Source organism: Pseudoalteromonas sp. S2755 (assembly GCF_005886535.1).
Classification (GTDB): domain Bacteria; phylum Pseudomonadota; class Gammaproteobacteria; order Enterobacterales; family Alteromonadaceae; genus Pseudoalteromonas.
The window spans coordinates 1-51,009 of the sequence record NZ_PNDS01000050.1; the positions used below are offsets into that span (position 1 = coordinate 1).

The 51,009-nt window shown below is 42.8% G+C and carries 48 protein-coding genes and 2 pseudogenes; 31 read left to right on the top strand and 19 right to left on the bottom strand.

Features of this window, described 5'->3' with window-relative positions:
• Nucleotides 1-75: 75 nt before the first annotated feature.
• Nucleotides 76-3,582: a S8 family serine peptidase gene (locus CWC03_RS09930; RefSeq protein WP_138581787.1), complete on the bottom strand. Its 3,507-nt coding sequence runs from the start codon at nt 3,580-3,582 to the stop codon at nt 76-78.
• Between the two features lie 564 nt (nt 3,583-4,146).
• Between CWC03_RS09930 and CWC03_RS09935 the strand changes: the two genes are divergently transcribed.
• The 13 genes from CWC03_RS09935 to CWC03_RS09995 all read left to right on the top strand — a co-directional run bounded on the left by CWC03_RS09935 (nt 4,147) and on the right by CWC03_RS09995 (nt 16,109).
• Nucleotides 4,147-4,590, top strand: a complete 444-nt coding sequence (locus CWC03_RS09935; protein WP_138581788.1) for a GNAT family N-acetyltransferase — start codon at nt 4,147-4,149, stop codon at nt 4,588-4,590.
• Nucleotides 4,590-5,189: a Crp/Fnr family transcriptional regulator gene (locus CWC03_RS09940; RefSeq protein WP_138581789.1), complete on the top strand. Its 600-nt coding sequence runs from the start codon at nt 4,590-4,592 to the stop codon at nt 5,187-5,189. The genes CWC03_RS09935 and CWC03_RS09940 overlap by 1 nt, the downstream gene beginning before the upstream one ends.
• A gap of 67 nt (nt 5,190-5,256) precedes the next feature.
• Nucleotides 5,257-5,706: a methyltransferase family protein gene (locus CWC03_RS09945; protein WP_249313996.1), complete on the top strand. Its 450-nt coding sequence runs from the start codon at nt 5,257-5,259 to the stop codon at nt 5,704-5,706.
• Between the two features lie 24 nt (nt 5,707-5,730).
• Entirely contained in the window at nt 5,731-5,892 is a 162-nt protein-coding gene (locus CWC03_RS23875; RefSeq protein ID WP_138581790.1) for an I78 family peptidase inhibitor, read from the top strand.
• Nucleotides 5,893-5,962: 70 nt separating this feature from the next.
• Entirely contained in the window at nt 5,963-6,247 is a 285-nt protein-coding gene (locus CWC03_RS09955; protein ID WP_138581791.1) for a hypothetical protein, read from the top strand.
• A 20-nt stretch (nt 6,248-6,267) separates the two neighbouring features.
• On the top strand, nt 6,268-6,471 hold the full coding sequence (locus tag CWC03_RS09960; RefSeq protein ID WP_138581792.1) for a DUF1289 domain-containing protein: 204 nt from the start codon (nt 6,268-6,270) through the stop codon (nt 6,469-6,471).
• Nucleotides 6,472-7,056: a glutathione S-transferase family protein gene (locus CWC03_RS09965; protein ID WP_138581793.1), complete on the top strand. Its 585-nt coding sequence runs from the start codon at nt 6,472-6,474 to the stop codon at nt 7,054-7,056.
• A 326-nt stretch (nt 7,057-7,382) separates the two neighbouring features.
• Complete coding sequence (locus CWC03_RS09970; protein ID WP_138581794.1) at nt 7,383-8,633, top strand: efflux RND transporter periplasmic adaptor subunit; 1,251 nt, start codon at nt 7,383-7,385, stop codon at nt 8,631-8,633.
• 12 nt (nt 8,634-8,645) lie between these two features.
• Nucleotides 8,646-9,362 (top strand): ABC transporter ATP-binding protein, encoded by a 717-nt coding sequence (locus CWC03_RS09975; RefSeq protein WP_039496409.1) that lies wholly within the window; start codon nt 8,646-8,648, stop codon nt 9,360-9,362.
• 1 nt (nt 9,363) lies between these two features.
• Nucleotides 9,364-11,760, top strand: coding sequence for an ABC transporter permease (locus CWC03_RS09980; RefSeq protein WP_138581795.1), 2,397 nt, complete (start codon nt 9,364-9,366; stop codon nt 11,758-11,760).
• 4 nt (nt 11,761-11,764) lie between these two features.
• Entirely contained in the window at nt 11,765-13,147 is a 1,383-nt protein-coding gene (locus CWC03_RS09985; protein WP_138581796.1) for a sigma-54-dependent transcriptional regulator, read from the top strand.
• 13 nt (nt 13,148-13,160) lie between these two features.
• The gene (locus CWC03_RS09990) at nt 13,161-14,417 is read left to right on the top strand and encodes a sensor histidine kinase (protein WP_138581797.1); all 1,257 of its coding nucleotides are present in this window, start codon (nt 13,161-13,163) and stop codon (nt 14,415-14,417) included.
• 177 nt (nt 14,418-14,594) lie between these two features.
• Nucleotides 14,595-16,109, top strand: a complete 1,515-nt coding sequence (locus CWC03_RS09995) for a cell surface receptor IPT/TIG domain-containing protein (protein WP_138581798.1) — start codon at nt 14,595-14,597, stop codon at nt 16,107-16,109.
• 124 nt (nt 16,110-16,233) lie between these two features.
• Here the strand turns inward: CWC03_RS09995 and CWC03_RS10000 are convergent, their stop codons facing one another.
• On the bottom strand, nt 16,234-16,842 hold the full coding sequence (locus tag CWC03_RS10000; protein WP_138581799.1) for a LysE family translocator: 609 nt from the start codon (nt 16,840-16,842) through the stop codon (nt 16,234-16,236).
• Nucleotides 16,843-16,879: 37 nt separating this feature from the next.
• Nucleotides 16,880-17,707 carry an AraC family transcriptional regulator gene (locus CWC03_RS10005; protein ID WP_138581800.1) on the bottom strand — a complete coding sequence of 276 codons (828 nt, stop codon included), beginning with the start codon at nt 17,705-17,707 and terminating at the stop codon, nt 16,880-16,882.
• Between the two features lie 308 nt (nt 17,708-18,015).
• On the opposite strand from CWC03_RS10005, the gene CWC03_RS10010 reads away from it, so the two are divergent.
• Nucleotides 18,016-18,561 (top strand): DUF4410 domain-containing protein, encoded by a 546-nt coding sequence (locus CWC03_RS10010; protein ID WP_138581801.1) that lies wholly within the window; start codon nt 18,016-18,018, stop codon nt 18,559-18,561.
• A 117-nt stretch (nt 18,562-18,678) separates the two neighbouring features.
• Nucleotides 18,679-18,954 carry a hypothetical protein gene (locus CWC03_RS10015; protein ID WP_138581802.1) on the top strand — a complete coding sequence of 92 codons (276 nt, stop codon included), beginning with the start codon at nt 18,679-18,681 and terminating at the stop codon, nt 18,952-18,954.
• A gap of 243 nt (nt 18,955-19,197) precedes the next feature.
• Here CWC03_RS10015 and CWC03_RS10020 read toward each other — a convergent pair whose 3' ends face one another.
• Nucleotides 19,198-21,558: an RICIN domain-containing protein gene (locus CWC03_RS10020; protein ID WP_138581803.1), complete on the bottom strand. Its 2,361-nt coding sequence runs from the start codon at nt 21,556-21,558 to the stop codon at nt 19,198-19,200.
• A 394-nt stretch (nt 21,559-21,952) separates the two neighbouring features.
• Here CWC03_RS10020 and CWC03_RS10025 point away from each other — a divergent pair, with 394 nt between their 5' ends.
• Nucleotides 21,953-22,516 (top strand): DUF6985 domain-containing protein, encoded by a 564-nt coding sequence (locus CWC03_RS10025; RefSeq protein WP_249313997.1) that lies wholly within the window; start codon nt 21,953-21,955, stop codon nt 22,514-22,516.
• Between the two features lie 148 nt (nt 22,517-22,664).
• Here CWC03_RS10025 and CWC03_RS10030 read toward each other — a convergent pair whose 3' ends face one another.
• The 7 genes from CWC03_RS10030 to CWC03_RS10060 form a co-directional block, all read right to left on the bottom strand.
• Nucleotides 22,665-23,396 carry a substrate-binding periplasmic protein gene (locus CWC03_RS10030; RefSeq protein WP_138581804.1) on the bottom strand — a complete coding sequence of 244 codons (732 nt, stop codon included), beginning with the start codon at nt 23,394-23,396 and terminating at the stop codon, nt 22,665-22,667.
• 724 nt (nt 23,397-24,120) lie between these two features.
• A complete protein-coding gene (locus CWC03_RS10035; RefSeq protein WP_138581805.1) occupies nt 24,121-26,154 on the bottom strand; it encodes a S9 family peptidase in 2,034 nt (677 codons plus the stop codon).
• Between the two features lie 171 nt (nt 26,155-26,325).
• Nucleotides 26,326-27,402: a hypothetical protein gene (locus CWC03_RS10040; protein WP_138581806.1), complete on the bottom strand. Its 1,077-nt coding sequence runs from the start codon at nt 27,400-27,402 to the stop codon at nt 26,326-26,328.
• A gap of 48 nt (nt 27,403-27,450) precedes the next feature.
• On the bottom strand, nt 27,451-27,636 hold the full coding sequence (locus CWC03_RS10045; protein WP_138581807.1) for a hypothetical protein: 186 nt from the start codon (nt 27,634-27,636) through the stop codon (nt 27,451-27,453).
• Between the two features lie 47 nt (nt 27,637-27,683).
• Entirely contained in the window at nt 27,684-28,655 is a 972-nt protein-coding gene (locus tag CWC03_RS10050; RefSeq protein WP_138581808.1) for an MvdC/MvdD family ATP grasp protein, read from the bottom strand.
• A gap of 166 nt (nt 28,656-28,821) precedes the next feature.
• Nucleotides 28,822-29,862, bottom strand: coding sequence for a methionine synthase (locus CWC03_RS10055; RefSeq protein ID WP_138581809.1), 1,041 nt, complete (start codon nt 29,860-29,862; stop codon nt 28,822-28,824).
• A 28-nt stretch (nt 29,863-29,890) separates the two neighbouring features.
• Nucleotides 29,891-30,868 (bottom strand): DUF1852 domain-containing protein, encoded by a 978-nt coding sequence (locus CWC03_RS10060; protein ID WP_138581810.1) that lies wholly within the window; start codon nt 30,866-30,868, stop codon nt 29,891-29,893.
• Between the two features lie 465 nt (nt 30,869-31,333).
• Here CWC03_RS10060 and CWC03_RS10065 point away from each other — a divergent pair, with 465 nt between their 5' ends.
• The 3 genes from CWC03_RS10065 to CWC03_RS10075 all read left to right on the top strand — a co-directional run bounded on the left by CWC03_RS10065 (nt 31,334) and on the right by CWC03_RS10075 (nt 33,143).
• The gene (locus tag CWC03_RS10065; protein WP_099029914.1) at nt 31,334-32,143 is read left to right on the top strand and encodes a sulfite exporter TauE/SafE family protein; all 810 of its coding nucleotides are present in this window, start codon (nt 31,334-31,336) and stop codon (nt 32,141-32,143) included.
• 71 nt (nt 32,144-32,214) lie between these two features.
• Nucleotides 32,215-32,580: a DUF7674 family protein gene (locus tag CWC03_RS10070; protein WP_171040229.1), complete on the top strand. Its 366-nt coding sequence runs from the start codon at nt 32,215-32,217 to the stop codon at nt 32,578-32,580.
• Between the two features lie 77 nt (nt 32,581-32,657).
• Nucleotides 32,658-33,143, top strand: coding sequence for a GNAT family N-acetyltransferase (locus CWC03_RS10075; RefSeq protein WP_138581829.1), 486 nt, complete (start codon nt 32,658-32,660; stop codon nt 33,141-33,143).
• Nucleotides 33,144-33,217: 74 nt separating this feature from the next.
• On the opposite strand, the gene CWC03_RS10080 is transcribed toward CWC03_RS10075, so the two are convergent.
• A complete protein-coding gene (locus CWC03_RS10080) occupies nt 33,218-33,421 on the bottom strand; it encodes a hypothetical protein (RefSeq protein ID WP_249313998.1) in 204 nt (67 codons plus the stop codon).
• Between the two features lie 212 nt (nt 33,422-33,633).
• On the opposite strand from CWC03_RS10080, the gene CWC03_RS10085 reads away from it, so the two are divergent.
• On the top strand, nt 33,634-35,127 hold the full coding sequence (locus CWC03_RS10085) for a serine hydrolase (RefSeq protein ID WP_138581811.1): 1,494 nt from the start codon (nt 33,634-33,636) through the stop codon (nt 35,125-35,127).
• Nucleotides 35,128-35,196: 69 nt separating this feature from the next.
• Here the strand turns inward: CWC03_RS10085 and CWC03_RS10090 are convergent, their stop codons facing one another.
• Together CWC03_RS10090 and CWC03_RS10095 are read right to left on the bottom strand one after the other, a co-directional pair.
• On the bottom strand, nt 35,197-36,264 hold the full coding sequence (locus CWC03_RS10090; RefSeq protein ID WP_138581812.1) for an ATP-binding protein: 1,068 nt from the start codon (nt 36,262-36,264) through the stop codon (nt 35,197-35,199).
• Between the two features lie 82 nt (nt 36,265-36,346).
• A complete protein-coding gene (locus tag CWC03_RS10095; protein ID WP_138581813.1) occupies nt 36,347-37,015 on the bottom strand; it encodes a response regulator transcription factor in 669 nt (222 codons plus the stop codon).
• Nucleotides 37,016-37,149: 134 nt separating this feature from the next.
• Here CWC03_RS10095 and CWC03_RS10100 point away from each other — a divergent pair, with 134 nt between their 5' ends.
• Together CWC03_RS10100 and CWC03_RS10105 are read left to right on the top strand one after the other, a co-directional pair.
• Nucleotides 37,150-38,853, top strand: a complete 1,704-nt coding sequence (locus CWC03_RS10100) for an amidohydrolase (RefSeq protein WP_138581814.1) — start codon at nt 37,150-37,152, stop codon at nt 38,851-38,853.
• Nucleotides 38,854-38,980: 127 nt separating this feature from the next.
• Entirely contained in the window at nt 38,981-39,979 is a 999-nt protein-coding gene (locus CWC03_RS10105) for an LLM class flavin-dependent oxidoreductase (protein ID WP_138581815.1), read from the top strand.
• Between the two features lie 109 nt (nt 39,980-40,088).
• On the opposite strand, the gene CWC03_RS10110 is transcribed toward CWC03_RS10105, so the two are convergent.
• Entirely contained in the window at nt 40,089-40,271 is a 183-nt protein-coding gene (locus CWC03_RS10110) for a hypothetical protein (protein ID WP_128727510.1), read from the bottom strand.
• Nucleotides 40,272-40,501: 230 nt separating this feature from the next.
• On the opposite strand from CWC03_RS10110, the gene CWC03_RS10115 reads away from it, so the two are divergent.
• The 3 genes and pseudogenes from CWC03_RS10115 to CWC03_RS10125 all read left to right on the top strand — a co-directional run bounded on the left by CWC03_RS10115 (nt 40,502) and on the right by CWC03_RS10125 (nt 41,785).
• The gene (locus tag CWC03_RS10115) at nt 40,502-40,912 is read left to right on the top strand and encodes a nucleotide triphosphate diphosphatase NUDT15 (RefSeq protein ID WP_138581816.1); all 411 of its coding nucleotides are present in this window, start codon (nt 40,502-40,504) and stop codon (nt 40,910-40,912) included.
• 20 nt (nt 40,913-40,932) lie between these two features.
• Nucleotides 40,933-41,372: pseudogene (locus CWC03_RS10120) on the top strand (DUF2214 family protein).
• Nucleotides 41,369-41,785, top strand: coding sequence for a VOC family protein (locus tag CWC03_RS10125; protein ID WP_138581817.1), 417 nt, complete (start codon nt 41,369-41,371; stop codon nt 41,783-41,785). Before CWC03_RS10120 ends, CWC03_RS10125 begins: the two are co-directional and overlap by 4 nt.
• An 81-nt stretch (nt 41,786-41,866) precedes the next feature.
• On the opposite strand, the gene CWC03_RS10130 is transcribed toward CWC03_RS10125, so the two are convergent.
• From CWC03_RS10130 to CWC03_RS10140, 3 genes are read right to left on the bottom strand one after another with little or no spacing between them, the layout of a single operon-like run.
• Nucleotides 41,867-42,673 (bottom strand): heme ABC transporter ATP-binding protein, encoded by an 807-nt coding sequence (locus tag CWC03_RS10130; RefSeq protein WP_138581818.1) that lies wholly within the window; start codon nt 42,671-42,673, stop codon nt 41,867-41,869.
• A gap of 1 nt (nt 42,674) precedes the next feature.
• Entirely contained in the window at nt 42,675-43,730 is a 1,056-nt protein-coding gene (locus CWC03_RS10135) for a FecCD family ABC transporter permease (RefSeq protein ID WP_138581819.1), read from the bottom strand.
• A complete protein-coding gene (locus tag CWC03_RS10140; RefSeq protein ID WP_138581820.1) occupies nt 43,730-44,647 on the bottom strand; it encodes a heme/hemin ABC transporter substrate-binding protein in 918 nt (305 codons plus the stop codon). Before CWC03_RS10140 ends, CWC03_RS10135 begins: the two co-directional genes overlap by 1 nt.
• A 63-nt stretch (nt 44,648-44,710) precedes the next feature.
• On the opposite strand from CWC03_RS10140, the gene CWC03_RS10145 reads away from it, so the two are divergent.
• The 5 genes from CWC03_RS10145 (at nt 44,711) to CWC03_RS10165 (ending at nt 49,715) form a co-directional block, all read left to right on the top strand.
• Nucleotides 44,711-45,451 carry an energy transducer TonB gene (locus tag CWC03_RS10145; protein WP_138581821.1) on the top strand — a complete coding sequence of 247 codons (741 nt, stop codon included), beginning with the start codon at nt 44,711-44,713 and terminating at the stop codon, nt 45,449-45,451.
• A gap of 14 nt (nt 45,452-45,465) precedes the next feature.
• Entirely contained in the window at nt 45,466-45,969 is a 504-nt protein-coding gene (locus CWC03_RS10150) for a MotA/TolQ/ExbB proton channel family protein (RefSeq protein WP_045963679.1), read from the top strand.
• Complete coding sequence (locus CWC03_RS10155) at nt 45,962-46,369, top strand: biopolymer transporter ExbD (protein ID WP_138581822.1); 408 nt, start codon at nt 45,962-45,964, stop codon at nt 46,367-46,369. The genes CWC03_RS10150 and CWC03_RS10155 overlap by 8 nt, the downstream gene beginning before the upstream one ends.
• A 151-nt stretch (nt 46,370-46,520) precedes the next feature.
• Nucleotides 46,521-48,638: a TonB-dependent receptor domain-containing protein gene (locus CWC03_RS10160; protein WP_138581823.1), complete on the top strand. Its 2,118-nt coding sequence runs from the start codon at nt 46,521-46,523 to the stop codon at nt 48,636-48,638.
• A 9-nt stretch (nt 48,639-48,647) separates the two neighbouring features.
• Nucleotides 48,648-49,715 carry a ChuX/HutX family heme-like substrate-binding protein gene (locus CWC03_RS10165; protein ID WP_138581824.1) on the top strand — a complete coding sequence of 356 codons (1,068 nt, stop codon included), beginning with the start codon at nt 48,648-48,650 and terminating at the stop codon, nt 49,713-49,715.
• A 123-nt stretch (nt 49,716-49,838) separates the two neighbouring features.
• Here CWC03_RS10165 and CWC03_RS10170 read toward each other — a convergent pair whose 3' ends face one another.
• A complete protein-coding gene (locus CWC03_RS10170) occupies nt 49,839-50,720 on the bottom strand; it encodes an NAD-dependent epimerase/dehydratase family protein (protein WP_138581825.1) in 882 nt (293 codons plus the stop codon).
• Between the two features lie 194 nt (nt 50,721-50,914).
• Between CWC03_RS10170 and CWC03_RS10175 the strand changes: the two are divergent.
• A pseudogene (locus CWC03_RS10175) lies at nt 50,915-51,009 on the top strand (Mobile element protein); the annotation flags it as partial.

Consider the following 51,009-nt stretch of genomic DNA (forward strand, 5'->3'; position numbering starts at 1 on the left):
CCAAACCTCAGGTTAAATAAAAATGGCGAGCACAATGCTCGCCATTTCATTACTTAATTACAAAAAAGTAGGGTGTTATTTTCTTCTACGTAGCAGCGCCAGTGGTGCAGCTAGTAGTAACCAAAATAGTGAACCACTTGAAGATTTTGATGGTGTCGGTGTTGGTGTTGGATCTGGAGTCGGCTGTTCTGACTCTTCATCCATTAAGTTTGTTACCTCGACCATAATTTTCGTAGGTTCAGATACATTGCCACCGATATCAGTCGCCACGACTTCAAGCTCAACGCTTTCTAGTCCAGAGTCGAAGTCCAGTTGCTCGCTGTTGGCGACAATGACCTGTCCTGATGAATTAACCGTGATAGCTGAAGAAGTTGAAGCAATAACAATAAACTCAGAAACTGGGTTCGCAAAGTCAGATGCGTATTCAACCTCTAGCTGGCCAATAACGGTATCTACCGCTGTATTTTCCTCGACTGAGAATGACTGATCAGCAGTAATGATTGGCGCTTTCGCAGATTCTTCTGACGGAGAAACAACAACTGGCACCGCCCCGTTACTTGATAGAATCATGAAATCATTGTCGGAGAAAGTTAGGTTTGCTGACTCACCAGGTGCAAGCTCTGTTACTTCATTACCAGCATCATCAACGAGCATAGCTAAACCTTCCGCTTCAGCTGTAGCTACTTCCATTGCTGGTGCTTTTATCATAAAGCTATTCGCGAAAGCTTCATCTAATGAGTTAGAAGGGATAGGCATCCAAGTCTCTTCTTCCGTGCGGAAGCGAATGTTGGCTTCCACTCCAGCTGCGACCTGCTCGGCTGTAAGTCCAAATGCGTCAGCACAACTGGTCATGGTGACGAAGTTATTACCTGATGCAAATTGAATATTGGAAGGAAAGCCGGTTCCTGAGCCATAACCATGAGTAAATGAGATAGCGCTTCCTGACAGATAATTACCAAACCATTCTTGCTTGCCGTTTTGAACAGTTACATCATAAGTGCCATCTGGCGATGTCCCACCTTCAGCTGGCAAATCGAAATCAGCCATAAAGCCACCTTGATAAGTGTGGATAATAGGTTGATTAGTAACCATGGTCGTCAATAGCATGTAACCCGTATCACAAACGTCAGTTGAGACGGATGTTGTTTCTACAGCAGCACCAACTATATCCAAACGTTCGCTGTCACCCGCTTCATCTTTTGCAACCGTTGAAGCAAAAAATGGCTTTAAAGTCGCAGCGCCAGTATTGGTTAATACGTGTCTAGCACCTTGGTCATCAACGACAGGCATAACTTTCGCGTTAGCAGCAGCTTTTGGTAGCACATGATAAACCAAGTGCAGCGCTTTTTCGTCGCCAGACATAAAGTTCAATGCACCATCAAGCTCTAAGGTTGTAAGGTCGTGTGTTGCATCCAAGAATGCCATGTTGGCAGAAGTTAATGTCCATTCAGGCAGTTTAGTTGGATCTATCGTTGCTGTTACGTCAAACGAAATGGTTTGTCCTGCAGGAACGGTGATCGACTCAGGAAAGGCCATACTAAGTGCGCCACGCTCAGCGTCGTCAGCAAATCGCTGCTCATATGCCAATGTATAGGTCTGTTCTTGATTCGAGAAGTTTTTAACGACTACCTTTTTGGTGATAGATGAAGTTTCAGATAGTGAAACCAAGCCAAATGATAGCGCCGCTTGCATCGTATCTTCAGCCCATGCCGCAACCGGAAGGTTTGCCGCTTTTTCAACATCTACAAGACCTGAACCAATAAAGCTGATTGGTGCAAGCGCTGCATTTGGGTTTTGCGAGCGAGGTTCCATGGTAACATCTAAGTTAGCCGCGTTCATTAATGTTGCTTTTAGCTCAAAACCATTGCGATTTGGTAGTGCTTCTTTAAGCATACTCATGGCACCAGCTGTGATAGGGCCAGAGAATGAAGTTCCACTTGCTGGAGTAAGTCCATCACCAAGGCCTGGATGTGCAGTCATAATGCTAACACCTGGCGCTGTGATTTCAGGTTTTAATCTTCCGCTGATAGAAGGTCCGCGAGAGGTGAATGACGCGATCATGCCTTCTTTTAGAATGATTGTGGCATTCACATTATAGGCAACATTGTTTCCAGCTAGTAACTGTTGTTTAAGTGCTTTACCTTGGCTGTAGCTCAAACCAATTGTCGGGATCTCAATACCTGGAGCACTGCCACCTGGTTCAGTTGGACCACCACCTTTAACATTATTGGCGATCATCACCAACTTAGCGCCTTTCGCTTGGGCGTTTAGCACTTTTTGAGTGAAGTTACAGCCGCCTCGGTCAACAAGGACCGCTTTGCCCGTAAAGTCGACGTCGTCTGCAAAAGGTTCGCAAGCAATAGATGTGGCATCTCCGCGATCGTTCTTTTCAGTCTCAACAAATGCTAGTGGGGTTGTGTCACTACTAAACTCAAATTCTTCAAAGCCCTCAGGGTTAAAACTAGCCGCACCTGCTACAGTCGTTTCCCCCATCAAGGTTGCTAAAATGTGCTGGCCTTTAATGACTGAGTGCTCCATTGCACCGACAGAAAGTGCATTATCTGTTGTACTTGGGCCACCAACTATAAATGGGGTAGGGCCATCATTACCTGCTGAGATAACAACGTTAGTACCTAGCATCACTGCTTTATCGATAAGCTCTTGAACCGCCCCTGCACGATTATCGCCGAAATCTCCACCTAGTGACATGTTAACAACATCTACTCTGTCAGAAATATCACCGTCCCCATTGGGATCCATTGCAGACTCCAACGCTAAAAGCTGGGCTAAACCAGGACAGCTATCATTATCACAGACTGAATACACAAATAACTCAACATTCGGTGCGATACCGGTTACTGAATGAGATACGTGAGTACCGTGGTTAGTACCTACGTCAATTGGATCTGGATCGTTATTAATAAAATCATAACCGCCTAGCACTTTGCCTTGTGGCCAAGCTGGAGTATCTGAAGGGTTACTTGCTGCAGCTTCATACGCTTCGGCTGTACCAGCGCCGCCAAATGCTTGGTGAGTGTAATCGATACCCGTGTCAAGCACTGCAACACGAACTCCTGCACCTGTAACTTCACCTGTTGAAACTAAAGGCGTTGCTTTGATGTAATCGGCACTATCAGCCACATTCAATTTATAATCAAATACAGGTAGCACCGAGTGTACTAATGGATTGTTCAGCAGCTTGTTAACCTCTGCTTCTTCGCCATTGACGATAATTGCGTTGGTTAGCTTAGATGTCTTCGCCACAACTTGAAGTGTTGGACTAGTGTTAGCAATTGTAGCCTCTACACTTTGTTGAGTTTGCAGAATACTTGATGTTGCATTTTTGGAACTAATGCCAGCGAGACTTTGTTCAGCCACTGAGGGAGTTGTTAATTTAACTAACCATGTTACAACGTTCTGTGTAGATTTCCTTGTCTGCTTATTCTTTAATTCTGGATATTGACTTTTTAGAGATGGTTTATTTTCAAAGTTATATTGATTGTACGTCGCAGCAGCAACTGTAGAAGACGACAAAGCAGTCACTACAGCAATGGTGAGTGCTGACTTATTTAGAGTTGACATCGGATTTCCCCATCATACTTGTTATGGTTTTTAATTTTTTTATTTACATCCTGTTTTAGGATTTGAACAAATATAGTTCCTTTTTGGGTGGCATTTCAACTTTTTGTTACGGAAAACGGAATTTAATTTGTGGTTGTTTTTACGCAATGGTTAACTATTGTTGCATTTTTTAATGGGTTTCAGTGATATAGCTGTTTATTCTTGCTGAGAATGAAATGTTGATTAAAGCAAACTGTTTTGGTTGGTTTGGATATGTTTTGTTCACATTAACCTTTTTATGCCGTCAAAGTATCGTGCAAACAAATACTGTTTCATAGTCGACACTAGTCCTTAAAGAGCCACATTTCATATCTTCGGTATAGGTTATATAGGTTCGTTAGTGCGCATCGAAACCAATCGGCTATTATTTTACTTCTCGACTTAATTGCAGTAAGTACAACGTTCGCCTCGAATCTTTGTTGTTGCAAATAGCAAATTAATCACTCTACATACCGCTTTGTGATTTGAGAATCAAATTAATTGGCCTAAGATAGGGAGCGTCAAATGTTAAATGTAAGGAACTATATGCTTAGACTCACACCAAGTGAAGTCGCACACCTTAGCAAGTTTGTTACTATGGAAAGTGTCGCAGATAATAGCCAATTTATAATAAGTAGCTCACTTTCGACACACCAATCTCAGTTCGCTGATACCAATGTACGCTACTTAACTATCTATTTAGGCAATGAAATCGCTGGCTTTATGATTTTAGCCGTTGAACCAGAACTGAAAAGTGTTGAATTTCGCCGTATTGTGGTTGCTAAAAAGGGATTGGGAATAGGGCAAGAAGCGATAAATCAGATGGAAAAATACGTGTTAGAGGAGTTGCGTATATCGCGAGTTTGGCTAGATGTTTTTGAAGATAATTTGCGAGCGCAGCACATATACCAAAAGCTTGGATATCAGCAGTTCGATACGATGCCTTACGACAATAAAATCTTGTTACTATTCGAAAAGCACTTACATTAATGTCTAAATCAAGTAATGAAAATTATCAAAGATGGTTAGCTGTATATGGACGGTTAGTGGGCTTCTCACTCGAGGATTGGCTAGTGATGGCTCCGCATATAAAAATCGGCCATATCAAAGCCGATACGATGCTATTCGAACAAGGTGAAAAAATCTCGAGTGTTTATTTCTTATTAGATGGATATGGACGTTATTTCTACTTAGATGAAAAGGGTAATGAACGGAATAAATCTCTGCTACAAAAGGGTGGGGCATTCTCTTGTTTATCTTGTTATCTAGAAGAGCAGCCGAGTCCATTTTCAACGCAAGCGCTAACAGACTGTGTTATTGCCGAAATTTGCTATGCTGACTTAGTCACTGTATCTGAGCAAAACCTCAACTGGGGACGGTTTGTACGCAAGATTTATGAGCAGTTGGTACTTAAAAAAGAGAAGCGCGAAGCGGCGTTACTTCAGTTAAGTGCAAAGGAAAGGTACTTACGCTTTATCACAGAAAATCAAGCATTAAGCCACTCGGTTGCATTGCGCCATATCGCGATGTACCTTGGGATCACGGATGTATCGCTGTCGAGAATTAGAAAAGAGCTTGGCTTAACATAGGTTAAGGCACAGCAACAACATTCGCATTACCTTATCTTTGACTTTTGTCCTACAGATAAGGAATAACATGATGAAAAAGCTACTACCTCCTATTTTACTGTTTTTATTTGTCATATTGATGCCTTTGGTGTGTTGGTTGACTGCTGCACCACATTTTATTAATTACCCTTTCAACCTGTTAGGGTTAGTAGCAGTTGTTTTGGGGTTTGCGCTGGCCAAGTCGGGCAGCACGATATTCGCGCAGGAAGAAACCAATATTATGACTTTCAATAAGCCTGATAAATTGGTGGAGATTGGGGTATTTCAATATACCCGTAACCCCATGTACCTAGGCTTTGTCATTGCATTATTAGGCTATGCTGTATTAATCGGCGGTGCACCTGTGTCATTTTTGTTTGTGATTGCTTTTTTACTTATTGCTGACAGATGGTACATTCGGTTTGAAGAAAAGATGATGGAACAAACTTTTGGAAATGCCTATTTACGCTATCGAGGTAGAGTGCGTCGTTGGCTTTAAACTCCAAGCATAGTTGAGGATAAAATGGTGCAAGATATTGATTATTCGAAACCTCTACAAACAATTGTTGGGAAAGTGGTCAGGGTGTATCAATCTGGAGATATGCTGACCCAAGACCACCAACCTCAGCGACTCAATATTGAATTAAACGAGGCGCAACAGGTCGTGCGTATGTGGTGGGGATAGCCTCCAAACTTATACATTGATGGACGAGGTAGGTGTATTTCGTCCAATCAAATCACTAAGGGTATTCTAGATGTATGTTGGCCTAGTTAAGGTGTTTTTTGTTTTAGCCATGTTCACGAGCTTAGCTGTCTATGCCGTTAGCTACGATGAAATAGCAGATATTGATGCGCTAGCGGTGTATTTTGATGAGCCTACTTTTGAACAACACTTTTTAGAGGAAGGTATGGAATTTATTTGGTTTTATTTTAAGGATATTGACCATTCCTTTTTGATTAATACAGAGACAGGAGAGGTCTGCCATCACTTTAAAGGCAATAAGAGAGAGTCTTGTTTTCCGGCAAGCTATTTTGAGTAAATCTGTATAAAGGAGCAGCGATGTCACACTCTAGTTGTAATTTAGTCCAGTCCCCTTGCATCAGAAAGTGTTGTTTGGATGATAAAGATGTGTGCCTAGGCTGCTTTAGAACGTTGGACGAAATCACCGGCTGGACAAGTTACAGCGAAAATGAAAAGCTCAAAGTCTTAGCGCATTGCACGAGGCGCAAACAGCAACATGCTCAGAAATATAAAGGAAATTAAATGAAATTGGTGATTGGGACCGAATCAACTTGGTCATTAAGAGCGTTGTTATGTGCGTCTATCTTAGATATTAAGTTAGACATTGAACTCATCGATTTGACCTCTTGTGATGACAAAGCAAAGTTGGCCAAAATATCGCCGACTAAACAAGTACCAGTTTTGCTCGTGGAAGGTCATGTCATTGCTGACTCACTCGCGATTGCAGAGTTCTTCAACGACCTTAGTGAAGGCGGTTTGCTACCGCGAGACCCTTATGAGCGTGCACAGGCACGTAGTCTTGTCGCTGAGATGCACGCTGGCTTCACAGCGCTGCGCTGTGAATTACCTTTTTCTTTCACGCCAAATACGTCAATAAACTTGTCAGATGCGGCAAAGTACGAGCTAAAAAGGGTAGAGACTATTTTTGCTGCGGCTCACTCCCCATTTATGTTTGCAAAGCCAACTATGGTCGATGCATTTTATGCTGTGCTTGCTTATCGTTTATTTAGCTACGGTATTCAATTGGCGCAGCCCGCAACGGAATATCAGAATGGATTGGTTGCATGGCTTGAAGCTCATAGCGTATTGCACTTAGTGCATCCGTAGTTTTATAGTGAGTGCGAAAGTACAGTATGAGTCTTAAATTTAAAGAACTAAGTAAAAGTCGAAGTGCCAAGTTACGCAAAGTATTACTGCTTAATAGTGTGTTATTACTAGCCACTGCACTTGGCTTTGTCTACCTGCCATACTTACTCCAAGCAAATACAAATGTATCGCTTTCGACACAGTTATTAAGTTGTTAGTGTCTCGATTTCGACACATGTTTTATCGACCACGAACTCAACTATATTTTATTGTATTGATTTTAATATAAAAAATATTTGGCCTGAAATTTGATTCATCATCTGTATTCTCAAAGTGGAGTACAGGGTATGGATATAAAACTGGTGAAAACAAAGCGCATGCCGCTTAAAAAGCTTGCATTGCTTGTTATTGTGCTATTCGTGGTCGGTTTGGTGTTTTTTGCCAAAGCATATACCCAAAGTGCATCAAACGTGGTTTTTCAAGAAGAGTTAATCGTTGCTAAAGTCCAACAGGGCGAGTTTGAACTCAGTGTTAAGGGACTTGGCAGTCTTGCATTGGAAAAACGCCATTTGGTTACCAGTAGTAGTGGTGGAAAAGTAGTTGAAGTGTTGGTTAAACCGGGTGAAATGGTCACCCAAGGTACGCTACTTGCTCGGCTTGAAAACCCATCACTGCGCGAAGCGCTCATTCAAAAGCATAGCCAACTAACCAAAATTTCAGCACAACATGAGGCCGAGCTTGCAGAATTAAAGGCCAAAGAGCAAGAGGCCCACACTGCACATCATGATGCTTTGTTGGCTTATAAAGCCGACAAAATTCAGTGGCAGGCGCAAAAAACCTTAATAGAAAAGGGCAATAGCACTATCTCTATGCTTGATCATCAACGCAGCGAGTTTGCAATGCAGCGTAGTCAAAAGCAAGTGGAGTTACAGCAAGCAAGGGTTGCCACTCAGCAACAAGTGCAACAAGCTAAAGCCAAAGCGCAGCTGGCTGAGCAAGCAAGTCTACGTTCCGAAATAAAGCTACTTGAAGAGAATATCGCAGCGCTTGATGTGCGCTCGCCAATCACTGGACAAATTCAGGATGTGCTGATTGAAGTAGGCATGCAATTGTCTAATACCAGCTCGGTTGCAGAGGTGGCAGATCCGCGTTTGCTGGTTGCTAAGATAAACATCGCAGAACTAGATGCGCCACATGTACAAGTTGGGCAGTCAGCGACAATCGATACCTACACTTCGCGTTTTAACGCCATCGTTAAACGCGTTTCCCCAAAAGTCACCAATAGCCAAGTCGAAGTGGAGCTGAGCATTGAAGGCACTTTGCCAAGAGAAGCCAGAGATAAACTCAACATTGAAGGGGTGATTGTAACGAGCCATAAGGCCGAGGCGATATTCGTCGCAATGCCAGCCAATGCTGTTGCAAATAATCAAGCGAGCGTGTTTGTTGTTGATGAACATCTCGCCACGAAAAAAACGGTTAAATTTGGTCAGCGTTCGGTAAACTACATCGAAGTGCTTGAAGGACTTAATAAAAATCAAACTATCATTATTTCCGATATGGAAAAGTATACTCAAGATAGCCAGGTGCTAGTGCGTTAACAGGACATCATTATGAACTCAGTTATTCAACTTAATAATATCGAAAAGCGGTTTCAGACGGACGAAATTGCAACTCAAGCGTTAGACGGCATTAATCTTGTCGTAGAGCCCGGCGAGTTTGTGGCTATCACGGGACCTTCAGGGTGCGGCAAGTCAACGTTACTGTCAATTTTGGGCTTGATTGATGAGCCAAGCAACGGCGAGTACTTTATTAGTGGTAATCAAGCGTTTAATTTAAGCTCGGACGAGCGTGCTCATATTCGTGCTAATCATATTGGTTTTATTTTTCAGGCCTTTAATCTTATCAGTGATTTAAACGTGCTTGAAAATGTCATGTTACCACTGACTTATATTGGCGGTATTAGCCAAAAAGAAATGGAGCAAAAAGCCAAAGACGCGCTGGCAATGGTGGGATTAGAAAACCGCATCAATCATTTTCCTTCTCAGCTTTCAGGCGGTCAACAGCAGCGCGCTGCAGTTGCAAGAGCCTTGATAAACTCTCCAGACCTCATCCTCGCCGACGAGCCGACCGGTAACTTGGACTCAAATAATGCCCAGCAAGTGTTAGGGCTGTTAAGTGAGCTTCATGCTGCTGGCAAAACGATTTGTATGGTAACACATGATATCGAATCTACAACTTACGCTAGCCGTGTTATCTCTATGCTAGATGGCACAATTTTAAGAGACAAAAAGCAACTTGAGCGCGCAAGCAAAGTCGTAGGAGCTTAGTATGGGATTACTTCTAGACTTTCGTTACGCACTAAGAAACATAGCAAAATCAATGCGGTTTACGTTATTGATGATGTTTATCATGGTTGGCAGTTTGACCATATCTTTGATTGGTTTTAACTATATTTATACGGTGGCATTTTCACATAGCCAAGTAGGTAGTGGCAGCCCAGAAATCAGGATCTTTAAGGTTCGTAACCCTATCAGCATGCAAAATCGCTTTGAATACAGCATGCTGCCACAACTACGAGAACTTGATGAAGTTAAACAACTTGAGGAGTGGCTTTATATTGCGCCAGCGAGTGTTTGGGTAAGTGACGCTGAACGAGGCAATCATTATCGAGGCTCCTATGTTGATGAACGCTTTTTTCAGTTTCTTGACATTAAACCTGCACTTGGGCGATTTTATACTGCTGAGGACTTTGTGGGGGCGGCCCAAAATGTGGTCGTGATTTCAGACTATCTCTGGTTGCATCTGTTTCAAGGTAGCAAAGACGTCATAGGGCGTACAATGGTTGTTGACCAAAAGCCTTACGAGATAATCGGTGTGATGCCCAAACACAATAACTTCCCGATATTTTCTAAACTTTGGCTGCCACTTAAAGGCAATAACACAGCACCTACTGATGCCATCGATATTATTTATAAGATGCCAAATGAGATAGTAGAAGCAAGGCTTGAGCAGCGTTTAAGTTTATTCTTCACTGATTATGCAAAGCAACGTGTTAGCCAGTCAGCGCTTGAGGTAGATAAAGTCGCCCGTGTTGAATCTATGACCTTGGTGGAATATAACACCGACGGTGAAGCGGTATTTATATTTACCCTGTTTATGGCTGGTATCGTACTTATTTTGCTTATTTCCTCAATCAATATCGGTAACTTACTTTTTGCCAAAATCATCGAGAGACAAAAAGAGTCGGCTATTCGCGCCGCGATTGGTGCGAAAAAATTAAGGGTGGTTCAGCAGCATGCTTGTGAGGGCTTGGTCTACTGCGTTAGCAGTTGGGTGGTGGCGCTATTGTTAACGGATCTTGGTTTGCGAGCGCTGAACTTTTTTATGAATATGATGTTTGGTGGCAAAATGCCATATTGGTGGCATTGGCAGCTAAATACAGTCACCATCTTGGTGTCATTATTATTGATAAGCTTGGTATTTGCTATTGCAGTGCTATTACCTGCGGTGAAAACAGCTAACTTTAATATCAATGATGTACTGCGAGATGGCACACGTGGTGCAACCGGAAAGCAAGTGGGGTTGATGTCAAAACGCCTACTGTCTTTGCAGGTGACCTTAGTGAGCTTTATGCTGATGGCGTCGAGCACCATAGGCTATGTGATGTATTCTATGGCGGGAAATATTGACGGCGAGACCCTCAAAGGGGTGTACTCAACTGAGCTGCAATTTCAAACTGAAAGCGAGTTTTCGAGCGATAAAACGGTCGAAATGGCAAGCGCATTGGTCGTGGGAATGACACTGGATCCTGCCTTTAAAGAAGGGCGCGTGTATCAACGTGAGATGGAGCTTGATGTGCTAACAAGCGAGGGCGAAGTTTATACCGATAAAATCATAAATATTGAAGCGGTATCTCATCTTTTTAAGCGCGAACTGCAAAGCGGTAGGAACTTCACTGAACAAGACAACGCAGAGGCGGCGCCCGTAGTGATCATTAGCCAGTCTCTCGCACTCGCGCTGTTTGGCAGTGAGGATGTATTGGGGCGCTCACTGATGTTACGTGATGCAAAATGGCCAAGCGCTAAAATAGTGGGTATTGCAGTGGATGAGATGAGCGTTGTTGCCAGCGATCGTCGTCATGAAGTCTATTTTAGTTTTCGTCAATATGCGCCAAAAGAAAACACAATGGCGGTTAAATTTATTACTGATCTGCCGCCAAGCCAAAGTTACGAAGCCTTCTATCGCGTGCTGGGTAGACTTTCAAGCAAGCTCGAAACCAGCTATGTGTTTGATCACTACGACAACCATCGCTCTATGATGGGAGCGTTCACCAGTATCATATATGTGTTTTTGATTGTGGGTGGATTTGCTTTGACACTTTCTTTAATTGGTATTTATGCCATGGGCCTGAGTAATATTAACAAATCTAGCTATGAAATAGGCATTCGCCGTGCGCTTGGCTCCAAAGATCGTCAGATCATGTTGTTATTTATCAAAAAAAATCTAACCCATACCGTTACAGGACTGACTATTTCTGCATTAATTTTCTATATCTTGTGTTATCTTGCTGTAGACTTTTTCCGCGGTATTGTGCCGTTTAGTGTTATGTTTGGTGCAGGTAGTATCACTTTACTACTGGTATTTGCTGCGGTATGCCTTGCGCTTTATATCCCGGTGATACGCAGCATAAAAGTCCAACCTGCGGTTAGCTTAAGAATGGAATAATAATTTGAAAAAGGTGCTAATAGTAGACGACTCGCTTGATATTCAAGCGAGTCTGAAGTTTTTACTTGAAGATGAAGGCTACGCTTGTCACGGTGTGGTGACACCAGAAGCTGCTTTTGATTATGTCAGCACACAGGAAGTGGACTTGGTGCTATTGGATATGAACTTTACCCAAGACACTACCAGTGGCAAAGAAGGGCTGGCGGCGATTGCTAAGCTCATTCAAATCGATCCGCTTTTACCCATTGTGGTGATGACTGGTTGGGCGACATTAGATCTTGCCGTTACTGCCCTAAAGCAAGGAGCGGCCGATTTCATTGAAAAGCCATGGGATGATGAGCGTCTTGCTCATAGCATCAAAGTACAAATCGAAAAGCGAGCTGACAGACAACATTTAGCGCGGCTATCTGCTGAAAACGAACGCCTTAAAAAGCCCCAACAAACGGTAGATTTTGTTACGCAAAGTGAGAAGAAGCAGCGTGTGCTGACACAGCTCACCCAGTTGGCACAAAGCGATATGAACATCTTGCTGACCGGTGAAAATGGCACAGGAAAGAGCTATTACGCGCAGTATGTACACGATCATTCAAGTCGTGCTGGTGGCAGTTTTATCTCGATTAATATGGGAGCGGTGAGCGAAGATCTATTTAACTCTGAGTTATTTGGCCATAAAAAGGGGGCATTTACTGATGCGAAAGCAGATCGAGTGGGTGCATTTACACTCGCCAGTAATGGCTCGTTGTTTTTAGATGAAATTGCCAATTTATCTTTGCAGTCTCAAGCAAAATTGCTTCAAGTGCTAGAAGAGAGAAAGTACGCGGCGGTTGGCAGTCACAAAGTCTTGGACAATACTGCGAGGATTATTTCTGCTACTAACTGCCAACTAAGTGAAGCGATTGCCAATAGCCAGTTTCGCCAAGACTTATATTATCGATTAAATACGGTAGAAGTAGAAATACCGCCATTAAGAGCGTGTCCAGAGGATATCTTGCCATTAGCAGAGCGCTTTTTAATGCGCTTTAGTCATGATTATAAAAAACCACCACCGAGCATTATGCCTTGTGCTGCTAAAGCACTGAGTGATTATAATTTTCCTGGTAATGTAAGAGAGCTTAAACATATGATGGAACGCGCGGTGTTTACTTGTTCAAATGCTCAGGTATTTGCCAGTGATTTGGCGCTCCATCCTACATTGCACTCTGCGTTGCAACCGACGAATACTGTTACTGCGAGCGCATCAGAAAATCATGATTTAACGCTGGATGAAATCATTGAGCAAGCACTCTTTAAAAGACTGGAATTTCACGGTGGTAACGTATCAAAAGCGGCGAAGAGTTTGGGACTATCTCGCAGTGCGTGGTATCGCAAAATGGATAAATATGAGTAGGAGATAAGCAAACTTGTTTTATCGATTTGGACACTGGCTGCTAAGTGCATTACTACTTGTAATTACTAATGTTTTACTCCTTGTGCACGACTACCCAGCAACACTTATTATGTTGATAGACTTAATATTTGCACTATGTTTTGTTTTGCTCGCTTATAAATATGGTTCGACTAAACAAAACACCATTAATCTCATTGATACCTTGTTAATATCACTTCGCCAAGGCGATTATGCGGTACGAGCGGTACACGGAAAAGACGTACAATTACGTTCAACGGTGGAGCACTTAAATGCGCTTGCGCAAACCATGCAAGCCGATCAGCGTGCGCTGGCCGAGCAAAGCGATCTGCTAAAGCAAATCATTGAAAAGCTTGATTGTGCACTTATCGTGTTTGACAGCCAAAGCGTTGCATTTGCTAACAGCTACGCTGAACGCACCTTTTTTGACTGTTACAAAGACGATGCTTGGCGCTGGTTTCAGTCCTTACAAGCTCAGCAAAAACAAGGAAAGGTTTCGGTGATGCTTGATGGCACTGAGCATGCGTTTTTGCTTGAACACGACAGCTGCTACATTGCCAATAAACCTCACACTTTGCTGGTTTTAAAACAGCTCGATAGTATTTTATATCAACAAGAAAAAGACGCCTTACAGCGTTTTGTTCGTATTTTAAGTCACGAGATCAATAACACTTTAGCGCCGATCGGCACGGTAGCGCGCAGCCTTACCAAGCGCCTAAACGGTGAATTAGATATAGAAAGGTTTAACAGTGGACTGTCACTCATCAACGAGCGCGCCAATTACCTTAAATCTTTTATGGGCAACTATGCCTCCCTTGCCAAACTGCCTCCTGCGCACAAGCAAATTGTCGCGCTCAATGAGTTTTGCGCTCAGCTACAAAGTATCTACCCGCAACTAAAGGTAGAAAGCACAGCCGACCTGCTCGGTTTTTTTGATACGAGCCAAATCAAACAGGTGCTTTGCCACCTCATTAATAATGCTCAAGAAGCGTGCACACCTTCGCCAGAAGTTACACTCAACATCACCCCAGATGCTGACAAATTAGTGTTTTCGGTCACAGACACTGGCCCCGGTTTCTCTAACCTAAACGAAGCCGCTGAAGCATTTTACACCACCAAAGCTGATGGCAACGGCATAGGCCTAATGCTCTCTCGTATCATTATTGAAAACCACGGTGGACAACTCAAACTAGGCAATAACCCAGACAGTGGCGCAAAAGTCAGTTTTAGCTTAGAGCGGGGTGGGAGTTGAGTGCTGAAAGCAGCAAAAATAACAAAGAGAACCCGAGCAAAAGCAACGAAAAGTAACGAAGACACCCAGCGTAATGCATTCAAAGCCATCAATGAAAGAGCCCAAGTATGAAGTGGGTTATAGGGCGAGAAATTTGAAAGATTTGAATTAAAAAAACAACATTAATAAGGATTGTTTATGATATCACGATGCATTTTATTGGCACTTGCACTGGTTAGTACAATTGTGTTTGCAACTCCACATAATGGCTCGCTTGACCCAACTAAGGGAACTTGGCAAAACAAAGATGAAGATGGTGATGGTGTGTTAGATGAGCAAGATGAGTTTCCATTTGACGGTCAACGTGTTCGTTATCCCGAAATTGTCGAGGTTGAACCTAATGATAACCCGAGCAATGCGGTAAAAGTTGCGCATCAACTTCCGTTTAAAGTAAAGGGGGTGATTTCAAATGCGGGTGATAATGGTGATTTGTACCAGTTTAGTGCAAAAAAGGGCGACTATATCTCAGCTCGCATTATCTATAGCTCAGATAATTTTAAGCCCAAAGTGTATTTTTCTGAGCAAGGTGGTTTGGTGATCAACTCATCGCAGAACCATACCCATAGCGCACTCAGAATGGCGCATATCCTGACTAAAATACCCCATGATGGAAAATTCAATTTGAGCGTCATTGATGATTTGTCGGGTGGCGCGCTGGACTATTCCTATGAAATTTACGTATTTAAAGATAATGACACCGATGGTATTGATGATCATGCCGAATATGCAATTGGTGTTGAACCATCTCGTATTGATACCGATAGGGACTCTGTTCATGACTTCTATGAGTATTATGTAAAGCAAGGTACTACACTCGATGAGGACAACAACGGGGTAATTAATCTATTGGACTTAGATAGTGATGGCGACGGCATTAGTGATAAGCACGAAGGTTCAGGAAATGCAGATCAAGATGATAAATTAAACTTTTTGGATCTTGATTCTGATAATGACGGTATAGCGGATACCGACGAAAAACTCAATACGAAAGGATGGCCTGAAGACTCTGATAAAGACGGGGTTGAGGATTTTATCGATCTAGATAATGATGGCGACAAAGTTTTAGATATTTATGACGCCGAGCCGTATGAGCGAGTGCGAGGCTTTAGATTAAGCGATTCACCAAGTGTACAAATATCCTCTCAAGCCGGCTATTACAATGGCTACTCATTGCCTCGAATTTATCGTATCGGCGATAGTGTTGTGTTTTCTGGAGATGACTTTGCAGGGCTGGAGAACCCAAAAGTGGTTATCTATAACGGTGAAGAAATTTATAATATCGCGCCAACATCGCATACTAATTCAGCGCTAATCTTTGAACTCAATCTACCATTTCGTAAATATAAGGCATTTATTTACACTCGAAATAAGCGCTCTAATGAAGTGCGATTAAGCCCATACAAAGCGGGTTCACCGTTAATATTTGGATATGCCTCAATCAAAGTTCAAGAAGGCGAGCAATATGAGATTAAGGGAGTGGGGTTTGATGATAAAACCCGTATCGTAATGGGAAATAAAACACTTGTTCCTTCAACTCATACACCATCTAGTCTTACATTTACGATACCAACCGATATAACAAAAGGCATATTACAATTAACGAATAATGTTGGAACGAGCAATAAGGTTCGATATCGGGTGCAAGCACGCTAAAAAATAACAATAGTAGACTAAAGAAGATTCAAAGAAGATTCAGACACCCACCTCAAAGATACAGCTAAAAACGGTTGAAGTTTGTTGTGGGTGTCAGCCATTATCCTCACCAACTACTCATTTTTTATTTCACTATCCAAGGCACTATGACATGGTCATAGCCAATGCTTACAGACACGTAGACTAGTAACGCAGACATTACTAAGTTAAAAGCTTTAAAATACTTGGGATCGGAAATCTGTTTACCCATCATTGAACCCACTATCGAATAGCTAGTGGGGGCTCCAAATGCAAGTACAGCAAGGAGCATTGACCATATGACAACGGCGCTGCCGGTAATGCCAAGGCTTGGAAACTGAATGGTAGAAACCGGCAACGTTGCGATTAGCGCTTTGGGGTTGAGTAGCTGCATGAAAAGTCCGTCTCGAAAGCTCAACGATTTGGCCGCACTTCGCATATCAGAGAGCTCAACGTTAGCATGTGCCACTTTCCAAGCAATATATAGAATATAAAGGCACCCTGCCAAGCTGATAAAAGGCAGTAGCTGTGGATTAATAAACTTGAGCCCGACAATCCCTAAGATAACGAACAAGATGAACATTGCCATTCCAACGCCGGCGAAAAAACCGAGATGAACACGCGCCTGTTTGTTTAGACCACTATGTAGACCAAGCAAGTTGATAGGCCCAGGGGTATACATTACCCCGATAGCATAGGCGAAAATTTCTGACATGATTTGCTACTCCGATATAAGCAGTCGACGAGCTAATCTAGCGGCCCAACTGCAACTGAAATTGTTTTGGTGTCATGCCAAATACGCGTTTAAAGTTACGATTTAAGTGACTGGCATCAGCAAAGCCGGACTCTACCGCTGCGGTGGTGGCACTGCGGCCTACAAGTAGCTGTTTGCGAGCATAGTTGATACGACAATTCAAAACATACTGGTGTGGAGTAATGCAAAAGTGTTCCCGAAAAGCTCGAATAAAGTGATATTTAGACATATTGGCAACATCAGCGATGTCATCAACCGAAATATCGTTGGCAAGATTAGCCAATATATAGTCTTTAGCTCTGAGTACTAAAATTTCGGCCCTTGTGTTACGAAGTGGTAATTCTAAACAGCCATGCAAACGAACCAATGATTGAGCCAACTGAAACAAAGCGGCTTCGTGCTCAATTTTGGAGTAGGATCGCCCCAAAAGTTGCTGAGATATGGTAAGAACTTGATAGCGCAACAGTGGGTCATTGAACAAAGTGTCGTGAAGTCTTAGTACTGTTTCTTGTTTATAACCAAGAGAGCGAAACAGTGGTTGCAACTCTTTTGGGTGCACGTAAAGCATCACATATTCTAAGCTGTGTTCGCCCCCAGAATGACCGTCATGGATATCTTCGGGATTGAAAAGCATTACGCAGCCAGGCTGACTTTTATAAAAAGCACTGCGACAGAAAAAGTCTTGTCTGCCTTTTAAAGTGAGACCTATAGAGTACTCTTCATGAGCATGTTTGGTGTAGGTGAAATCACTCATAGTTGCGCTCAGCATGGACACATCATCCTGCTGAGCACTATGGGTATATATAAAGTGATTATTTTTACTCACACTCCCTCCTTCTGTTTGAGCACTTTTGCAAAACCACCAAGTCAATATATTCAAGCTAGCAATAAAAAACTTGAACGAAATTGCTGATGTATCCACTACAGAGTTTGCCTAATGCTCTTCACAAGGAAACTTAGTTAACCCAAGCTTTAGTCATTAAATCTATCAAATAAATCACAATCGATGCGAAGCCAAAGAACAGAGATGACTCAACTGCTTACCCATTACGGGAAAATTTTTGATACCATAGCTGCCAATGAAGGTTAGCATGTCGTTAACCGAATATATTGAAAGTCGGAAATTTACCCCTAATGAAACATTTTAAAATATTTGCCGTAATAATCTCAGTGCTTATTTTCAGTGGCTGCGCCGCCCACATTCAAGAGACAAGTAAAACAGCTATTAGAGCTGTAGGGAACACGCCACAAAGTGTATTTTTGGATATTACTTCATCGCACTCAATTTCAAAAAGTAAGTCACTTTCTAACAGCATTAATGAGCTAAAAGCGCTAATAGCCAAAGACTTTAATGGCAGTATTGTTGAGTCTGGGAGTGCAGCTCAAGCACCTTTATCAGTCGAGATCACCATTGAGCACTTTCGTTATGTGTCTGGGTTTGGCCGCTTTATGGTAGGTGCAATGGCGGGTGATGCCGAGCTGAAGCTCAATGTAAAGCTAATAAACACCGACACTAACGAGGTGGTTGGTGAGTCGATACTAGATACTAGATCTGAGTTTATCGAAGGCATTTTTGGTGCAACTACTTCTAGGCAGCTTGAAGCAGTATCTAAGAAAGTGGTGAGTATGATTGGCACGGTGGAGCGCGAAGGTAAAACTGATAATACCGCTAACTCATAGTCAATATTGAAGTTCCAAATACTCAAAGAAACCTAGTTTTTGACGATGGGGTTCCTGTATACCTTTTTGAGCCCCACTGATGCGGACGGATTACAAACAAAGGGACGTGAAGCTAATATGAAAACGAAGTTTGTTGATACTACACTTGTTCTAAAAGCCTTGATGCTAACTGTCGCGGGCGGCATATTTTTTAACGCGAAAGCGTGGGGTGATAACAGCCCACAGCTGTTGCGTGATAGCGCAGTTAGCGATGTACAAGTGCTCTTGGAAAATCCGGATTATGACAAGACATCTACCTCAAGATACAGCAAAAAACGGTTCAAGTTTATCGTGGGTGTCAGCCGTTATCTGGGAGCGATCATGCAACTGGTATCAACAACGAAAAAGCCCTAACAGATGCGTAAGGGCTATACATTCGATGTGTTTGCAAGCAATATCTATTCTGCTTTAAAGACGTTTTATTTGAAGGTGAAACCTGGCCTCAACCACTTTAAAAACCTATTTAGAATAAATAAGATTTCGCCTTGCCTTTACGTATAGTGCAGGCAAGAGGCGTAGCAGTTTTATAGCCAGATTTGCTTACCTCGAAATAGTCTTGCTAATTAAGCCGATTAATAAATATGTCTCGCTGTAACATCACTGGGTATTAAATTCCCAAGACTTAGTTTCTTCTTCCGCACAGCTAATCACCATAGCGCTGTTGGTATACTGATTAAGGTATTTAGAGCTGAGGCACTTATCTGTAACGCGGTTGCGGATCTGATATTTATCGTTGTCATAGGGACCAATAAAATCCCAGATTGAATTATTACTTGGCTTTTTCGGTGCAGTTAGGCCAAAATGGTCGTACTCTGCGGCGCCCGGATCTGTCAGATAATGCCCATCTAGTGGATCATGGATCAAGTAACCACCTTGCATACCTTCAAGCGTGACGCGTTTCATGCTCTGCTCGCAGCCAGCCGATAAACCGTATGACATTTTAGAGCCTATGTAGCCAACCGACCACAGGCACATACCATGTTGACCCAGCTTGAGGTGGCGACCTAGCGGTGGTGCTTTGCGGTCAAATGCCCAAGTCTCGCTGATATCACTACAGTTGATATTGATTAGGCTGCCATTGTGTGTTGCCAAACACTGATCGGTATCTTTATTACGTAGCGCAAATTTGTTGTCTCCGTTGGTATCATAGATATACCACACTGCAGCAGGTTCGGTGATGATTTCACCCGGTCCAAAAGGAGATGGTGGCGTGATCACGCGATACAGCTTGGCATTAGAAAAGCTGATGTTACTCTGGCCTCTCAAGTGTTTGTCGTCGGTATAACGGGCAATTTTATAGCCATCATCTAAATGAGTAAGTCTCAGCTCGTAGCTGTTTGCATTACAGTTTTTGCTAGCGCAGGTATTGTTACTGGTGTCACGTAGACGAACCAGCGCGTCGTTTGTCGGTACGTGGCTGCCGTTGATCTCCCACTGAGGTCCATTACAGCCACCGACGGACAGCGACTCCCCAGAGACAGTCAAGCATCGGCCAGTGGACTTATTTTTTAGCTCATAACGGCCTTGTCTATTGACTGAGCTGAGGTGCCAAGTTGCGTCATTACCCCGACCCGAATATGTCTGAAAGCCAGAATCGCCGCCCTTGTCTTTAAGGTAACGGTTATCTTCAGCACGTTGGATTGAATAACCGCCATTAAAAGGTTCAAACACGAAGTGGCTGGCACCATAGGTACAAACGCTACGCACTTTAGATTGCTGGTCTACACAAAGGTTGGATGCACCATGTTTTAGACGAAGGGCATTGTGAAAATCAATAGCTCCCGCGTTGCTCGTCAACTCACTGCGAGTCATGATCAGGTTATTGAGGTCCCATGAGTCTATTACATGCGCAAGGTTGTACATCACTTCCTTCACATCCACATGTCGGGATGTTTGATCTAAAAAGGAAGGGTTGCGGATCTGACTGATACGAGAGTTGTAGTTACTATCACAATGAGAGCCATTCATTGAATAGTTGTCGTAGTCATCAGTGTAAGAGTTGTGACGACATGGTGAGATAAAAGCTTCCCGGTACTGGATCAGTTTAGAGTCTTCAAAATTTAGGCTCACAGAAATCAGGCTTGGATTTCTACTATTGGGCACGACTTCAAGGCCAATCTGACGTAAAGCTTCACCCCAGTTGCCGTCTTTTAAACTCATGAAGTCGAAGAAGGTTGCATAACCTAAAGTACAAGAAGCATTGTTTGCACTGCTCTCTTCCGGTCGGGTAAACAGGTCGGTAAGATACTGATCACCAGAGCGAATATCATATAAAGTAGTATAAGGAACGAGTCCATCGTCACTGAGATTATGCCAATAAGGCGGTGTATCCAAGTTCGCACACATATTGTCGAATTCTGCCCGGTGTAAAAAGGTCATTTGCATCGCACTAACAAAGCCTGGGATAACACTTCTAGTGAGGGTATCAAATGTGGTTTTGGAGACAGAACCTGTGTCTATCTGTTTGAACTGGTTCTGGATCACAGTCGCAAGGTCATCTGCCATCTTGCTATATTTCTCGGCAAGACTATAATGTAACCCTTTTAGGTCCGAAGTGGCATCTCTATGTGCTGATTTCATAAGATGCTGAATATCATTTAATGGTCCTGTTAGCTGACTGACTTCCAGATTCGATATACGCGCTTCGAAGTGGGATAAGCAGCCAGCCAATGTTGGGTCCGCACCGTTAATAGACTCTTCGTTCATAGAGTCCATTATCGTGTCGTGAAGTAACGGATAGACTACGCTTAAAGCAGGGCTGCTTTCAAAAGCTAATCCTGCAAAGTTGTTTGCCAGAGACAGTGCGCCACTTTGATAATCGACGGTGGTGGAGGTACTGCTGGTACGCGACGCGTAATCAAAACAGGGGCCTTGTAAATTATTTGCTAATGATTTTTGTGAGATCAGAAGCGAACTTAGTCCTAATGACACACTGAGTGCCAAGGTGAGTTTTTTCATTGTTTTTCTCTAATTTGAATTTTTTTTGTTTTTGATGCTGTTACCGTCCCTTTTGGTGATTAAATTTACCTTTTTTGGCATTTTCAGCTTCAACATGATTGACCCTTATTGAAAAAGTTACCTCCTAACAAGTTACAAAATGGTTTGGAAAAGTAACATCTGAAAATGGAAGGTCAATTAAAAGGTTTGAAAATGAGCTTGTGTTACTATGTTATGTATTTTTAATGTAACTAAAATGATGCTTAAGCGTGAGTTATTACTTATTTACTTAGTTGCAGTTATATTTTTATAACTACTTTTATCAATCGAGCTGTTTTGGGCTAACATTCTTGCTGTTAACATCGTAAGGATGTCACTATTTAGTTTTTCTTAATGATTAGCTCTTAACGCAGAATTGAAACCTAATAATGGCGTATTGAATTGGTACCTTGGTGGCCTCCTACTAGGAATTCTTGAAAAAGATAGATACGGCGATTTACGGAGCAAACCAATTGAAATTAAAGGGCTAGGCGGGAAGCTGGTTGAATTTATATTAGAGCAGTACGAAGAAGATAAAAAAAGGGATGAGTTTCATGAAGCGATCAAAAGCTTTTTGGTAATTGATGAATCCGTCTTAAGAGCCTCGCAAGATTACATCTATCAGTATTACAAAGACCTCTTTGTGCATTTGGTATCAGAGGATGATTGGTATGTCGAAATCCTCAATGCAGATGATGTTTGGCAACATATTCAGTTTGGTAATGCGCCATTGGTGTTGCGTCGTTCTGGTGGAGACGAGCTAATCTATATTTTATCAACGTGTTCATGTGATTGGGAACAGGAGCATGAGTTGCAAATAGTGTTTAAACAAGGCTGGGATATGAATCTAGTTGGACCATTTAATGGACACCTTACACACTCAGAAGCATATGACGATGATAGGTTAGAAAATGTCATCTACCCTCAGGTGTATAAATAACTCGGGATAATAGACAAAACAATTAGCCTTTACTGAGAAAGTATATGGTTAGATTTTAAAGCTCTCTTTTTGAAATAAACTAACTAGCCGCTTGCTCTCAGCCTAATGCGAAAGTAGGCAAGCTCCAACTATAAAGGCGGTTGGAATATTAATTAGTTAATCCTTTAAGTTTATCTGTAATCAAATTCACAAGCTCGGGTGTCATTTGCTTATTTGCTGCAAGGTAGAAGTCATTACTGAGACCATCTAATTCTAGCAAGAATTGAAAGTCACTACTTTTGCAGCCTATTTTAGAGCACATATAGTCTAAATGAAGCGGTGAGACAGCAATGATGTCAACTCGATCTCTAAGTAGCATTTTAACCGTAGTAATAGTATCGGGTAAGAATGCTGTCTTACCTAGCGCCTTTTTCTTCGATAAATAGTGAAATACCACATCATCGCGCTTTATACCTGCTTTATAATTGACTAGCTCTTCAAGCTTCTCAAGCTTTATGTTGTCTCTTCTTTTCAAGGTAACGAGGTAAGTTTTAGTGCTGACGAGTACACCGAGCCAGTGAAACAATTCCTCTCTGGCAGGTGTACGCACCATAGAAAAAATAAGAGTTCCTGGTTCGGTTAAAGCTGTTTTGTATGCTCTAGCCCAAGGCATTACGTGTATTTGGGAGTCGCTTCCTAGTTCATGCAGAAGCTTCCTGACCTTTTCTACTACCACGCCCCTCACCTCTCCATCTTTTACAATCTGATAAGGGGGGAGTGGCTCTGTCACCACTTGAATTTGGTGAACATTACTAACAGGAGTAGCACTGCAAAAAAATGCTGACCCGAAAAACAGCAAAAATAATATGAAGACGTTGTACTGTGCTTTTCTATTATTCATTTGTTCAACTTACTATAACTTGTACAAAATATGCTAAGGTCAGGTGAGTGTTTTGCCTCAATGCTCACAAGTCCACTGCCCAAAAGTCACGCCGTTAGAGCCGCGTCGAATGCTTAGTTTCTGAGTCTTGGAAAGCATAAATTAAATCGCTTGAATATTGCGCTTCACAAACAGAATCTAGATGTAAGATATTGGCACACATGAGGCATTACCTGTCTCCAATATTTTGATGTTAGAACCGAGCCACTATCTTTAAATCGTTGCTCTTTGGGGGCCACATTTCATCTAAAAATACTATTAGTAGTTAATTTTGCTAACGTACTTATGTCGAGTTACCAAGCGGCTTTTTCTCAATCAAAGTGCAACTAATAGTTCAAATATATACTGTTGTGGCGCTAATGCCAGTCCAACTTTCGGATCAATTTCGGTTTGATACTTTATCTTGCTGCGTTGGGCATCTCACACTAAGAGGTGGGAACAAGATCAGACATGTACCTTAATGATTTTTGTTAATTTTAATCGTGTAGAATCTTATGAATAAGTAGAGAAAAATAACACAAACACCCACCACGTTAGTTTTATTCGAAGCAAGCAGACAATATGAGACTAAGGGCCTTTATGTCTCTCTAAAATAGTGTCATTTTCAGAGTATGAGGCCTATAGGATACATGAGTAATGTGGCCTATAGACCTCAAGCTAGATTATCGAAATAAGTGAATCACGTTTACTTCTTGTACTTCTCAAACCAAGCGAGCGTATGCTCGATTTTGCTGATCATCCGAGAAGGGCGACCTGCAATTCCATGTGGCGCACCTGGAATTTTGACCAGTACAGAGTCAATTTTCCGTAGCTTAAGTGCTTGGTAGAACTGTTCGGTTTCGGCCATTGGCGTGCGCAAGTCTTCTTCACCCGTCATTAGCATGGTTGGTGTGGTTACGTTGCCAACGAGCGAAAGCGGTGAGCGCTGCCAATAGTGTTCCATATGCTCCCATGGCATACCCGGGAATTGCGTTGGAATTTGACCAAGGCCACTGTCAGCGGTAAGCACTTTGCTCAGCCAGTTGATCACAGGTTTTACGACAACAGCGGCGTTAAAACGGTTCGTTAAGCCAATCGCGTAGGCTGTTGCTATACCACCTGCAGAGCCGCCAGCAATAAACAGATTATCTTTGTCGATAAAGCCTTTCTCAAGCATAGCGTCTACCCCTGAGTTATGATCGGCAAAGTCTTCTTTCGAGCTGTATTTGTACTTGAGCAACATCGCAAAGCGCTCGCCGTAAGAGCTGCTGCCTCTGTGATTGTCGTAAAATACCACGTAACCTTCAGCAGCATAACGCTGTAATTCTGCTGAGAAATGGGGGCCGTAGGCTAAGTGTGGGCCACCGTGAATTTCTAGTAGTAATGGATATTGTTTTTTCGGGTCAAAATTTGGTGGCGTAATATACCAGCCCTGAATTTTCTCCCCGTCGAACGACGAGCTATAGGTGATCTCATGCACTTTACCAAGGGTTTTATGTGCAAGTAGGTCTTCGTTAAGGCGGGTTAATTGCGTTACTTTACCTTTTCTTGTTGTGATAGCGATGTCTGCAGGGCGCTCACTCGAACCTTGAGTAAAGGCAATTTCCCCATCAAAGTTAGCACTAAATTCACCGCTTAGATAAGGGCGACCAAGGGTTGTGCCTGAGAGCGTATCTGTGATGTCGGTAATTTTGCCTGTTGTGGTGATGCTCGCGAGCTTTCGCTTGCCGTGGTCATCGTACGTCATCGCCAGTCTATCACTGCCAATCCAAGTTGGGTCTTGGATTGAGCGATCAAAGTCTTTGGCAATCATGTGGGAGGTTTTGTCCTGCCAATCCATAATATTCAGTTTGCTATTACGGTAAGGGTTTAGCGCGTTCGATGCACTAAGGTAAGCCAGCTGTTTACCATTTTCGGAAAAGCTAGGTGCGTACTCACGACCAGGAGCCGACGTAAGCTGAGTGATATTACGGTTAAAATCAACTTCGAATAGGTCGCCCTCTAGGCGCTTGTATTCCCAGTCTGCAATGCGGTTTGCTGAAAACACAATCGCCTGTGCATCTGTTCGCCAAGCGAGCTTCCCACTATGGTGATAATTACCAGAGGTTAATTGGCGTGGCGTGCCGCCTTCACTCGGTAACACGAAGATCTGGCGATAGCCGGGTTTGATAAGGCCTCGGCCATCAGCTTGATAGTAGGCTTTGTCGATAACAATGGCTGAGTCGGACCACTTCGCGCCTTTTGGTTTTTCCGGCATTTTGGCGATGACCGCAGGCTTTTCAGCAACCTTTTGGCTAAAAGCCAGCCATTTGCCATCTGGTGACCAAGTTAAGCCACTGATCCCAGATTGCAACTGTGTAAGTAGTGCCGTGCGGTTTTGAGCAAGATAATGTACATGAATTTGTGTGCTACCAGATACATTGCTCACAAAGGCAATTTTGCTACCATCTGGCGACCAGCGAGGTTGACTGTAATTGTTTTCATCAGAGAAGAGTGGCGATTGTGCGCCAGACTTGATATCGACCAGCCACAGGTTTTGTCGCTTCGCATCCTTCATCACATCATTGCTGTTACGCACATATACCACTTGAGTACCATCTGGTGATATTTGCGGGTCGTTTGCATATTCCAGCTCAAAAATGTCTTTCGCCTGTAACCCCACCTCAGTCTGTGCGACTGTTGGCAATGCAGCGCAAGCCAGTAAAGTGCAAATGAGCGTCCGTTTCAATCCATAAGGCATAATGCCACCCTCTATATAATTTTTATTTAGGGCTACATAGTTATTCAGGTGCAATTCAATGTCACCAAATACGCGATAGAACGAAATAAAAACTCGATGTGTCAAATAGAATGGGAGTGAGTGGCTGTGTTTTGAGTCATATGTTAATTCATACAAAACCCAACTTAATTATCACTTTTTAGACAAGCGGTAAGCAGTTAGTATCTTGCCTTGCTCAGAATACTGCTCTATTTCATACTCTCCTGGACCTAAAAAGAGAGGTTCAGGGGTGGTACAGCGCATCGTGCTCCGATCGTATAAATAACGTGTGTGATTTTCAATTAAAAAGGCAACAAGTAGCGTTTGGCCCTCGCATTTACTGATCTTTACGGGCATCCATTTATCTCCTAGCTCTACTCTCGCACCATAGGCATTATTTCGGCTACCCAGTTGGATTAGGTAGTCAGTATTGAAATTGTCATTTTGGGAGATGTCAAACGTAGCCACTTCTGGTTGTATAAGGTTTCTTACAACAATAGAAATACTAATGACCTCTGCCTGAGATGTTTCAGCTAGATGATTGGATAGCATCTGTATTGTATATTCTTTATTATTCTTACGGTTTCGCTCAAAAACGTGATTATGGCCAACAAATACAATTAGCTTTTCTCCATGGTTTAGTTTATCAGTAATACTTGCCAAACGTGCGGCCATTGCTTCTTTCCTAGCCAACTGTTTTTCTGGCCAAGGTAATTTGCTTTTGTTAACGGAGACAGGTTCGTGTCCATACAATGTAAACCCTAATGCTTTTGCAGACCTTATGAGGGCTGCAAACACAGGCTCTGTAGTGTAAACCCCATTAACAGCCATAAACTCTTTTTCTGTATCTGAAAAGGCTTCAAAGCTGATATGAGTAAAACCTAATGTCTTTAATTCCCGTAATTTACTTTTTAAGAACGCTCTTGGTTCATGTAATGCGTGATTATCATTGATCGCTAACACTTTTACTTTCGGGCTTTTTAGATGTGTCACAATCTTTTTCCAGCTACTTTGAGAAAGAGTTACATCGTTGTTGGGAAGCGAACCTTGAAAAAGTAATTCAAGTGCCATTCCATTATGCCCAGATAATCCGTAATACTGTGCCTGTAATTGTTTCGAGAGTTTTTCTATCGTTTCTTCGCTACTTGGAATATTTTGAGATAATTGCCAAATTTCGTTTGCACTTAATGGAGCGTAAAAAAACATAAGGAGAAGAGTTAAGAGTTTCATATTTTTCACCGAAATGAGATCAGATTGCTCTGATCTCAATAATGAACATTAATCTTGACCATCGTCTCCGCCGTCACTGTCGGGTGTACTCGTCATCGTATCGCACCCGCATGGATTGTCAGGCTGTCTAATACCGCCCCCAGAAATAGAGGAGAGTTCCGAGTCTCTAATGTCTCTTACTTTAGGTTCAACCTGATCTCGGTGTTTTAGGATGAAAGGAGTCACAGATTTCATATGAAATTTCCTTATGAATTTTAAATTTGAGTCTAAGCGCTCAAGTGCTACTTCACTATATGGGAGTATATGTTAGCCAACGTGTTTGCATAATTTGTAGATATTTGAAATTCACATACTGGCTCTAGCCACTCCCAAATACCGTCCTGATTACATTCTAAAAATATAAAATTGCCCTGTTTATCTACTATCATGTCAATACTTCCAAAAGTTAACTCAGCTAGCTCCATGTATTTCAAAATAGAATGTTTAATATGGTCAGGAAGTTGATAGCAAGTAAAATCTAGAGATAAGTTACCAAAGCGCCAATCAGTTTCCGTAGAATTGTATTGCTGAGAATCCACTTTAAATGCTAGCAAATCATGTCCAGTTACAACGATCCTAAGTTCAAATTCTTTAACTATCTCGGGCATCAAAAAAGTAGGAGCAATCGACAATTCTTCTTGATCTGAATCCAGTAAATGCTCTCGCTCAAGTCTTAGAGTCATAAAATTGTAAGGGATATCAGCTTCATTACTTTTTGGTGGGATCTTCCTCCCCGATAAGGTCTTGATAACGCATTGCTGCTGATAACTGAAATCAACTAAATGTGATTTATTATTACTTACTATAGACGGTGCAATATTAAGGCCCGCTTGCTTTGCCAATATGCATTGTTTTATTTTTGAACGGTTTCGAAGGGAAGATACTGAGTTAAATGTCTTTCCTTCATATAAAGCGAGTAGGCTCTGATAGAATCCATTCCATTCATTTTCTAATACTTTTGCAGCCCTTTTATCTTCAATATCAAAGTAAAACCCTGTTCCTTCGAAAATTTTCTTTCGATTCCATATAATACTTCTTTCAGGTATTTTTTTATTGTTATGGAAAAGACTGAAAAGGCCGTTACTATCTTGTTCAATAGTGTAAAGTTGAGGCTGAAATGGATCGAAAATAACTGTCTCAATACCTTTGTCGTTTAGCTTACCTACAACTCTTGAGACTGACGGATCTTTTGTTGCACCGATTACTAGTATCATTAAACTTCCTTTTTAATGTAAGTTAAAAGTAAAAAATATAATACAATCCTATGACTTTTTTTTTGATTGTCAATTAACTGGCTGTGTTGTGACGCTATCATTCCTTGAAGGCGGCACATAATTTAAGTTTTATTTAGCTGCTAGCGTTATTATTAACCAAGCTTGATTAAGCAGATTTTTTGGCGAATAGCTCTTGGCGCACAAGCTCAGCCCCTGCGCTCAATGCAGCGAGCTTACCTCTTGCCACTTCACGAGAAAGTGGTGCCATACCGCAGTTAGTGCATGGGTAGAGTTTGTCGGCGTCAACAAACTCAAGCGCTTTGCGTAGTGTGTTGGCAACTTCTTCTGGCGTTTCTATGGTGTTGGTTGCAACATCAATCGCACCAACCATCACTTTTTTACCACGGATCAACGCTAACAAGTCGATTGGCACGTGAGAGTTATGGCACTCTAAAGAGATGATATCGATATTGGATTTTTGTAGCTTAGGAAACGCCTCTTCATATTGACGCCATTCTGATCCTAAGGTCTTTTTCCAATCGGTGTTAGCTTTAATGCCGTAGCCGTAACAAATATGCACAGCGGTTTCGCATTTGAGTCCTTCAATGGCACGTTCAAGCGCCGCAATGCCCCAGTCGTTGACCTCATCAAAAAATACATTAAACGCTGGCTCATCGAACTGAATGATATCAACTCCAGCGGCCTCTAGTTCTTTGGCTTCTTGGTTAAGAATTTTAGCAAATTCCCACGCTAGCTTTTCACGGCTTTTGTAGTGGTCATCATACAGTGTATCTATCATCGTCATAGGACCTGGCAATGCCCATTTGATAGGTTTGTCTGTTTGGCTGCGTAGAAATTTGGCATCTTCAACAAAAACCGGCTTTTGGCGAGATACAGGACCAACAACAGTTGGGACACTGGCATCATAGCGGTCGCGAATTTTTACCGTTTGACGCTTCTCAAAGTCCACACCGCTTAGGTGTTCAATAAAAGTGGTAACAAAGTGCTGGCGGGTTTGCTCGCCGTCACTCACGATATCAATACCGGCAAGTTGTTGCTCTTGCAAAGCAATACGTAGTGCATCGTTTTTGCCATCAATAAGCTCGTCGCCCTCTAGTTTCCAAGGTGACCACAGGGTTTCTGGCTGAGCAAGCCAAGCGGGCTTAGGTAAACTGCCAGCAGTAGATGTTGGTAATAGTGTTTTCATAATAAATGCTGTTCCATATTCCCGTTGATTATAAAGCGTAATTTGCAGACCACTGTTCAAGCACGGTTTGGTAAGGCTTGATAAAATGCTCTTCGGCAAATCGACCTTGTGCAATCGCCAACTGGCTGCGCTCTTCGCGGTCATAAACAATTTGTGTTAGCGAGTGATCGGAGTTTTTCAAGTTTGGTTGATAGCACTTGCCCGCCACCGCATTGGCATTGTAAATCTCTGGGCGGTAGATCTTTTGGAATGTTTCCATAGTGCTGATGGTGCTGATTAATTCCAGATTGGTGTAGTCATTCAGTAAGTCACCAAAGAAGTAAAAAGCCAAAGGTGCAACACTATTTGGTGGCATAAAGTAGCGCACCTCTAAGCCCATCTTTTTGAAGTATTGCTCAGTTAATGATGACTCATTTGGTTGATATTCAAAGCCAAGCACAGGGTGCTGATTTTCAGTGCGGTGATAGGTTTTGTTATCCGATACACTTAGGCAAATCACTGGTGGTTTACTAAAGTGACTTTTGTAAGCTTCTGAATCGACAAAGTATTTAAATAGCTTACCGTGTAGGTCGCCAAAGTTAGCTGGGATGCTGAATTTAGGTTGATCTTTATTATGATCAAGTAATAGCACGCTAAAGTCGTAGTCACGTACGTAAGATGAGAAATTGTTACCAACAATTCCCTCAATGCGTTCATTGGTTTTGTGGTCAACAATATTGGTTTTTAACACCTCAATTGACGGGAAAGTTTGCCCACTGCCTGCAATATCCATATCAACTGAGACTATCTCAAGCTCAACAGAATAACGGTCACCTTTTGGGTTATCCCAGTTAGCCAATGCGTTAAAGCGATTATCAATCATCTTTAGGGCATTGCGTAAGTTTTGCTGGCGGCTTTCGCCTCTGGCTAAGTTAGCAAAGTTAGTGGTGATCCGCGTGCTGTTTGACGGATGGTAATTCTCGTCAAGACGAATGCTCTTAATAGTGAAAGTAAACTCGTTATTCATGTTCTTTAGGTATCCAATTCTAATGCTGACGTACTCGGCAATTACGTTTCACTGCGGTAAACAGATATCCTCGGGGACACAGTGAGAGTGCCGAACATTAAGTGATGTGAGATTTATACGTGGATCTCAAGATGAAGAAAAACGGTTTTATTTCACATAAAACATGAGTCTGATTCATGAGTTGCAAAAATAGATGCCGCTTATTGAGTCGTATATGCAGAAAATATGAGTAATTGTAGAATGAAATCCACTGGAAATCTGAAAGTCTAGACTGCTAAATGTCTAAGTTGCATTTGTTTCAAGTAAAACGTGAGGAATATTCAAGGCTTATCTAAGTCAAAAGCACCAATGGCAAAGCGTTATGTTGTTATACTCGCCAGCGCTTAGGTGACACAAAGGCTAAAAGCAACGCCGATATTGCTCACTTAGGTGTTTGCGCCTCAATGAAAAGAAGAGATAAGTGGAATGAGTGAGTTGATATTGTTGTTTGTGTATTGTGCACTACTCGGTAGTGTTGTCGGCTTTTTAGCCGGGTTGTTAGGTATTGGTGGTGGGCTGGTTATTGTTCCGGTGCTGAGCAGTATTTTATTGTACTTTAACGTGTTACCACCGGAGCAAGTGGTCATAGCCGCCGTGGCGACATCGTTGGCATCCATTTTATTTACTTCTACCTCATCGGCAATCGCGCATCATAAAAATGGTAATGTACCGTGGGATTTAGCGCCGTGGATAATGACGGGCGTTGCACTAGGCGCGCTGATCAGTGGTTTTTTGGCAGCGCTATTACCCGAAAACGCAGTGCGCATTGTATTTGCAGTAAGTGTGGTATTGATAGCAATAAAAATGTTTTATAGCAGCAAAAATGAGAGCACAACCCAAAGGCAGCTGCCAAATAAAGGCATACTTACGGTATTAACGACGATCACCGGTGGTTTATCTGCCATGATAGGCATTGGCGGTGGAGCGCTTTTGGTACCGCTGTTGACGTTTTTCTCTCTTGATATGAAAAAGGCCATAGGATGCGCTTCTGCATGTGGCATTGTTATCGCGCTTTTTGGTTCCGTTGGCTACATTAGCTCGGGCAGTGCGCACTTTGCACTTTCGGATGGTTTCGCCGGATTTGTTTATTTGCCAGCCCTGTTAGGAATTGTGTGCACGTCTTGGTTTACCGCTCCAATGGGGGCTAAAGCCACGCATCACTTGCCTGTTGCCACGATTAAAAAGGTATTTGCTGTGCTGCTGTTAGTGATGGCTGTGAATATGGCGGTGAATTAAAAAGCTAGCGCTGGTAATGAGTTCTTTTTTGGGTAAATTTCGAGTTTTGTTTTATTAAGCGCTATCAACCTTTGGCAAAAATTGAAATTAAAAGACTTATCAAAGAGATCCAACTCTTATTCCCTGAAGTTGTTCCTTTGCTGGCTGAGCATGAAAAGTGGGCAACAAGCTTTCGTATGGAAACGTTTGCAAACTTGACTACTCATGCCTTTAACAACGGTGAGTTAGAGGCCGCAGCGGCATATCTAGACTATATAAACAACAAGCTAACTAGCGCAAGTCCGCCATTGCGCAATTTTATTGATGCGTATTATGTAGAGCACCTCTTTTGGCGTGCAACACAACGAGGTATAGATTTAGGATGGCCGCTGCTCCCAACCAACTTAAAACAGTTTTATCTCGACTTTTATGGAAACATACCTACCCCGAGGACTTAATTCAAAGCTGGCGCAAGTTCAATTGAGTGGGTATATTCAATCGTGATCCACATATAGTCGAATACGCGGGTAAAGAGATGATAAGAGAGGTAACTCGGAATGATTTTGAGTCATTTTGGCCAACATTTTCAGAAGTGATCCAAGCACAAGAAACGTATGCATTTGACTCAAATATGAGTATGGAACAGGCATTTTTACTTTGGTGTGAAACGCCGCTCAAAGCTTTTGCATATGTTGAAAATGGGCAAGTACTTGGCAGCTATTATTTGCGACAAAATGCGATGGGTCCGAGTAGCCACATATGTAACTGTGGTTACATGGTGTCGAGTTTGGCTCGTGGTAAAGGAATTGCACGGCTGATGTGCGAACATTCCCAGCAGCAAGCGTTAGCACTGGGGTTCGAAGCCATGCAATTTAATAGTGTGGTATCGACCAATGAAGTGGCGATTAAACTTTGGCAAAAGCTTGGTTTTACCATTGTGGGCACCATTCCCAAGGCATACAAGCATCCTCGTCTGGGTTTGGTAGATAGCTTTGTTATGTATAAATGGTTAGCTGATTAAAGTGGACAGGCGCTAAACTAACGTGGCGAATGTTATTTTGCGCAGTCGATCAGTATTTTTTACTGCGCATAGTCTTAAGTAAAAAGCTGATAAGCCGCTTGACGTAGGGTGTGGATTTTTTTTGTTGGATGGGTCAAGGTCCATAAATCTGCATAGTGTTCACTCGCTGGTGCAAATTCAATTAAATTAGGAAAATGCCTTGCAATATACTGCGCCCCTCCGAGTGTATTGGCACGCTTCAATGCAAGCAGTAATTGAAAGCCATCCCAATTTTTCATGCCCACAACACCAAAGATTAGGTGCAATTAAAGTAAAGTGTATTTTGCGGTGTTCCGGAAGTGCTACAAGTCTTATAAGAATGTCCCACTTTCGATACACCATCAACGTAATGGTTGAAGGAACTTATATTTAACCTATTGTTTTTTATAGTTATATATTTTGGCATGTAAGTTGATTGACTCAACATGTATAAAAACAACAAGGATTAATTATGAAAAAGTTTGTCTTGTCTGCCATTACTTCTACCGTATTAATGTTGAATAGCGTGAATGTGCAAAGCTTTGAAGATGACCGAGTACAATTGTTAGAAGCTTACTTTACACACTGCGAACAAATAAAGTTATGTAATGGCAGTGTCTTAGTTGCAGAAAATGACTCCATACTTTTCCAAAAAACGATGGGAGAGGTTAGTCACGCTAGTGAAGAGCAGCTAAGGACTCAACATCAGTTTGATATTGGTTCTATTTCAAAGCAGTTTACTGCTATCGCGATCATGATGCTTAAAGAGCAAGGCAAACTGAAATTTGAAGATCCCGTTTATTTATATATTCCTAACTTTCCATATAAAGATATTAAAATCAATCAGCTATTAAACCACACCTCTGGTGTGCCAGATATGATGCCTTATATCTCGGACTTGTATCGTCAAGGAAAAGTGGGTTCCAGCCTTGATCAAAGTTTTTTATTGAGTGTGCTGCTGAGTGAGCAACCTGCATTGATGTTTAAACCGGGTGAGCAATTTAAATACAGTAATACTGGTTATGTTGTACTTGCAAAGGTCATTGAGTCAGTATCTAGATTGCCGTATAGCCAGTATCTTCAACAGCAAGTCTTTTCACCCCTTGGTATGCATTATACAGTTAGTCGAACCAAGTTGACGGAAAAGAAAATAACAACTCGTGCCTATGGATTTCGTCGTCACTTAAATGACAAGAAGCGCGCCTTTGATCAAATTCCTTTCTTTGATGTTGAGGGGATGGGCGGGATCTATTCAACGACTCAGGACTTGTATAAGTGGCACTTAGCGTTAAGCAATAATAAACTTATTTCGAAGGAAACTTGGCTACAAGCGCTGCAGCCGACTACAACATTAGACAACAACACCAAGCAGTACGGTTATGGGTTCATGTTAAAGGCTGATGCCTATGATAATCCAAAGTTTGGCCACAGTGGCCACTGGCGAGGTTTTAAGTCGATTTACAGCCATCAATTGGATGATAATAGAACGATTATTCTTTTAACAAATAATGGTCAAGATGACGTTGTTGATGAGAATGAAAAAGCGGTAGAAGCCATTTTAGCGATGAAACCATACCCTCAAGTGAAACAACCTATTTCAGCAGTTCTTTATAAGATCTTTACCCAAGAGGAACCAGCTGAGGCGAGACGTCAATATAATCGCCTCAAGACCGATAGGTATAACGATTATGACTTTTCAGAAGCGCAGTTGAATGACTTGGGTTATGCGCTTTTGGGAGAAGAGAAAAATGCCGCTGCTATTGCTGCATTTGAGCTAAACGTTGAAGCATTCCCAGGTTCAGCCAATGGGTTAGATAGTCTCGCAGAGGCACTGATTGCCGATAATCAACTAAAACGTGCAAAGGCGATTTTAAAACAGGCAATGCTACTTGACCCTAATCTCGAATCTGCAAAGAAGCAACTAGCGAGTCTAGAAACACCTGTGAGTTCGGAAAATTCGCTGTAGCAACCGTTGCCTTGGCCAAATTGCAGCTGCTGGGTGAGCTATCATGACTCAGCAGCTAAGCGCATCATTTTATAGTTTAGTGAGCTTCAAACTGAACGTGAGCTCATTCTGGCTAGAGGTTAGTTGCCAATTTGCTTTTTTAGCTATGGCTTTGATAATAAACAACCCTATACCGTGACTGGACTGTTGGAGTAGCTCTTCATTGATGGCGTTTTCAAAATGTAAATACTGCGAATGAACAGTGACTTTAAGTGGTGCAATACCATACTTATTAAAGTTAGTTTCTATTTGTTTGAGTAGTAAGGCTAATTCGGGTTTAGTTAGTTGTAAATAGTGTTCTGGAGCAAGGAGCTCAACTTGAATATCTGCATCACTGGTGTTTGCCCATTCTAGTAGCGTTTGGTTAATTTTCGTTTTAGAGGACACTGTGCAGTCTTGCGGTTGCCATAAATTCAGAATTGTGTCGCATAATTGAGTCGTATCGCGCTGAGCATGTTTTAGCGCATCTATTAGCGATAGGCTGGGTGGAGGTAACATATCAAGTTGGTCAAATCTTGCTAATTGATGTCCGATTAACGTGAGCGGTTGTCTGATCTCATGACTTAAAAAACTAGCAAATTCATATTCACGCTTCACTGCATTCTTTTGCTCTGTCACCGCATCAAGTATCGCTTGTTGAGCAAGGGCGAATTCACTAAAAATGATAGTATGGTGACTTGCTAGTTGCTCAACATTTGTTCTAAAGTGATGCGTTTGTTGCCTCACTTTTCGTAAAACAAAAAAGATGACTATGGCTAACACGCAGAGCATCATTGAAGTTACAGTGAATAATAGAGGTTTTATATCTAGGGATTGATGCTGTTCGAAACGATGCATCACATAGAATGCTGGGGCGTTATGTAGAGGGGGGAGTTTAAGATAATAGGTATCTAAGCCATTTTCACTGATCAGGGTCGGTTGTTCCCATGGAACGCGATGATTAAAGTTATTCTGTTCGCGTTCATTCAGGCTACCAAGCGTTTGAGTCACTGTTCGAAATCTAGTATCAATTTCTTGCTGTTGTATTTGAAACTCGTGCGCATCCTCATAAAGGTAAAACTCTGCGGTGTCATCTAGTCCAAACCAATAAACCACCATTGTGGTACTGAAAAAAATGAGACTAATAATTATAAATATCCCCACCAACCGATTAGTGAGATATGTTGTTAAGGATAGTGTGCTATTTTGCATCCAGCAGGACTCCAATCCCTTTTATGGTATGAAATAACTCCAATTCATCACCTTGACTGAGGTTTTTTCGTAATCGACTTAAAAGTGACTTATACATGTCAGGGGAAACGTCATCATGTTGCCAGACATGTTCTATTACAGTGTGTTTTGATACTGGGTTAGGGGAGTGCCGGATCAAAAGCTTCAATAAGCACCATTGTTGTGGTGACAATGTGATTGGCCTCAACGCGCGAGTTGCAATGTGGGCACTTAAGTCCACTGTGAGGGTATCAAGGTGAAATATTTCACTCGGTTGTGGGTGATGCTTTCGCCCAAGTAGTTTTAATCTTACGCTAAGCTCGGCAAGTTCGAAGGGCTTAGTGAGATAGTCAAGTGCACCAAGCTCAAACGCACGCAACTTTGCCTCTATACAGTGCTGCGCGGTTAGAAAGAGAATGGGAGTTTGTTTGTGGCTTATTGAAAACTCACGGGCAAGTTCAAAGCCGAAACCGTCTGGTAGTTCTAAGTCCAGTACAATTGCATCATATTGTTGTTCTGACGATATGACTTTAGCGCTAGAAATGCTGTCTGCATAATCAACCTCAATGCCTTCATCATTGAGGTAATTTGCGGTGATGGTAGCGAGCTGGCGATCATCTTCAACCAATAAAATAATCATAAAAACGCGGTTTTGTCTGTTGCTTCCTCTATGCTAGCGAACCTGAAATGTTTTAGCGACTAAAATATGAGAATGGTGGTTACCTTTTGGTTACCTAAGTATAGCTATACTAGGAGGACTTTTAGGAGAGCGATATGAACAAGCGAGATACGATGATCACATTTACCGCGATAGCTTTGAGCTGTGTATTAGCTGGGTGTGGAGAGAATAATACGCTAACAACTCAAATAGAACCTTCAGATCCCCAGTTTGCAGACAAAGTGTTTAGTAACGCTGCTATTTACACTGTTACACAATCCAAGCCTTGGGCCCAAGCCATGGCGGTCAAGGATGGTGAAATCGTTTATTTAGGTGATGAAAAAGGAGCCAAGTCCTATATTGGTAAAAAAACAAATGTGTATGATTTAGCAGGTAAGATGGTGCTTCCAGGCCTTCATGATGTCCATATCCACCCACTGGAATCAGCGTCAGATGCAACCCATTTTACAGCTGCGCAGTACGACACAATAGATGGTTATCAAGATGTACTTTATCAAGCTGCAAGCGAAAACCCTGATGCAGCTTGGTTGATCGGTTATGGTCATAATATAGATACCTTACTTGATCTCGATATATCGCCTAAAGCTTTAATTGATGAGGTAATCCCAGACCGACCAGTCATTATCATGGAGCAAACTTCACATTCAATGTGGGTAAACTCCAAAGCCCTCTCGTTGGCTAACATACATGCGAGCAGCCGTGATCCGATAGGGGGGGTTATTGGCCGAAATGATGTCGGAGAGTTGAATGGCATCTTGTATGACAACGCGGGCAATATTGCTATGGACCTTGCAATGCAATCTTTAGGGGATGAGCAGAGCCAAAACTATAATGGCTTTGTTGAATATACCCAGCCTATGCTTTTAAGCCACGGAATAACATCAATTAGTGATGCTCGCGTATATTGGCAACGCGGCCAATTAGATACTTGGCAAAAACTACAAGCGGATGGTGTCTTGAAGATGCGAGTCAGCTTGGGCTTATGGGCTTATCCTGAAGCAAGTGATGAAAGTCAAATTAGAGCGCTTAAATCGTTTTATAATACGACGCCAAATAGCTTACTAAAAATCGACCAAATAAAGTTTTACATGGATGGTATTTTGGTGAATACCACTGCGGCAATGAAAGAGCCTTATAAAGTAGATTGGCTTAAGCTCGATGGTAACCGTGGAGTGAATTATTTTACCCAAGCTCGGCTAGAGAAATATATAAAAGCATTGGAGCCTAGTGGCTTTGATTTTAATATTCATGCAATTGGCGACAGAGGAATACATGAAGCGTTAAATGCCATTGAGGCGGCCTCTAAAGGAACTGCTCGGCATCGCCTTACCCATGTAGAAGTGGTTGATCCTGAAGATTACAAGAGGTTTTCCGCGTTGGGTGTGATAGCAGATGCACAAGTCGCAGGAGAATTTACTCAACCGCATCATTGGCAAGAAATGCAGCCACTGTTAGGCCGCGAGCGGGCTGATCATTTGGTTCCAATTAAGAGCCTAAGTGAAAATGGTGCGATGCTCACGCTGAGCAGCGATTGGAATGTGAGTACGCTTAATCCTTTTATCGGTATCGCGAATGCAGTTACTCGACAGCCTGAAGCAATCTCATTAGAACAAGCAATTGCGGCCTACACAATAAATGCTGCGTACGCGATGCGACAAGAAGACATTGTTGGAAGCCTTGAGGTTGGAAAGCTTGCTGACTTTATTGTGTTAGACCAAAATCTATTCGATGTAACATTCGAAGAAATAAAAGCGACCAAGGTTACGCAAACGTGGATCCATGGAAATCAGGCTTTTTGACGTAAAGCTAATGGCTTGATTGTTCATAACCAGTCGAAAATCAGCAACAATGTAGTGCAGAATTTCGGATTGAAATGGGGGCTGCAACCCTTACTCTATGGTGTAACTCAAAGCGTTAAGGATTGTTATGACTTCACTTGCCAACATGCCATTTTCTTTGCTCGAATTAAGCCCGATGAAAGAGCAAGATACCGTTTCACAAACCCTCGCTAACAGCGTGGCTTATGCGCAAAAAGCGGATGAACTTGGCTTTAAACGCTTTTGGATGGCTGAGCATCATAATATGCGTGGTATTGTCTGCGCAGCAACCTCTGTATTGATAGGGCATATTGCTGGACACACTCGCAATATTCGGGTGGGGGCGGGTGGCGTGATGTTGCCAAACCATCCACCGTTAGTCGTCGCTGAGCAGTTTGGCACCTTAGAAAGCCTCTATCCTGGACGTATTGATTTGGGGTTAGGGCGAGCGCCTGGCAGCGATCCGATTACCAGCCGAGCACTGCGTCGCGATGACAGACGTGCAGAGCAATTTGACGACGAAGTCGCTGAATTACAGGCCTTGCTAGGGCCTTATGATGGTAAATCCTCGGTGCGTGCCATTCCGGGTGAAAATACTAAGGTACCAATCTGGTTGCTTGGTTCGAGTCTTTATAGTGCCCAACTTGCTGCAAAGCGAGGTTTACCTTATGCATTTGCGGGTCATTTTGCGCCACGATTCGTGCATGATGCTATCGCGCTTTATCGCCGCGATTTCCAACCATCAAAGGTGTTAGATAAACCTTATGTAATGCTTGGCTTACCGGTAGTTGCAGCCGACACCGACGAGCAAGCGCAGTATTTAGCTACCACGTCAAAGCAACGTATCCTAGCGTTGATGCGAGGTCAGGCGTTATGGTTAAAACCCCCTGTTGACTCGATGGAGGGTCTATGGAATGCCCAAGAGCAAATGCAAGTTGAAAGCTTTTTAGGTTTATCTGTGGTTGGAAGTCCCGCGACTGTATATCATAAACTCAGCATGATTAAACGTGAGCTAGCGGTCGATGAGTTTATTTTTACCAACGATTTATACGAGTTAAGCGATAGAAAACATGCACTTGAGATCTTGGCGAGCTTAACATCGTCTTAGTTGGTCCTCTACAAGTAGCTTGGGTTACAGCGCTGATTTTAAAAACGATTATAGATAGGCCGCGGCAGCGGCCTTGTCAGTTTCTATACAAAAGTATAAAAATCGTACCTTACATGATCACACAAGGAAGGTTAACCGCAATAGATGCGCAATCTATACGTGTTCCGGCAGCTTGAGGGCGGTTGTTTTGCTCTTTGTTCCCACCAGCGATATTTGGTGTTTGAGCAAGATTAAGCTGTAGTGATTGAGATGAAAGCGATTTCAAACTTGATTTCTTTATCGTTAATTTCATTACTTATTCCTTAGTTGTCAGTATTTTCTAATAATTTTTTACCCAGAGTTCCTGTAATGGGCAAGCGTACATTTTCATAATTTTAAAGTGATGTCAATTTTATGGGGTTATGTTTTTTTATTGTGATTTAATTGTTTTCTTTTGTGTTAGACATGTATGTGTTGAATAGCTCTGAACTTTTTAGGACACACACTATATAATATCCAAAAAAACAACAGTAAGGATAAGTGATGGATCAAGTTGTACGTGTCGGAGTTGGCGTGGTCTTAATACACGATAATAAAATTTTACTTGGTGAACGCATCGGTGCCCATGGCGAACATACTTGGGCAACGCCGGGGGGCCACTTAGAGTATGGAGAGGACATTGAGGCATGTGCAATAAGAGAGGTGCATGAAGAAACGGGGCTAGATGTTGTAAACGTTGAAAAGCTTGGCTTTACTAATGATTATTTTGCTGATGAGCAGAAACATTATGTCACTCTGTTTGTCATGGCAAGGTGCGATACTCACGATGCAGAAGTTAGAGAGCCAAATAAATGCAAACAATGGCAGTGGTTCTCGCTTGATGAATTGCCGCAACCGCTGTTTTTGCCTTTGGTGAACTTTTTGGAAGAAAACAGCACACTTTATCAAGGCTAAAATAGCAATTGGGGCATCGCATGGAAGAGATAGCCGTTAGGTATATTCACTTCATCGGTATTTTATTTTTGGCATCGACGCTCGCGATTGAAAACATGCTACTCTCCAAATCAATGAGTAGTCATAGCGTTAAGCGCTTAGTACTAATTGATGGCTTGTATGGCGTCAGTGCGCTTGTAACCCTTGGCGCAGGATTAACGCTATGGTTTGCAGTTGGCAAGCCCAGTGAGTTTTACGCCAAAACCCGATTTTCCATGCCAAAGTGGGACTATTTTTGTTAACCGCTTTGCTATCTATCATTCCGACTGTGTTTTTATTGAAGCACCTTAATACAACAGCAGCTAATTTGTCTGTGCCCCAACGCATCATCGTCATTAAAAGACTAGAAATACTGTTACTTTTAATTTTATCGCTACTTGCTGCGCTTATGGCAAGAGGCTATGGGATACTCTCATCATGAAACAAAATATTGTTAATATTGCGCTCGTCGTCAAAGACTACGATGAAGCCATCGACTTCTACGTCAATAAACTAGGTTTTGAATTAATAGAAGACACCTATCAACCCGAGCAAGATAAACGCTGGGTGGTGGTGGCACCGCCTAATTCCCATGGTACTGCGTTACTCCTTGCTAGAGCCTCTACGCCAGAGCAGCAGAAGTTTATTGGTGATCAAGCTGGCGGGCGAGTCTTTTTATTTTTAAATACCGATGATTTCTGGCGTGATTATAAGCGCATGAAGTCTATTGGTATTCAGTTTATTCGCGAGCCACAAGAGCAAGATTATGGCATGGTTGCTGTGTTTGAAGATCTCTATGGCAACCGCTGGGACTTATTGCAGTTAAATCCTGATCATCCGATGGCGAAGAGATGATCTCAAAGTTACCAAAGTTGGGAGCTGAGTTAAGCGAGCTGATTAAACAGGCTGGTGTATGCCAGCCTGTTTAAGTGCAGGTTATTTTTCTGCCGCAAGTCCAAATGCCTTTGCAACCCCCAGGGTTGGTAAAAACATATCTGAAAGCGTGATCTCTGCATCAATCCCATAGGTACTCATTAATTGTGCGTTACTGAGTACTTCCTCTGGGGATCCGGTGGCAACCAATTCGCCCTGTTGTAGCAGATATACCTTATCGGCAAAGCTTGCTGTGAGGGCTAAGTCATGTACCACTGCCACTACGCCCGCTCCCTGTTTAGCTATTTGCTGAGCCAGCTTCATGACTTGATACTGATGATATAAATCTAGGCTTGCGGTAGGCTCGTCAATCATCAGGTAGCAGGGGTTATTCGCATGTAAAGTGGGTAGCAGCTGGCAAAGTACCCGCGCAAACTGAACCCTTTGCTTTTCTCCCCCTGATAGCTGAGTAAAGCAGCGTGCCGCTAAATGCTCGACTGATAAAGTTTGCATCGCTTGCTGTGAATATTCACGAAGCGAGTTTGGTGTACACTCATGCTGATGTACATAATGCGACATATCCACTATCTCTTGCACGCTAAATGGAAACTCACAATCATATTGCTGCGTGAGTACGGCGCGGATATGAGAGAGTGCAACGGCATTTAAGTCTTGTACTCTTCGTTGATGGTAGGTGACATCACCCTGTGTTAGTGAGATATCACCGCACAGCGCCTTGAGTAGGGTAGACTTGCCAGCACCGTTGGGGCCAAGAACAACGGCAAACTCCCCCTGGCTGACCGAAAAATCAATGTCTTTGAGTAACAATTTTTGCCCCACTTGGACACTGAGACTATTCGCTTCTAGCATATTAAAGTTCCTTGATACGATATGTTTTCACCAGCATGATCAGGAAAAAAGGGCCACCTAAAGCGCTGGTGATAAGGCCTATCGGTAATTCTGACGGGAGAATGAGTGTGCGAGCGAGCAAGTCCGCCAAACACAGTAAAATTGCCCCACCCAACATCGAAGCAGGTAGCAAATAGCGGTGATCTGGGCCGATTAATAAGCGCACAATATGAGGAACAATAAAGCCGACGAAACCGATAATACCAGTTAGCGCAACCGCCGCACCGGTGCACAATGCAGTATAAGCAAACACTTTCTTTTTAAGGCGCACGACATCGACCCCGAGGTGTCTAGCTTGTTGCTCGCCAAGTAAATAGAGGTTGAGCGGTTGAGCTAAGCGGCTAAAACCAAAACAACATGCCAACATTAAACACAGCGATGGGATGATAGTTGTGAAACTATTACCTGCAAATGATCCCATGCTCCAAAAGGTTAGGTCGCGTAACTGTTGATCTGAGCTGATCAACGTCAGTATTCCGATGACTGCACCAACAATGGCGTTTACTGCAATACCTGCCAACAACAAACTGACAATTGTGAAGCGATTTCCTTGACTGGATAAACGGTAGATTAAACTGCACACACCAAGACAGCCCAGAAAAGCACCGATTGGCACCGCGTAAATTCCATAATAATCCGCAAAACCACTGAGTAACGTGGAGCCCAATACGATGGTACTAATTGCGCCAAGTGCGGCACCACTAGAGATCCCAATTAACCCTGGATCTGCCAGCGGGTTTCTAAAGATTGCTTGCATTGCGGCGCCGCATGCACCAAGTCCAGCACCCACTACAATTGCGAGCACCAATCTTGGTAATCTAATTTGCCAGATCACCGCATGTTCTAAGTTACTTGATTGACCTGCAAAGAGAATATCCATTAGGCGACTGTAGCTAATGCTCACCCCGCCGCTGGCAAGGCCAATGAGGCTCACCACGATACAGCTGATAATTAGTCCCAACAACATCCATTTTCTGGCAACTTCAGCGGGAATTAAAGATTGCTCGAGTGCTAGCATTACAGAGACTCATTTTTTGGTGCAGACTGGGCTGCTCTAAATCGGTAACCCTTGGGCAGTGTGGCGTTTGGGTGGAGTAAGGTAGCCAGCTCAACTACGGCTTGTGGCGTGCGTGGGCCCATACCAAGTAAGTACGTTCCATCGATAAGTATAACTCGGTTGTTTTTAACGGCGTTTGAGAACTTAAAGTGGGGAACTTGGCTTAAATCCGTCGCTTTTTGTTCTCCATGGCGGCCCATACTAATGATCACATCAGGATCCATGGCGATGGCCGCTTCGGTTGCGAGCGGCTTCCAACCGTCAAAATGCTGAGCTGCAACATTAACGCCGCCAGCTGCGTTGATAACCTCATCTGCAGAATTGCCAGCACCCGCAACAATTGGTTGGCCACTACGCAGGCTTAAAACAAATAATACCTTAGGTTTGTTGTTCACTTGCTGTAGGACATGCGTTAAGGCTTTTCTGTCGGCTTGAATATATTCGACTAGCGCTTGGCCTTTTTCTTTAACTGCCAGTAACTTGGCGATTGTTGTTATTTTTTCTTCGACGCCAGCAAGATCATCGTTATCGCTGAAAATATAGGTGGGTAATCCGGTGTCTTGAAGCTGTTTTAATACCTTATCAGGGCCTGTATCTGCTTCACCGAGTAATAAATCAGGATTAAGGGAAAGGATCCCTTCAACGTTGATTTTTCTTACGTAACCGATTTGTGGTTTATCGGTCGCAGCAACAGGGAAGACGCTAGTACTGTCTACGCCAACGATACGATTTTCCTCGCCAAGTGCATAAATAATTTCTGTGATAGAGCCACCAGAAACAACGATATTTTTGGCACCTTGATCGGCATAGGTAGGTTGTAGAAGAGAAGTGAGTAGTAGCAAACTAGAAGTTAGCAGTGTCGTAATTTGAGCTTTCATTACAGATCCAAACTTGTTAGTGTTTATTGCGAATAGTAACAGTTATCATTTGTCTTTATCAATATGAAATTAATTATCTGCATCACAGTCTCCGCTCTGCTGCATGGCTTGTGGTGGTTATTTCCTGCAAGCTCAGCACTGGTGTGGCACTCAGGCGTTGCTGCAAATGAAGTGAGTAAAGTCACCAAACCACTCATGATTTCGTTTGCGGCGCAACCTTCCCAAGAGCCGCCTCAAAAAGTGGAAGCAGAGCAAGCGCCATCTGATTTTAATGGCACTACGCACCTACTTAAAAAACCACAGAAGCAAGAGCAGAAAGCCAAGCCTGTACCCAAACCCAAGCAACAGACCAATGAGCGGCCACAACCTAAAAAGCTTAATAAAGCCACAGTGCCTGAGAATAAAAGGACTATTGAAGCAACGGAGCCTACCTCAACACGAGAAAATACGTCGCAGCAAGAAGAGACGCAAACAGCCTCAGCGAAGCACCTCAGTGAAGCAAATAGTACCGATGACTCTCCTGTTAAATTAGATGCTTTACCTTTATTCAAAGCACCAAGACCTGCGCTTAGCTACCCGTTACGTGCCAAGCGAAGAGGGCTTGAAGGCGTGACTATTTTTGAAATTGAGCTGGATCAAAAAGGTGAAATCGTGAAGTTAACTTTGGTTAAAAGCAGTGGCCATCAATCTTTGGACATAGCTGCTCGCAAGAACGTTGAGCAATGGCAATTTCACCCAGTTTTTCGTGACGGTAATGCTGTAAAAGCCTTGTTTACCGTACCCATTAAATTTTCCCTTTCTTAGAGAGTATTACTACGATGCAGTCCTGGTTTTCCCAACTTGGCCCAATGCAATGGCCATTTTTATGTTTGTCGGTTATTGCGCTTGCGGTGATTATAGAGCGTCTTTGGGTGCTTAGCCGCGCTTGGTTTACCGTCCTTGAAATCAAGCGTAAACCTCACTTTTTTCGTAGCAAAGCAGTCGGCGCTTTGCGGTTACAAGGGTATGTTTTTGAGTGGCGTAAGCGGTTAGTGATTTTAAGCATTATCGGCACGCTAAGCCCATTAATGGGACTCTTTGGCACTGTCTGGGGGCTGGTATTAATGTTTAAAACCATTGCCGAAACTCAGCAAGCTGTAACACCCGCGTTATTAGCGGATGGATTATGGGAAGCTATGTATTCAACTATGGCGGGACTGGCGATAGCCATGCCATGTTTACTTATTTATGGCGTTTTGCAAGCGATGGTTGAGCGTTTTCAAAGCGAGCTTGTGCTTTATATGAATACCCAATTTACCTTGGTGGAGGCAGATAATGCTTGAGCTGCCGACACCCAAACCTCAGCACTTAGGTGCTGATTTAACCGCGTTACTCGATGTGCTTTTTATCGTCCTTGTATTTTTGCTGCTCAGTGTGGCGGTAAAACTCAACGTCTTGGAGGTCAACTTACCAACAGCGGGAAAAAATGGTGAGGTTGTACTGGAAAAAACACCGAAGGTAGTGAGCATCATGTTCAATCATGATCAAATAGCCTATGCCTTAGACGAGCAGCCGTTTAGCGCGGAAAACACGCTGATACAAGCGCTTGGTCATTTAGACAAGTCAGAGGTGATTTATATCGCCGTGGATAAACAAGTACCCAGTGAAGCACTGGTATCACTTTTTGCACAGCTTAGTACACTCGAGATTCAAGTTGCGAACTTAATCGCCAAAAGCGAATAAAAATAATTACCATTTAGATTGGTGTGTGTTATATTGCGCCGCGACAATCGCATTTCATCTTGGATGAGCCTGTTTAGATAAGACAGGACTAGGGAAGATCAGGGGCAAAGTTGAAGTGCGTGTAAAAAATAACGACACTCGGAGTATTCTTATGCGTTTATCTAAATTAACCCTTTTCATCGCGCTTGCCACTTCTGCCACCTGGGTACAAGCTGCTTCTTCTTCCAATGAGGATGTTTCTCAGTCGACAGTGGTAAAAACAGACTTAGATGCAGTGACTGTCACGGCAACGCGTACCGCAAAAACCGCATTGCAATCGGCACAAGCGGTGAATGTGATTTCGTCGGAGCAAATAGAGCGCAAATTAGATAGCAGTGTATTTGAGACCTTAGATACCATTCCTAATGTTTCTGCCAGTGGTGGGCCAAGAGCGGCTGGACATAAGTTCAATATTCGTGGCTTTAGTGACGCGGAAGACGTGATGGTGACGATTGATGGCATGCTGCAAACCTTTGAAAAATATCGCATGGGTAGCCTGTTCACTGATCCGGAATTATATCGCTCAATAAGCATTAAACGAGGCACGAGTACTGTGCTGCATGGGGGCGGTGCACTTGGTGGTGTTGTTCAGTTTGAGCTAAAAGACGCCGCTGATTTTTTACAGGATGGTGAAGTCGCTGGCGCTAAAATTAAACTCGGTTATGACAGCAACAATGCTCAGAAAAATGCTTCGGTGATAGCTTTTGCAAGGCCGAATGATTCGCTCGACTTACTAGCTGGTGTGGTAAAGCGCGACAGTGATGATTGGGAGCTTTCTAATGATGAAACTTTGGACAACTCGGCAATCGAAAATAGCTCTGTTCTATTAAAAGGGGAATATTTCTTAAGTGATGATGCCATTGTGGGGGCAAGCTACACCGAAACCACAGATAACCAGCGAACCGAGTTTAATACAACAGATCCGGGCGCATGGGGGACGGTGTACCGTGAAGTTGAGCAGTCCGTTACTAATCTGAGTTATGAACTCAACCCAGCGAATAATCCTTATCTAAACCTAAGCGCTAAGGCCGGTTATACCAGCAGTCAAGTGACTGAATCTGATGGTGTCGGCATGCTTGAGGACTACATCGGTATTGAATCAAACTATGAATACAACATCACTACTCTGGATGTAATGAATACTAGCGTATTGGACTCACATACTTTGACCTATGGCGTGCAATATACCGACAAAGAGCGTATTGGTGAAAAGACCGCATTACCTTGCTTAAAAGTTAACTACGAGACCTATGCTTGTGAGCAATATGGCTCGACTCCAACCACCGCTGAGATGACATCCCAACCGGGTGGTACACAAAAGCGCTCCGGTGTGTATATCCAAGATGAATTCACTTGGCAGCAACTTACTGTGATCGCAGGACTTCGCTATGAACGCTATAGCACTTCACCAACGGCTAAATTCCAACAGATGTTTGCAGCACTAGATAGTAAAGTGACACACAGTGATTGGGCGGGGGCTTTGAGCGTAAACTATCAACTGACGCCACAGTGGGCGGTGTTTGCAAACCGCCAAGAAGGTTTCCGTGCACCACTCATTGACGAGTTGTACGATCAATATGGTGGCAGACAACCGGGATTAGCGTTAGACGTAGAATATAGCAACAATACCGAAGTTGGCGTGACCTATCAGGCAAATAACATACTCACTGACAATGACACATTAACAGCACGTTTTATCTATTTCGATATCTCGGTAGACGATGAAATCACGTCGGTCACCAGCAATTTGACCAATCCCGTACCTGCACCGCGTTATGCGAATCGCGCTAGCAATGATAGAGATGGCATTGAGCTGGAAGTAAACTTTGCAACACCACGTTTTTACAGCAACTTTTCTTACAGTGACATAGACGGTAAAGATCAAGACAATAAGCCTTTGTGGTATTTGCCTGCAGACAAAATGGCTTTGGATTTAGGCGCCTCGTTATTTGATCAAGCCGTTCAAGTTGGTGCACAAATAGTAAGGCGTGGCGAGCGTGATGTGCAGGTGATGGACCGCGCAACAAGACAATATTCAACGCAAACACAAAAAAGCTACACCCTGACCGATTTATATGCGAGTTGGGATATTAATGCTGCCTTTAATCTAAGAGTTGCTGTCGATAATGTCTTTAACAAAGAATACAAACTAATGGCTGGTACCGGTGGTGGAATAGGCGATTACGGTTTTGGCCGCAACATTAAAACCCAGATCAGCTGGCGTTTTTAAGGAGAGATCATGAAGCAATTAATTCAAGACTATAAAACCTTGTTAGCGGGTGAGCCAAGGACACGGCCCGTTGATGCTGCAATGCAACTGGGCGTGAGTGAGGCTGAATTATTAAATGCCCAACTCGAAGAGGCGGTGACAGCCACGGTAACGCGCTTAGATGAAACGCAGATTGCCGATATCCTCAAAAGCCTGAAAAAACTGGGTAAAGTGATGGCGCTGACGCGTAACGGCAGCGTGGTAAATGAAATTAAAGGGTTATACGAAAAGCTCTATGTTTCAGACAATAATGGCAAACTGAGTGGTATTGCAATCAATCCCGGCGGTATCGACTTGCGGTTATTTTTGTATCGTTGGCAAAGCGTATTCTTAGTTGAAACCGAAAGTCACACGAGCTTTCAATTTTTTGATGAAAACGGCCGTGCGGTACATAAGGTTTATACCACGGCTGAGTCGGACTTTAACGAATTGGTGAATATAAAAGCGCGCTACCAACTAACATCACAGCGCCCATTTAGCGTGAAGCCATTTGAACTTGTGGAGCCTGTAATTACCTCGCCTAGCGCTGATCAACTAGATAGCTTTAGATGTCAGTGGGGAGAGCTTGAAGATGTGCACCATTTTCCAAAGCTATTAGATACATACAACCTTGAACGTTTGCAGGCTCTCGAACTTGTCGGCTCACCATGGAGCTTTGAGCTACAGAGCTTTGAACTTGCTGATATTTTTCAGCAAGCAAAAACGTTTAAGCAAGAGATTATGGTATTTGTCGGCAACCCAGGTGCGGTACAGATTTTCTCGGGGAAGGTTGAAAACCTCAAGCAAGTTGGCCCTTGGTTTAACGTCTTAGATCCTGAGTTTAACCTACATATAAAAGCAGACGATTTGACCCGCGCATTCGTGGTGAGAAAACCCACGGATAACGGCAATACGGTGGTCACCTCTATTGAGTTTTTTGATGCCAATCGCGAGACTGTACTAACGCTATTTGGCCGCCGCATTGAAGGCAAAAAGCAAACCAGCGAATGGCAAGCCCTCTGTGAGCGATTGATCCATAAAGGACAGGTTGCGGCGTGATACCTGAGCTATAGAAAAGTTATCTTTTACAACCAGCTATCTTAAAAAGGGCTCAATAAACGAGCCCTTTGATTTTCTAGTGCCAAACTTGGACACTGAAATCATGCATAAGTAAATTGCTTCCTAGCTCCGTTTTAAAACGGGCAACACCTCTGCTATTTCGTTATCTAACATTTCCAGCACACTAGCGAAGCTATGCCTAGGCTGCCAATCTAACTTGTTTTGTGCCGAAGAGGAATCATACACACGGTCCAAGCTCGCTGGCAATGGCCACCCTCTTTGCTCAAAATTTGCTGCTATCTCAGGGCACTTTTCCTTAATAACTGCACTTGCATTGTGATAAAGATGTTCGCAGTCATTGAGGCTAAATGGTGTAAAACCAGAGATAATAAAACGATTAAAACCGCGTAAGCGCTTAACTATGGCGCATGAATGCGCATTTGCGACATCACGAACATCTATACCTCGAGTAAGGCGGTATATTGCCATCAAATCTGCGGGCTCTGGAAAACATCGAGACATTTGTAATACTGTAACCGGAAGATTGAAAAGGTTTGAAATTTCATTCAATTTGTTTTCCGCAAGTATTTTACTTTTATGGTAGATAGACTTGGGTTTAGGCTCGACCTGCTCCGTTATCCAACTAGCAAAACCTTCAGAAGATGAAGCGTAACCATAAAGTGCGGTTGTACTGGTAAAGACAAAGTGCTTAATTCCTGCTTTGATCCCATTTAAAGCAAGCTGTTCGGTTGCATCGACATTGATAGCTAAAAACTCCTCATCAGCTATTAACCCAACATGTGGCGCATGAAGTGCAGCGGTATGCACAACAGCATCCACGCCTTCGAGGGCTTTAGAAATTAACTCGCCATCGCAAATGTCACCGATAAAGTCTACCGTTGAGCAGGGCGTTTTATCCAAACCTACTACGTCATGATTCTTCATCAATTTGATGTAAATAGCACGCCCGACTCGCCCAGCAGAGCCTGTTACCAATATTCTCATTTTGTGTGCCTTTTACTATTTGAAATTCAAAACAGTCCGGCAGAATAAATTAAATCGCTGACACCCACCACTAATTTGCACCTTCCTAAGATACCGCCCGCTCATAAATCGCTGACACCCACTACTAATTTGCACTTTCTAAAGATACTGCCTAAGCTTTAATTCTGTACTCAAAGGACTGAGGAAACTGAACTATGGCAACTGCCCGTAAAAGACAAATCAGTTTAACCGACACCAAATACTATCACTGTATCTCCCGTTGCGTAAGGCGCGCGTTTCTATGCGGTGA

What these genes read in the sequence shown, in the direction of transcription:
- CWC03_RS09930 (WP_138581787.1), bottom strand. Translation starts at nt 3,582, where the DNA reads ATGTCAACTCTAAATAAGTCAGCACTCACCATTGCTGTAGTGACTGCT.
- CWC03_RS09935 (WP_138581788.1), top strand. Translation starts at nt 4,147, where the DNA reads ATGCTTAGACTCACACCAAGTGAAGTCGCACACCTTAGCAAGTTTGTT.
- CWC03_RS09940 (WP_138581789.1), top strand. Translation starts at nt 4,590, where the DNA reads ATGTCTAAATCAAGTAATGAAAATTATCAAAGATGGTTAGCTGTATAT.
- CWC03_RS09945 (WP_249313996.1), top strand. Translation starts at nt 5,257, where the DNA reads ATGATGAAAAAGCTACTACCTCCTATTTTACTGTTTTTATTTGTCATA.
- CWC03_RS23875 (WP_138581790.1), top strand. Translation starts at nt 5,731, where the DNA reads ATGGTGCAAGATATTGATTATTCGAAACCTCTACAAACAATTGTTGGG.
- CWC03_RS09955 (WP_138581791.1), top strand. Translation starts at nt 5,963, where the DNA reads ATGTATGTTGGCCTAGTTAAGGTGTTTTTTGTTTTAGCCATGTTCACG.
- CWC03_RS09960 (WP_138581792.1), top strand. Translation starts at nt 6,268, where the DNA reads ATGTCACACTCTAGTTGTAATTTAGTCCAGTCCCCTTGCATCAGAAAG.
- CWC03_RS09965 (WP_138581793.1), top strand. Translation starts at nt 6,472, where the DNA reads ATGAAATTGGTGATTGGGACCGAATCAACTTGGTCATTAAGAGCGTTG.
- CWC03_RS09970 (WP_138581794.1), top strand. Translation starts at nt 7,383, where the DNA reads ATGGATATAAAACTGGTGAAAACAAAGCGCATGCCGCTTAAAAAGCTT.
- CWC03_RS09975 (WP_039496409.1), top strand. Translation starts at nt 8,646, where the DNA reads ATGAACTCAGTTATTCAACTTAATAATATCGAAAAGCGGTTTCAGACG.
- CWC03_RS09980 (WP_138581795.1), top strand. Translation starts at nt 9,364, where the DNA reads ATGGGATTACTTCTAGACTTTCGTTACGCACTAAGAAACATAGCAAAA.
- CWC03_RS09995 (WP_138581798.1), top strand. Translation starts at nt 14,595, where the DNA reads ATGATATCACGATGCATTTTATTGGCACTTGCACTGGTTAGTACAATT.
- CWC03_RS10000 (WP_138581799.1), bottom strand. Translation starts at nt 16,842, where the DNA reads ATGTCAGAAATTTTCGCCTATGCTATCGGGGTAATGTATACCCCTGGG.
- CWC03_RS10010 (WP_138581801.1), top strand. Translation starts at nt 18,016, where the DNA reads ATGAAACATTTTAAAATATTTGCCGTAATAATCTCAGTGCTTATTTTC.
- CWC03_RS10015 (WP_138581802.1), top strand. Translation starts at nt 18,679, where the DNA reads ATGAAAACGAAGTTTGTTGATACTACACTTGTTCTAAAAGCCTTGATG.
- CWC03_RS10020 (WP_138581803.1), bottom strand. Translation starts at nt 21,558, where the DNA reads ATGAAAAAACTCACCTTGGCACTCAGTGTGTCATTAGGACTAAGTTCG.
- CWC03_RS10030 (WP_138581804.1), bottom strand. Translation starts at nt 23,396, where the DNA reads ATGAATAATAGAAAAGCACAGTACAACGTCTTCATATTATTTTTGCTG.
- CWC03_RS10035 (WP_138581805.1), bottom strand. Translation starts at nt 26,154, where the DNA reads ATGCCTTATGGATTGAAACGGACGCTCATTTGCACTTTACTGGCTTGC.
- CWC03_RS10040 (WP_138581806.1), bottom strand. Translation starts at nt 27,402, where the DNA reads ATGAAACTCTTAACTCTTCTCCTTATGTTTTTTTACGCTCCATTAAGT.
- CWC03_RS10045 (WP_138581807.1), bottom strand. Translation starts at nt 27,636, where the DNA reads ATGAAATCTGTGACTCCTTTCATCCTAAAACACCGAGATCAGGTTGAA.
- CWC03_RS10050 (WP_138581808.1), bottom strand. Translation starts at nt 28,655, where the DNA reads ATGATACTAGTAATCGGTGCAACAAAAGATCCGTCAGTCTCAAGAGTT.
- CWC03_RS10055 (WP_138581809.1), bottom strand. Translation starts at nt 29,862, where the DNA reads ATGAAAACACTATTACCAACATCTACTGCTGGCAGTTTACCTAAGCCC.
- CWC03_RS10060 (WP_138581810.1), bottom strand. Translation starts at nt 30,868, where the DNA reads ATGAATAACGAGTTTACTTTCACTATTAAGAGCATTCGTCTTGACGAG.
- CWC03_RS10065 (WP_099029914.1), top strand. Translation starts at nt 31,334, where the DNA reads ATGAGTGAGTTGATATTGTTGTTTGTGTATTGTGCACTACTCGGTAGT.
- CWC03_RS10075 (WP_138581829.1), top strand. Translation starts at nt 32,658, where the DNA reads ATGATAAGAGAGGTAACTCGGAATGATTTTGAGTCATTTTGGCCAACA.
- CWC03_RS10080 (WP_249313998.1), bottom strand. Translation starts at nt 33,421, where the DNA reads ATGAAAAATTGGGATGGCTTTCAATTACTGCTTGCATTGAAGCGTGCC.
- CWC03_RS10085 (WP_138581811.1), top strand. Translation starts at nt 33,634, where the DNA reads ATGAAAAAGTTTGTCTTGTCTGCCATTACTTCTACCGTATTAATGTTG.
- CWC03_RS10090 (WP_138581812.1), bottom strand. Translation starts at nt 36,264, where the DNA reads ATGGTGGTTTATTGGTTTGGACTAGATGACACCGCAGAGTTTTACCTT.
- CWC03_RS10095 (WP_138581813.1), bottom strand. Translation starts at nt 37,015, where the DNA reads ATGATTATTTTATTGGTTGAAGATGATCGCCAGCTCGCTACCATCACC.
- CWC03_RS10100 (WP_138581814.1), top strand. Translation starts at nt 37,150, where the DNA reads ATGAACAAGCGAGATACGATGATCACATTTACCGCGATAGCTTTGAGC.
- CWC03_RS10105 (WP_138581815.1), top strand. Translation starts at nt 38,981, where the DNA reads ATGACTTCACTTGCCAACATGCCATTTTCTTTGCTCGAATTAAGCCCG.
- CWC03_RS10110 (WP_128727510.1), bottom strand. Translation starts at nt 40,271, where the DNA reads ATGAAATTAACGATAAAGAAATCAAGTTTGAAATCGCTTTCATCTCAA.
- CWC03_RS10115 (WP_138581816.1), top strand. Translation starts at nt 40,502, where the DNA reads ATGGATCAAGTTGTACGTGTCGGAGTTGGCGTGGTCTTAATACACGAT.
- CWC03_RS10125 (WP_138581817.1), top strand. Translation starts at nt 41,369, where the DNA reads ATGAAACAAAATATTGTTAATATTGCGCTCGTCGTCAAAGACTACGAT.
- CWC03_RS10130 (WP_138581818.1), bottom strand. Translation starts at nt 42,673, where the DNA reads ATGCTAGAAGCGAATAGTCTCAGTGTCCAAGTGGGGCAAAAATTGTTA.
- CWC03_RS10135 (WP_138581819.1), bottom strand. Translation starts at nt 43,730, where the DNA reads ATGCTAGCACTCGAGCAATCTTTAATTCCCGCTGAAGTTGCCAGAAAA.
- CWC03_RS10140 (WP_138581820.1), bottom strand. Translation starts at nt 44,647, where the DNA reads ATGAAAGCTCAAATTACGACACTGCTAACTTCTAGTTTGCTACTACTC.
- CWC03_RS10145 (WP_138581821.1), top strand. Translation starts at nt 44,711, where the DNA reads ATGAAATTAATTATCTGCATCACAGTCTCCGCTCTGCTGCATGGCTTG.
- CWC03_RS10150 (WP_045963679.1), top strand. Translation starts at nt 45,466, where the DNA reads ATGCAGTCCTGGTTTTCCCAACTTGGCCCAATGCAATGGCCATTTTTA.
- CWC03_RS10155 (WP_138581822.1), top strand. Translation starts at nt 45,962, where the DNA reads ATGCTTGAGCTGCCGACACCCAAACCTCAGCACTTAGGTGCTGATTTA.
- CWC03_RS10160 (WP_138581823.1), top strand. Translation starts at nt 46,521, where the DNA reads ATGCGTTTATCTAAATTAACCCTTTTCATCGCGCTTGCCACTTCTGCC.
- CWC03_RS10165 (WP_138581824.1), top strand. Translation starts at nt 48,648, where the DNA reads ATGAAGCAATTAATTCAAGACTATAAAACCTTGTTAGCGGGTGAGCCA.
- CWC03_RS10170 (WP_138581825.1), bottom strand. Translation starts at nt 50,720, where the DNA reads ATGAGAATATTGGTAACAGGCTCTGCTGGGCGAGTCGGGCGTGCTATT.